Annotated in this window: 56 protein-coding genes, 4 pseudogenes and 1 riboswitch (2 of these 61 only partly in view); of the genes and pseudogenes, 33 read left to right on the top strand and 27 right to left on the bottom strand. The window is 65.0% G+C overall.

Translation table 11 applies throughout. The annotated features are described in order from the left end of the window. The 5 genes from glyA to RX327_RS21345 form a co-directional block, all read right to left on the bottom strand. Positions 1-474, bottom strand: the 5' end (the start) of a protein-coding gene (glyA, locus tag RX327_RS21365; protein ID WP_050384513.1) for a serine hydroxymethyltransferase. The gene continues 798 nt to the left of window position 1, outside the view; the window shows 474 of its 1,272 coding nt (coding positions 1-474); it begins with the start codon at positions 472-474; its stop codon lies off the left edge, out of view. Positions 475-510: 36 nt separating this feature from the next. Then, positions 511-596, bottom strand: a riboswitch (ZMP/ZTP riboswitch). Between the two features lie 277 nt (positions 597-873). After that, entirely contained in the window at positions 874-1,320 is a 447-nt protein-coding gene (locus tag RX327_RS21360) for a YybH family protein (protein WP_050384514.1), read from the bottom strand. A gap of 101 nt (positions 1,321-1,421) precedes the next feature. Next, positions 1,422-2,114, bottom strand: a complete 693-nt coding sequence (locus RX327_RS21355) for a winged helix-turn-helix transcriptional regulator (protein WP_050384515.1) — start codon at positions 2,112-2,114, stop codon at positions 1,422-1,424. Positions 2,115-2,324: 210 nt separating this feature from the next. Then, positions 2,325-2,987 carry a response regulator transcription factor gene (locus tag RX327_RS21350; protein ID WP_317247033.1) on the bottom strand — a complete coding sequence of 221 codons (663 nt, stop codon included), beginning with the start codon at positions 2,985-2,987 and terminating at the stop codon, positions 2,325-2,327. Then, on the bottom strand, positions 2,984-4,411 hold the full coding sequence (locus RX327_RS21345) for a histidine kinase (RefSeq protein ID WP_317247032.1): 1,428 nt from the start codon (positions 4,409-4,411) through the stop codon (positions 2,984-2,986). The genes RX327_RS21350 and RX327_RS21345 overlap by 4 nt, the downstream gene beginning before the upstream one ends. A 237-nt stretch (positions 4,412-4,648) precedes the next feature. On the opposite strand from RX327_RS21345, the gene RX327_RS21340 reads away from it, so the two are divergent. From RX327_RS21340 to RX327_RS21330, 3 genes are all read left to right on the top strand, one after another. Further along, on the top strand, positions 4,649-5,584 hold the full coding sequence (locus RX327_RS21340) for a DUF3280 domain-containing protein (RefSeq protein WP_050384516.1): 936 nt from the start codon (positions 4,649-4,651) through the stop codon (positions 5,582-5,584). 131 nt (positions 5,585-5,715) lie between these two features. Beyond that, positions 5,716-6,627, top strand: coding sequence for an amino acid ABC transporter substrate-binding protein (locus RX327_RS21335; RefSeq protein WP_317247031.1), 912 nt, complete (start codon positions 5,716-5,718; stop codon positions 6,625-6,627). A gap of 402 nt (positions 6,628-7,029) precedes the next feature. Next, positions 7,030-7,179, top strand: a complete 150-nt coding sequence (locus RX327_RS21330) for a hypothetical protein (protein ID WP_018271828.1) — start codon at positions 7,030-7,032, stop codon at positions 7,177-7,179. Between the two features lie 114 nt (positions 7,180-7,293). Here RX327_RS21330 and RX327_RS21325 read toward each other — a convergent pair. Beyond that, a pseudogene (locus RX327_RS21325) lies at positions 7,294-7,479 on the bottom strand (hypothetical protein); the annotation flags it as partial. Positions 7,480-7,934: 455 nt separating this feature from the next. Between RX327_RS21325 and RX327_RS21320 the strand changes: the two are divergent. Both RX327_RS21320 and RX327_RS21315 read left to right on the top strand, forming a co-directional pair. Further along, on the top strand, positions 7,935-9,128 hold the full coding sequence (locus RX327_RS21320) for an NADH:flavin oxidoreductase/NADH oxidase (protein ID WP_317247030.1): 1,194 nt from the start codon (positions 7,935-7,937) through the stop codon (positions 9,126-9,128). 153 nt (positions 9,129-9,281) lie between these two features. Beyond that, a complete protein-coding gene (locus tag RX327_RS21315) occupies positions 9,282-10,640 on the top strand; it encodes a S41 family peptidase (RefSeq protein WP_317247029.1) in 1,359 nt (452 codons plus the stop codon). A 295-nt stretch (positions 10,641-10,935) separates the two neighbouring features. Here the strand turns inward: RX327_RS21315 and RX327_RS21310 are convergent, their stop codons facing one another. The 5 genes from RX327_RS21310 to RX327_RS21290 all read right to left on the bottom strand — a co-directional run bounded on the left by RX327_RS21310 (position 10,936) and on the right by RX327_RS21290 (position 18,180). Next, on the bottom strand, positions 10,936-13,668 hold the full coding sequence (locus tag RX327_RS21310; RefSeq protein ID WP_317247028.1) for an EAL domain-containing protein: 2,733 nt from the start codon (positions 13,666-13,668) through the stop codon (positions 10,936-10,938). Positions 13,669-13,825: 157 nt separating this feature from the next. Beyond that, on the bottom strand, positions 13,826-14,353 hold the full coding sequence (gene moaC, locus RX327_RS21305) for a cyclic pyranopterin monophosphate synthase MoaC (RefSeq protein WP_317247027.1): 528 nt from the start codon (positions 14,351-14,353) through the stop codon (positions 13,826-13,828). A gap of 4 nt (positions 14,354-14,357) precedes the next feature. Then, a complete protein-coding gene (gene trpC / locus RX327_RS21300) occupies positions 14,358-15,179 on the bottom strand; it encodes an indole-3-glycerol phosphate synthase TrpC (RefSeq protein WP_317247026.1) in 822 nt (273 codons plus the stop codon). A 15-nt stretch (positions 15,180-15,194) separates the two neighbouring features. Next, complete coding sequence (trpD, locus tag RX327_RS21295; RefSeq protein WP_317247025.1) at positions 15,195-16,208, bottom strand: anthranilate phosphoribosyltransferase; 1,014 nt, start codon at positions 16,206-16,208, stop codon at positions 15,195-15,197. Positions 16,209-16,278: 70 nt separating this feature from the next. Next, a complete protein-coding gene (locus RX327_RS21290; RefSeq protein WP_317247024.1) occupies positions 16,279-18,180 on the bottom strand; it encodes a peptidylprolyl isomerase in 1,902 nt (633 codons plus the stop codon). Positions 18,181-18,422: 242 nt separating this feature from the next. On the opposite strand from RX327_RS21290, the gene tpiA reads away from it, so the two are divergent. Next, positions 18,423-19,175 carry a triose-phosphate isomerase gene (gene tpiA / locus RX327_RS21285; protein ID WP_317247023.1) on the top strand — a complete coding sequence of 251 codons (753 nt, stop codon included), beginning with the start codon at positions 18,423-18,425 and terminating at the stop codon, positions 19,173-19,175. Between the two features lie 112 nt (positions 19,176-19,287). Here tpiA and RX327_RS21280 read toward each other — a convergent pair whose 3' ends face one another. Further along, positions 19,288-19,818: a GNAT family N-acetyltransferase gene (locus tag RX327_RS21280; protein ID WP_028334046.1), complete on the bottom strand. Its 531-nt coding sequence runs from the start codon at positions 19,816-19,818 to the stop codon at positions 19,288-19,290. Positions 19,819-19,821: 3 nt separating this feature from the next. Next, on the bottom strand, positions 19,822-20,388 hold the full coding sequence (locus tag RX327_RS21275; RefSeq protein ID WP_028334047.1) for a helix-turn-helix domain-containing protein: 567 nt from the start codon (positions 20,386-20,388) through the stop codon (positions 19,822-19,824). 204 nt (positions 20,389-20,592) lie between these two features. Between RX327_RS21275 and secG the strand changes: the two genes are divergently transcribed. Both secG and RX327_RS21265 read left to right on the top strand, forming a co-directional pair. Next, positions 20,593-20,976, top strand: a complete 384-nt coding sequence (gene secG, locus RX327_RS21270) for a preprotein translocase subunit SecG (protein WP_317247022.1) — start codon at positions 20,593-20,595, stop codon at positions 20,974-20,976. Positions 20,977-21,143: 167 nt separating this feature from the next. Continuing rightward, positions 21,144-22,775 carry a CTP synthase gene (locus RX327_RS21265; protein ID WP_317247021.1) on the top strand — a complete coding sequence of 544 codons (1,632 nt, stop codon included), beginning with the start codon at positions 21,144-21,146 and terminating at the stop codon, positions 22,773-22,775. Between the two features lie 23 nt (positions 22,776-22,798). Here RX327_RS21265 and RX327_RS21260 read toward each other — a convergent pair whose 3' ends face one another. From RX327_RS21260 to RX327_RS21250, 3 genes are all read right to left on the bottom strand, one after another. Then, on the bottom strand, positions 22,799-23,455 hold the full coding sequence (locus RX327_RS21260; RefSeq protein ID WP_050384520.1) for a class I SAM-dependent methyltransferase: 657 nt from the start codon (positions 23,453-23,455) through the stop codon (positions 22,799-22,801). Positions 23,456-23,648: 193 nt separating this feature from the next. Further along, positions 23,649-25,028, bottom strand: a complete 1,380-nt coding sequence (locus RX327_RS21255) for a sensor histidine kinase (protein WP_050384521.1) — start codon at positions 25,026-25,028, stop codon at positions 23,649-23,651. Then, positions 25,025-25,699, bottom strand: a complete 675-nt coding sequence (locus RX327_RS21250) for a response regulator transcription factor (protein ID WP_317251298.1) — start codon at positions 25,697-25,699, stop codon at positions 25,025-25,027. The genes RX327_RS21255 and RX327_RS21250 overlap by 4 nt, the downstream gene beginning before the upstream one ends. A 169-nt stretch (positions 25,700-25,868) precedes the next feature. On the opposite strand from RX327_RS21250, the gene RX327_RS21245 reads away from it, so the two are divergent. Beyond that, on the top strand, positions 25,869-26,195 hold the full coding sequence (locus tag RX327_RS21245) for an NIPSNAP family protein (RefSeq protein WP_317247020.1): 327 nt from the start codon (positions 25,869-25,871) through the stop codon (positions 26,193-26,195). A 58-nt stretch (positions 26,196-26,253) separates the two neighbouring features. Here the strand turns inward: RX327_RS21245 and RX327_RS21240 are convergent, their stop codons facing one another. Further along, positions 26,254-26,589, bottom strand: a complete 336-nt coding sequence (locus tag RX327_RS21240) for a PAAR domain-containing protein (protein WP_050384523.1) — start codon at positions 26,587-26,589, stop codon at positions 26,254-26,256. 165 nt (positions 26,590-26,754) lie between these two features. Between RX327_RS21240 and kdsA the strand changes: the two genes are divergently transcribed. The 3 genes and pseudogenes from kdsA (at position 26,755) to RX327_RS21225 (ending at position 30,363) form a co-directional block, all read left to right on the top strand. After that, a complete protein-coding gene (gene kdsA, locus RX327_RS21235; protein ID WP_317247019.1) occupies positions 26,755-27,612 on the top strand; it encodes a 3-deoxy-8-phosphooctulonate synthase in 858 nt (285 codons plus the stop codon). Between the two features lie 15 nt (positions 27,613-27,627). Further along, a pseudogene (locus RX327_RS21230) lies at positions 27,628-28,836 on the top strand (MFS transporter). Between the two features lie 222 nt (positions 28,837-29,058). Next, positions 29,059-30,363, top strand: coding sequence for an adenylate/guanylate cyclase domain-containing protein (locus RX327_RS21225; RefSeq protein WP_317247018.1), 1,305 nt, complete (start codon positions 29,059-29,061; stop codon positions 30,361-30,363). A gap of 30 nt (positions 30,364-30,393) precedes the next feature. Here RX327_RS21225 and queF read toward each other — a convergent pair whose 3' ends face one another. Beyond that, positions 30,394-30,855, bottom strand: a complete 462-nt coding sequence (queF, locus tag RX327_RS21220; protein ID WP_317247017.1) for a preQ(1) synthase — start codon at positions 30,853-30,855, stop codon at positions 30,394-30,396. Positions 30,856-30,925: 70 nt separating this feature from the next. Then, positions 30,926-31,918, bottom strand: coding sequence for a lyase (locus RX327_RS21215; protein WP_317251297.1), 993 nt, complete (start codon positions 31,916-31,918; stop codon positions 30,926-30,928). Positions 31,919-32,094: 176 nt separating this feature from the next. Between RX327_RS21215 and eno the strand changes: the two genes are divergently transcribed. The 13 genes and pseudogenes from eno (at position 32,095) to RX327_RS21150 (ending at position 44,343) form a co-directional block, all read left to right on the top strand. Then, a complete protein-coding gene (eno, locus tag RX327_RS21210; RefSeq protein WP_317247016.1) occupies positions 32,095-33,378 on the top strand; it encodes a phosphopyruvate hydratase in 1,284 nt (427 codons plus the stop codon). 47 nt (positions 33,379-33,425) lie between these two features. Beyond that, positions 33,426-34,562: a zinc-binding dehydrogenase gene (locus tag RX327_RS21205; protein WP_317247015.1), complete on the top strand. Its 1,137-nt coding sequence runs from the start codon at positions 33,426-33,428 to the stop codon at positions 34,560-34,562. Positions 34,563-34,733: 171 nt separating this feature from the next. Next, entirely contained in the window at positions 34,734-35,285 is a 552-nt protein-coding gene (locus RX327_RS21200) for an NADPH-dependent FMN reductase (RefSeq protein ID WP_317247014.1), read from the top strand. A gap of 140 nt (positions 35,286-35,425) precedes the next feature. Beyond that, the gene (locus RX327_RS21195; protein ID WP_317247013.1) at positions 35,426-35,734 is read left to right on the top strand and encodes a septum formation initiator family protein; all 309 of its coding nucleotides are present in this window, start codon (positions 35,426-35,428) and stop codon (positions 35,732-35,734) included. A gap of 166 nt (positions 35,735-35,900) precedes the next feature. Further along, positions 35,901-36,920 (top strand): pyruvate dehydrogenase (acetyl-transferring) E1 component subunit alpha, encoded by a 1,020-nt coding sequence (gene pdhA / locus RX327_RS21190; protein ID WP_317247012.1) that lies wholly within the window; start codon positions 35,901-35,903, stop codon positions 36,918-36,920. A 45-nt stretch (positions 36,921-36,965) separates the two neighbouring features. Then, positions 36,966-38,361, top strand: a pseudogene (locus RX327_RS21185) (pyruvate dehydrogenase complex E1 component subunit beta). Positions 38,362-38,366: 5 nt separating this feature from the next. Next, positions 38,367-38,672, top strand: coding sequence for a DUF5076 domain-containing protein (locus RX327_RS21180; RefSeq protein WP_317247011.1), 306 nt, complete (start codon positions 38,367-38,369; stop codon positions 38,670-38,672). A gap of 2 nt (positions 38,673-38,674) precedes the next feature. Next, complete coding sequence (locus RX327_RS21175; RefSeq protein WP_317247010.1) at positions 38,675-40,036, top strand: pyruvate dehydrogenase complex dihydrolipoamide acetyltransferase; 1,362 nt, start codon at positions 38,675-38,677, stop codon at positions 40,034-40,036. A gap of 12 nt (positions 40,037-40,048) precedes the next feature. Further along, positions 40,049-40,225: a hypothetical protein gene (locus tag RX327_RS21170; RefSeq protein WP_167350393.1), complete on the top strand. Its 177-nt coding sequence runs from the start codon at positions 40,049-40,051 to the stop codon at positions 40,223-40,225. Beyond that, on the top strand, positions 40,226-40,468 hold the full coding sequence (locus RX327_RS21165) for a hypothetical protein (RefSeq protein ID WP_317247009.1): 243 nt from the start codon (positions 40,226-40,228) through the stop codon (positions 40,466-40,468). Positions 40,469-40,485: 17 nt separating this feature from the next. Beyond that, positions 40,486-41,907, top strand: coding sequence for a dihydrolipoyl dehydrogenase (gene lpdA / locus RX327_RS21160; RefSeq protein WP_317247008.1), 1,422 nt, complete (start codon positions 40,486-40,488; stop codon positions 41,905-41,907). A 146-nt stretch (positions 41,908-42,053) separates the two neighbouring features. Beyond that, positions 42,054-43,295: a threonine synthase gene (locus tag RX327_RS21155; protein WP_317247007.1), complete on the top strand. Its 1,242-nt coding sequence runs from the start codon at positions 42,054-42,056 to the stop codon at positions 43,293-43,295. A gap of 79 nt (positions 43,296-43,374) precedes the next feature. Continuing rightward, entirely contained in the window at positions 43,375-44,343 is a 969-nt protein-coding gene (locus tag RX327_RS21150; protein ID WP_317247006.1) for a tripartite tricarboxylate transporter substrate binding protein BugD, read from the top strand. A 136-nt stretch (positions 44,344-44,479) separates the two neighbouring features. Here the strand turns inward: RX327_RS21150 and RX327_RS21145 are convergent. Next, positions 44,480-46,700: pseudogene (locus RX327_RS21145) on the bottom strand (transglycosylase SLT domain-containing protein). Between the two features lie 23 nt (positions 46,701-46,723). Here RX327_RS21145 and RX327_RS21140 point away from each other — a divergent pair. Further along, positions 46,724-47,848: an SMP-30/gluconolactonase/LRE family protein gene (locus tag RX327_RS21140; RefSeq protein ID WP_317247005.1), complete on the top strand. Its 1,125-nt coding sequence runs from the start codon at positions 46,724-46,726 to the stop codon at positions 47,846-47,848. An 18-nt stretch (positions 47,849-47,866) separates the two neighbouring features. Here RX327_RS21140 and RX327_RS21135 read toward each other — a convergent pair whose 3' ends face one another. Further along, positions 47,867-48,028: a hypothetical protein gene (locus RX327_RS21135; RefSeq protein ID WP_160321748.1), complete on the bottom strand. Its 162-nt coding sequence runs from the start codon at positions 48,026-48,028 to the stop codon at positions 47,867-47,869. Between the two features lie 124 nt (positions 48,029-48,152). Between RX327_RS21135 and RX327_RS21130 the strand changes: the two genes are divergently transcribed. Then, the gene (locus RX327_RS21130; protein WP_157341227.1) at positions 48,153-48,290 is read left to right on the top strand and encodes a hypothetical protein; all 138 of its coding nucleotides are present in this window, start codon (positions 48,153-48,155) and stop codon (positions 48,288-48,290) included. A gap of 39 nt (positions 48,291-48,329) precedes the next feature. Here RX327_RS21130 and RX327_RS21125 read toward each other — a convergent pair whose 3' ends face one another. From RX327_RS21125 to dctP, 3 genes are read right to left on the bottom strand one after another with little or no spacing between them, the layout of a single operon-like run. Then, positions 48,330-49,688 (bottom strand): TRAP transporter large permease, encoded by a 1,359-nt coding sequence (locus RX327_RS21125; RefSeq protein WP_317247004.1) that lies wholly within the window; start codon positions 49,686-49,688, stop codon positions 48,330-48,332. Continuing rightward, on the bottom strand, positions 49,685-50,239 hold the full coding sequence (locus RX327_RS21120) for a TRAP transporter small permease (protein WP_317247003.1): 555 nt from the start codon (positions 50,237-50,239) through the stop codon (positions 49,685-49,687). Before RX327_RS21120 ends, RX327_RS21125 begins: the two co-directional genes overlap by 4 nt. Then, positions 50,236-51,258, bottom strand: coding sequence for a TRAP transporter substrate-binding protein DctP (gene dctP, locus RX327_RS21115; protein ID WP_317247002.1), 1,023 nt, complete (start codon positions 51,256-51,258; stop codon positions 50,236-50,238). The genes RX327_RS21120 and dctP overlap by 4 nt, the downstream gene beginning before the upstream one ends. Before the next feature lie 370 nt (positions 51,259-51,628). Between dctP and RX327_RS21110 the strand changes: the two genes are divergently transcribed. Continuing rightward, positions 51,629-51,862, top strand: a complete 234-nt coding sequence (locus RX327_RS21110) for a hypothetical protein (protein ID WP_410712070.1) — start codon at positions 51,629-51,631, stop codon at positions 51,860-51,862. Between the two features lie 56 nt (positions 51,863-51,918). Here the strand turns inward: RX327_RS21110 and RX327_RS21105 are convergent, their stop codons facing one another. Further along, a complete protein-coding gene (locus RX327_RS21105) occupies positions 51,919-52,275 on the bottom strand; it encodes a DUF6481 family protein (RefSeq protein ID WP_050384537.1) in 357 nt (118 codons plus the stop codon). 196 nt (positions 52,276-52,471) lie between these two features. After that, positions 52,472-52,696, bottom strand: coding sequence for a hypothetical protein (locus RX327_RS21100; RefSeq protein WP_028331884.1), 225 nt, complete (start codon positions 52,694-52,696; stop codon positions 52,472-52,474). Positions 52,697-52,884: 188 nt separating this feature from the next. Here RX327_RS21100 and RX327_RS21095 point away from each other — a divergent pair, with 188 nt between their 5' ends. Next, positions 52,885-53,061: a hypothetical protein gene (locus tag RX327_RS21095; RefSeq protein ID WP_162832424.1), complete on the top strand. Its 177-nt coding sequence runs from the start codon at positions 52,885-52,887 to the stop codon at positions 53,059-53,061. 140 nt (positions 53,062-53,201) lie between these two features. Beyond that, complete coding sequence (locus RX327_RS21090; protein WP_050384538.1) at positions 53,202-53,477, top strand: hypothetical protein; 276 nt, start codon at positions 53,202-53,204, stop codon at positions 53,475-53,477. A 14-nt stretch (positions 53,478-53,491) separates the two neighbouring features. On the opposite strand, the gene RX327_RS21085 is transcribed toward RX327_RS21090, so the two are convergent. After that, entirely contained in the window at positions 53,492-53,668 is a 177-nt protein-coding gene (locus RX327_RS21085) for a hypothetical protein (protein ID WP_167350394.1), read from the bottom strand. 208 nt (positions 53,669-53,876) lie between these two features. On the opposite strand from RX327_RS21085, the gene RX327_RS21080 reads away from it, so the two are divergent. The 3 genes from RX327_RS21080 to RX327_RS21070 form a co-directional block, all read left to right on the top strand. Beyond that, positions 53,877-54,092 (top strand): hypothetical protein, encoded by a 216-nt coding sequence (locus tag RX327_RS21080; protein WP_026192800.1) that lies wholly within the window; start codon positions 53,877-53,879, stop codon positions 54,090-54,092. Between the two features lie 141 nt (positions 54,093-54,233). Further along, a complete protein-coding gene (locus tag RX327_RS21075) occupies positions 54,234-55,133 on the top strand; it encodes a 2-dehydro-3-deoxygalactonokinase (RefSeq protein ID WP_317247001.1) in 900 nt (299 codons plus the stop codon). A gap of 11 nt (positions 55,134-55,144) precedes the next feature. After that, positions 55,145-55,176, top strand: the start of a protein-coding gene (locus RX327_RS21070) for a 2-dehydro-3-deoxy-6-phosphogalactonate aldolase (RefSeq protein WP_317247000.1). It continues 604 nt past the right edge of the window; 32 of the gene's 636 nt are visible here — the first part of the coding sequence; the start codon lies at positions 55,145-55,147; its stop codon lies beyond the right edge, outside the window.

Raw genomic sequence — 55,176 nt, 5'->3', positions numbered from 1 at the left:
ATCGAAATCGATGGCGCCGCCGTTTGACGGCTGCGTCTTGTAGCGGGCGAAGTTGAAGAGCCGCCCCATATGCGACACCGGTGCGCCATGGGTGAGATGGCCGCCGTGTGACAGGTCCATCGCCAAGATCGTATCGCCGGGCTGCAGCAGGCCGAGATACACGGCCTGGTTCATTGGCGATCCGGACAGAGGCTGAACGTTGGCATGCTCGGCGCGGAACAGCGCGCAAGCGCGCTGTCGGGCAAGGTTCTCTATCTGGTCGGTAAATTCCTGGCCGCCGTAATAGCGGCGTCCCGGATAGCCCTCGGAATACTTGTTGGTGAACACCGATCCCAGTAGCTCGAGAACCTCGGGATAGGTGTAGTTCTCCGACGGAATCAGCTCGACGCCGTCTTGCTGGCGGCGCTCTTCGCCCTCGAGCGCAAGGGCAACTTCCAAATCGTTGAGATGGAGTTCATTGCGGAATGACGGCATGGTCCGGGCTCCCCAAGACGCTGGATCATCAGCTGAACGGGTTGCCCAGGCGAACGGCGTTGGAACCCTTCGCGCTTCACCGTGGTCAATTCCACGTAAGCTCGCCAGTCGCGCGAGGGGCGAATGAGCCTGCGAAGCTCATCGCGAGCAGAAGGCTATCCAATCCCCGGCGGGCTCGCAAGGGTTGATCGCGGGCCCAGCGTTGGGCGAGATCGAACATCTGGCGACAGCCACGGCAATGGCGACCAAACCGAGGGACGTCCGGCTTACCCAATGAACCGATGTCCCGATGATCAATGCCGTCTTCGGCTGAGGGCCAATAAGGTGCATGACCATCCGTCACTTGCGGCCCGTCAGGCTTGCGGGGTGGCTGACCGTGTGGCTGTGGCACCCGCGAATTTATTCCTTGACGAAGATATGAGACTTTATCTTCCACTGCCCGTCGGGTTGGCGTTCAAGCAGTCTCACGGTGCTGCCAGAAATTGGCGCCGCCTTCTCATTTACTACTAGCGTGGCCGTGAAATGCGAGGTGGTGTAGGCGTAGTTTCCCATGGGCAACACATCGAGCAGCTCAACCTTGTGATCTCTGACGCTTCTTCCCCGCCCGGCAAAGAAATTACGGATTGCCAAAGGGCCGGTGACTGGCTGCGCACCAGGCGGCATCAATCTGGCGTCAGCGGCATACAACGGTAACAGGGCATCGAAGTCTGCGTTGTTGATGGCGGCATCCCATTTGGCAGCCGCCGAGGAAAATTCGTCGGCAGGTGGGGCTGCCCCTGCGGGACTGACGCAAGTACAAGTAAAGATCAACAACAGGGTGCATGAAAGAAGAGAAGGGCGGCTCATCTTTGCCTCCTTTAGCTGAGATGCTTAGCGCGGGAGCGCATTCGCAAACGCTATAGCCGAGGCAAGCAGAACCACTAGTCCAGAAAGTGGACTGGATATCCTCAACTGGCTGAGACTCGATCTGCGGCCGCCGGCGCCTCATCGGCATATTTGCTGCGTGGGAACCAAGTCCGCATGCTGTTCACAAGATGCCTGGGACCGTCGATCTCGATTTTGCCGAGCTCACGCGCCCGTAGCAGCGGCATCTCGTCTACGAAAATCTGCACGAGCGTCAGCAGACTCGCATAGAGGCTGATATCGACCTCGAAGCCGGGGTCATCCCAGCAAAGATCGGCTTCCTCCTTCTTCACAACAAACCACCAGCGCTTCGGCCGAGCGTCCGCAATCTCGATGTACAGAACGAAGTCGCATGGAATGTGCCTTAGATCGAACGAACGGCGCATATTCCACATGAGCCGGCCCGCGTGAAGTTCGTTGGGTGTGAGCTGGCTGCGAGCCCATTTGTGGCCCCAATAGCCCATTGCATCGATAATTGGCCTGGCTTCCCTGGCTGCCTGGGTTGGATGGTACTCCCAATGCCCGTTATCGCCTGATCTGCGTGAGATTAGCCCGGCTTCTTCTAGCGTTTGCAGGCGCTTGGAGAGGAGGGTCGGCGACATCTGCGGGATGCCGCGGCGAAGCTGGTTGAAGTGGTGGGACCCCAGCAACAGTTCGCGGAGCAGGAGCGGGGTCCACCGCTCCGTGAGAATTTCCGCAGCTTTGGCTACGGGGCAAAATGATCCATAGCCTTTCATGACGAGAACTTTAGCATCACGAGGGCCACCAAGGTAGTCCAGGTTCTGGACTATGTCCCAGACGAGCCAGCATCGAGGCTGTCCTGGACGTCTGTTACGCGATTTTCTCTAGACTCGGCCATTCGACGATGCCGGCTCGATGTTCGGTTTGCCCGAAGGCAGATGCGGCTCGATTTGCCAGTACGCGGCCTGGCTGGTGCCACCGCGGGCTCAGCGTTCGCCGAGATCGATCTGCGTGAGGATGCCTTGCCGCAGCGCCAGGCGGACCAGCTCGATGTCGGAGCCGACGCCGAGCTTGTCCTTGATCAGGGAATGCAGGTTCGCCACCGTCTTCGGGCTGACATGCAGCGTCTCGGCGATCTCCTCCGTCGTGTTCTCGGCGAGCAGCAGCCGCAGCACCTCGAATTCGCGCGGCGTCAGCACGTCGGCGGCCGAGCTCTCGCCGCTGATGCGGCTGAGCGCAAGCTCGTGGTCGATATCGGGGCTGATCGCGATCTTGCCGGCGAGCACGTCCTTGACCGCGCGCACCAGCGTCTCGGGCGGGCTGGTCTTGGTGACGTAGCCCCTCGCACCGGCGCGGATCGCCTGCACGGCAAAGCCGGCATTCTCGTGCATGGTGAACACCAGGATTTTTGCGCGCCTGTCCCACTGCCGCAGGCGGCGGACGGCCTCGATGCCGCCGATGCCGGGCATGCTGAGGTCCATGATGACGAGGTCGGGCCCGGTCTCCTTGTAGAGGCGGTAGGCCTCGACGCCGTCGGAGGCTTCGGCGACGACGCAGAGGCCCGGCTGTTTCTGCAGCATCGCCCGGTAGCCCTCCCGCACGACGGCGTGGTCGTCGACCAGCATGATGGTTCGCGCCGCGTGGCTCATGCCGCGCGCTCCACCTGTGCGGCTTCTCGGCTGGCGGCGACGGGAACGATGACGCGGAGCGAGGAGCCGCTGGGCTGTCCGGTCTCGAAACTGAGCCGCCCGCCCAGCGCGGCGACCCGTTCGCGCATGCCGAGCAGGCCGAGGCCGGACCTGAGCTGGGGATCGCCTTTGGGATCGGGATCGCCGGGCTGGCCGTCATCGTCGATCGCGAGCACGATCGTGCCGTCGCCGCCGCCGGGCGGCGGCTCGCGCATCTCAAGCCGCAGCATCACGCGCGTTGCGCCGGCGTGCTTGGCCGCGTTGGTGAGCGCCTCCTGCACGATGCGGTAGAGATTGGCGCTGACCGAGGCGGCGAGGCGCTCGAACGATCCCGATATGGTGATCTCGAACCGCGGCTGTCCGCGGCTGCGGCCGTTCCAGCCCGACACCAGTCCTTCGAGGCTCGCGACGAGGCCGAGCTCGTCGACATCGGGCGGCCGCAACCGGAACAGCGCGCCGCGCAGCGTCTCCATCATTCCGGTCGCGGTCCGGGCAATGCCGTCGCATTCGGCGAGCAGCGGTGGGCAATCCGCCGCCGCAGTCTGGCGGGCGGACGCGGCAAGCGCGCGGATGGCGGCGAGCGACTGGCCGAACTCATCATGCAGCTCGCGCGCGAGATGGCGGCGCTCCTCGTCCTGGAGCGCGATCAGCTTCCGCGTCAGCTCGTTGCGTTCGGCAAGCGCGGTGTCGAGGCTTTCGGCGAGATGGTTGAAGACATCGCGGATGGCGGAGAGCTCGGCGAGGTCGAACGGCGGCAGCCGCGTGGCGAGATCGCCTGCGGCGATCCGCTCGAGCCCGTCGCGGATCTGCCGCGTCGGACGCAGCGCCCGCGCCAGCGCCGCATAGACCAGGGCGCAGAGCAGCGGCAGTGCGATCATGAACACCGCCATCAGCCGGCCGGCATCGTGCCAGGCCTCGGCGGTCGGCACCGCCGGATCAATCCAGGCCACGGCCTCGCCGATGGCGTTGCCGCGCGAAACGACCTGCCGTACCGCCTCGCGTCCGGGATCGAACAGGCGGCGATAGAGCGCCGCGAAGGCCAGCGGCGGCGCGGCCGTGTCAGTCTGCGCGCCGCCGCAGAAGCGTTGGCTGATCTCGCCGCTATTGCTGCGAAAGGCGAGGCACAGTCCCGGCGTCATGACCGAGGCGGCAACGCTGTCGAGATCGGGAAATTCGGAGCGCGCATTGTTCAGCCACTGGATCTTGCTCTGCTGCAGCTCCAGCGTCTTGGCGGCGACATCGGCAACGGCCGCGATCCGCCCGCGCACCGAGCGGTCGGCCTCGATCAGGAAATAGCCGGAGATGACGGCAAAGCAGAGCGTCGAGACGATCGCCACGCGCAACGTCAGCCGCAGTTTCAGATCGCTTCCGGACCAATTCCACATTGGCGTATCCTCAAGATCGAAGGCGGGCTTCGGCGCGCGATCGCGGGCAGGGCCGCCACGCACATTAAACGGCAGAACGGAGGCGCCGAGAAGCGCTGCCATAGGCGTTCTTTGGGCGCGGACCATCGTCGTGAAATTTTCCCGGCACCGGGCGGGAGGCACTCCGCTGCGGCGCGGAGGCCTATTGGCCCAGGATGCGACCGACCCGCCCGCGCCCGCATCCGAAAGGCCCAGACTATGCGTCAATACCGTCTTGTCGTGCACGCCCTCGCGTTGATCGGCCTTCTGGCCGGACCCTGTCCTCTGCGCGCCGAAGTCGGCACGGCGGTGGCATCCCCGCTTGGCGTCAGCATCGACGATTTCAGCTATGTCGACACCTCGGGCGAGGTCATCGATCAGACTGTCGCGCACCAGAAGCGGCTCGACGCGTTCATGCGCGCGCTGCGCGCCGACGTCGCCGCGGAGCCGCGCTATCGCCTGGTGCCCGCAGCGGCGCCCGCAGGCGAGGCCCGGATCAAGGTGGTCGGCGGCGTGCAGAAGATGAGCACGCTGGTGCAGTGGGCCAAGGTGGCGGTCATCGATGTTGAAGGGAGCCGCGTGCTGTACGAAAAGCTCTACACGTTTCGCGGCGACAATGACGAGGCATGGGACCATGCGCGGATGTTCGTGTCGCGCGAGGTGCGCGGCGTTCTCGCGGGCGTGCTTCCGCCGGCGCAGTCCGCCACTGCGGCGCCGATCGGGCTTGCGGTGTTCGAATTCGAGCTTGAGAACACCTCCGCGGCAACCGCGTCCGGCCTTGCCGACGCCGATGCGGCTTACCTCGCGGATGTGACCAAGGGCGTGCGCGACCGGCTTGCGCAGTCGGGCCGCTACCACCTGGTCGATACCGGCGGCGCGACCGCAGAGCCCGTCAAGGCGCGTGCGCTGCGCGACTGTGACGGCTGCGAGGCGGCGATCGCGCAAAAGCTCGGCGCTGATCAATCGCTGATCGGCGTGATCAGGCGGGTCAGCCGGACCGAATACACGATCGGCTTCCAGCTGCGCGACGCCCGCAGCGGCGCGGTCCTCTCACGCGGCGACAGCGGCCTGCGGATGGGCGCCGATTATTCCTGGACCCGTGGCGCGGTCCGCCTGGTCGGCGATCGCCTGCTCGAGGGTGGGACGCAGCGCTAGGGATGCTTCGCGGCTGCGACTTTGGCAGGCGGACCATAGCAAAGTGCGATAGCTGCTAGATACACCGTCATCTGGCTCCCGGCTCATGCGTGCGCTATCACCGCCGCCTGATCACCGCACAGGAGCCGCCGATGCGTTTGCCCGCCATCTTCTTCGCCCTCACGCTCGCCGCAAGCCCCGCGGCGGCCGAGGAGCTGTCGGGCACGCTGCAGAAGATCAAGGAGACGAAGAAGGTCACGCTCGGCTTTCAGGAGGCTTCCGTTCCCTTCAGCTATCTCGACGACAATCAGCGGCCGATCGGCTTTGCGCTCGACATCTGTCTCAAGATCGTCGAGGCCGTGAAGAAGCAGCTCGGCATGCCCGACATCATCGTCGACACGCTCGCCGTGACCTCGTCGAACCGGATCCCCTTGATGGTCAACGGCACGCTCGATCTGCATTGCTCGGCGACCACCAACAACGCCGACCGCCAGAAGCAGGTCGCCTTCACCAACACGCATTTCCTCAGCGCGACGCGGTTCGCGGCCAAGAAGGCCGCCAAGATCAACACCATCGACGATCTCAAGGGCAAGGCGGTCACGGCGGTGGCGGGATCGGTCAACCTGACGCAGCTTGCAAAGGTCAACACCGAGCGCAATCTCGGCATCAATGTGATGCCGGCCAAGGACCAGGCCGAGGCCTTCCTGTTGCTGGAAACCGACCGCGCCCAGGCCTACGCGCTCGACGACGTGCAGCTCGCCGTCGCCATCGCGCGGTCGAAGGAGCCGCAAGCTTACATGATCAGCGAGGAGGCGTTCTCCAAGCCGGAGCCGTACGGCATCATGCTGCGGCGGGAGGATGCGCCCTTCAAGGCGCTTGCCGACCGCGCAACAGCGGAGCTCTATGCAAGCCCGGAGATCGAGGTGCTCTACAAGAAGTGGCTGCAATCGCCGACCCCGCCGAACGGCCTCAACTACAACGTCCCGATGTCGCCGGCGCTGCGCCACGCGTTCGCCCATCCGAACTCGAGCTTCGATCCCGACGTGTACGAGGTCGGCAAGTAGCCGCGTTGCGGGCGCGCCCGTGCAAATCGATTGTGGTTCTCGGAAGCCGCTGCGCTCACCCCGCGCAGCAGTCCCCGCGTGCAACTCCAATGATTTACGGCCCCAGCGTGACGGCTGGGGCCGTAGGAGGTGGTGTGTGCCTCTGGGGCAATGAATCAGAGGACAGCCACTGAACCGCACACCGATGACAATGTTCCAACCGGCTGCGGCCGGCCGTGCCATGCTGCCATGCAGACTGAGAAGCTTGCAGACCGCGCCAAGACCGTACCATCATGACGTCGGCCGGCCCGAATCGAATGCGGGCCTGGTGGACGTCCCAGCATTCGGCCTTCGAGGACGCCGGGGTCACATTTCTGCTTGCAGCTGATTTTTCGTTATGCCGATTGTTCTGCGGAGCCGACATTGAACCACGACGCATTGGCCAAGCTCACCGTCACCATCATTGTCCTGGTCGCGTTGCTGGTGTGGCGCGTTGCCGACCAGAAGAAATCGATTGAATGCGGGGCAAATTGCCCGACCGACCTCTCCGCGAGCCGGAAGGCCGCACAATAGATCGGAGCACTTTCGATCAACGGCGCGTGTCGAACCGGCGCCGAGCAAACCAAGCGAGCTTTGCCGGCGCCTTCCGGTTCACGGCCGCCTGGTCAGCATGGCGCGCAGCCTAAACTAGCGCTTTGCCGGCGGGCCGCTCTTGTTGCCGGGCTGTCCCTTGATGTTCGACGGATCCTGTTCCTGGACATGCAGGTTCTGCGAGTTCGAACCGACCGTGCCCTGCTTGGCGGGCGGCCCGCTCTTGTTGCCGGGCGCGCCGGCGATCCCGGTTCCGGAACTTTGAGCGCTCGGAGACGTCGTGGCGTTTGGGGAACCGGCGGCCGTGTCGGGGCGCCCCGGAGGCGTTGCGGCCGCGCCGGGCCTGTCCTGATCGCCGACATAGCCGGATTCACCGGAGTTGCGGGTCTTGGCGCCCTTGTCGGCCTCGTTTTGCAGGTTCTGGGCAACCGCGTGTTGCGCCAGTATCGGGCCGGTTGCCATGGCACCGGCGATGAGCAGTGCGATTGTGCGGGTCCTCATGAGTGTCCCTCCTCTGGGTCACCGGGGGACAACACGCTTCGCGATCATCATTTCCTGTGCGCGCGAAAAATCGCCGCGAGGGAACAGGCATCGCGAAGGTGCCGCGGCCCGCTACAGCGATCCCGTTTGAGTGGCCGCCCGCGTGCCTCTATCGGCCATCGCGCGGTGCGTATATCGTCCGCGCCAAACACAAGATCGGTCCCGCGCGCCGGGTAACGACGCATAATGAGGAAGCGATGTCCGACAAGCTGCTGTTTTCGCCAATGACCATCCGCGGCGTCACGCTGAAGAACCGCATCGTGGTGCCGCCGATGCATCAATATTCCGCCGAGAAGGGCTTTCCGACCGACTGGCATCTGATGAATGCGGGCAAGTTCGCCGCAGGCGGCGCGGGCCTTGTCATCGTCGAGTCGACCAAGGTCGAGCGCCGCGGCTGCGGCACGGTTGGAGATCTCGGCATCTGGGACGACAAGTTCATCGCGCCGCTGAGTCGCCTGGTTGGCTTCATCAAGCAGCAGAACGCGGTCGCCGGCATCCAGCTCGGCCATTCCGGCCGGAAGGCCCGTGCGAGCCGGCCCTGGGAGGGCGATCGTCCGCTCGAGCGCACCGCCGAGATCGAGGATTGGGATGCCTGGACGCCGGTGGCGCCGAGCGCGATCGCCCATAGCGAGCGCTGGCCGGTGCCGCGCGCGCTGGACACGCATGAGGTGAAGGACCTCGTCGCAGCCTGGGGGCATGCGGCACGGCGCGCCCATGCGGCAGGGTTCGAGGTGCTGGAACTGCACGGCGCCCATGGCTATCTCGTGCACGAATTCCTCTCCGGGCGCGCCAACCAGCGCAGCGACGAATATGGCGGCTCGGAAGCCAACCGGATGCGCTTCCTGATCGAGGTCACCGAGGCGGTGCGGGTTCACTGGCCGGATCACAAGCCGCTGTTCGTGCGGCTGTCGGTCGAGGACAACGCCGGCTGGGGCCCGGAGCAGAGCGCGCGGCTCGCCAGGATCCTGAAAGCGAAGGGCGTCGACGTGATCGACTGCTCATCTGGTGGAATCAGCGAGATGGCGCCGATCCTGGGCAAGGAGATCAAATACAGCTATCAGGTGCCGCTCGCGGAATATGTCCGCGCCCATGCCGATATCATGACGATGGCGGTCGGCCTGATCATCCACGGGGACCAGGCCGAACAAATCCTGCGTGATAGACAAGCAGATTTGATCGCGGTCGGCCGGGAAATCCTCAATAACCCGAACTGGCCGATGGACGCCGCGCTCAAGCTCGGCGTCGAGGGGCCGTTCCGCAACGTTCCTCCGCAGTTCGGCTATTGGCTGGGCACGCGGGCCAAGCGCGGATTCGGCACCCAGCCGTCGACCTGGCAGAACGGGTTGCGGGAGAGTGGGCCAAAGGCCGACGAAAGGCTGACAGGGAGCTGACAAGAGGCCGATCCGGGCACCGTGACAGGACCGTAATGGTCCGGTGACGGGGCGGCCTTGATCCGACCAAAAAGCCGTTGTGTGGTGCCCCGCGTCGGGGTGGGGCCGAATGTTGCGAAACGTTGCCGGCCGTTAGCGAAGGGATCACGGATAATGCGCAAACATGTTGGCTTCTTGCTCGGGACGGTCGCGGGCGCGTGTCTCACCCTGCTCGTGGCCTCGCCGCAGGGCGCGCATCTCTTCGCCGTCGCCAACGCCGCCGCGCATTCCGACAACAGCAACACCTATTCGCAGCTCAACCTGTTCGGCGAGGTGTTCGAGAAGGTCAAGACCGACTATGTCGAGAAGCCCGACAACGCCAAGCTGATCGAGGGCGCGATCACCGGCATGGTGACCTCGCTCGATCCGCACTCGCGCTACATGAACGCCAAGGCCTGGACCGAGATGCAGGAGACCACCTCCGGCGAGTTCGGCGGGCTCGGCATCGAGGTCACCATGGAGGATGGCCTCGTCAAGGTGGTCTCGCCGATCGACGACACGCCGGCCTCGAAGGCCGGCATCATGTCCGGCGACCTCATCAGCAAGATCGACGGCGAGGCGGTGCAGGGCATGACGCTCGAACAGGCCGTCAACAAGATGAAGGGCGCGCCCAACAGCTCGATCCGGCTGAAGATCATCCGCAAGGACGCCGACAAGCCGATCGAGGTCTCGATTACGCGCGAGATCATCCGCGTCCGTCCGGTGAAGTATCACGTCGAGGGCAGCGACATCGGCTATATCAGGATCAGCTCGTTCAACGAGCAGACCACCGAAGGGCTGCGCAAGGCGATCGGAGATATCCAGAAGCAGGTCCCGCAGGACAAGCTCACCGGCTACGTCGTCGACCTCCGCAACAATCCGGGCGGACTGCTCGATCAGGCCGTGTCGGTGTCGAGCGCCTTCCTGCAGCGGGGCGAGGTCGTCTCGACCCGCGGCCGTAATCCGGAAGAGACGCAGCGTTTCACCGCGCATGGCGGCGATCTCACCAAGGGCAAGCCGCTCGTGGTCCTGATCAACGGCGGATCGGCCTCGGCCTCGGAGATCGTTGCCGGCGCGCTGCACGACCACAAGCGCGCGACGCTGATCGGCACGCGCTCGTTCGGCAAGGGCTCGGTGCAGACCATCATTCCGCTCGGCTCCGGCAACGGCGCGCTGGCGCTGACCACGGCGCGTTACTACACGCCGTCGGGCCGCTCGATCCAGGCCCAGGGCATCGCGCCCGACATCGAGATCCTGCAGGACGTGCCGGACGAGTTCAAGACCCGGTCGGAGATCAAGGGCGAGGCCTCGATGCGCGGCCATCTGTCGGCCGACGGCACCGAGCAGACCGGATCGCAGTCCTATGTCCCGCCGGAAGAGAAGGACGACAAGGCCCTCGCCGCGGCGTTCAACCAGCTGCGCGGGGTCACCGTCAACGCCGACGCTAAGAACGCCGACACCAAGGCCGCGCAGAAGCGGCCGGTGCCGAACTAGAACCCGACACATGTAGCCCGGATGGAGCGAAGCGAAATCCGGGAGCTGTCTGCGCGTTTGCAAGGTCCCCGGATTGCGCGGGGCCTGTCATCGGGCGCGCGTTCGTGCGACCTGTTGGCTCCATCCGGGCGCCGTCGCAGGCGCGTGCTGCCAAAATATCGAAAACAACCCCATGCAAAGGAGCCGGTGGCAGGCGGTCGACCAGTCAATTTGACACGTCGGGCAATTTCAGGGTATTCTTCCAATATTCCGAAATTGTGCAGACGCCCCTCGGGCTCGCGACTTCCGAGCGGCCTTAAGCCGCGCCGGCGACGGGTTTGCGCCGGCGCGTGGTGCTCGCTCCCGCAGCGGGGCCGCGGCGGTGCCCGGCCAGCAGCTCGCGGATCTGGGCGGCGGGCTTCGGCGGGCTGAACAGATAGCCCTGCATTTCCGAGCAGCCGAGCTCGCGCAGCAATTGCTTCTGCTGCGCGGTCTCGACGCCTTCCGCCGTCGTCGTCATGCTGCGCTCGGCGGCGATGTTGACGACGGCCTCGACGATGCCGGCCGAGCCCTGCGGATCGGCGATGTCGACGACGAAGCAGCGGTCGATCTTGATCTTGTCGAACGGGAACCGCTTCAGATAGCTCAGCGACGAATAGCCGGTGCCGAAATCGTCGAGCGCGATGCGCACGCCGATGGCACGGAGCTGGTGCAGCGCGGCCAGCGCCGCATCGTCGTCGCGGATCAGGACCGCTTCGGTGATCTCGAGCTCGAGCCGGCTCGCCGGCAGGTTCGACGCCGCGAGCGCCGCCATGATCTTCAGCGCCAGCGTGCCGCTCTTGAACTGCACCGGCGAGACGTTGACGGCGAGCCTGACGTGGTCGGGCCAGTTCACGGCTTCCTTGCAGGCCGTCATCAGTACCCACTCGCCGAGCTGGTTGATCAGACCGGTCTCTTCCGCAATCGGCACGAATTCGGCCGGCGAGATCATGCCGCGCTGCGGATGGCGCCAGCGCACTAGCGCTTCGCAGCCGGTGATCTCGTTGCTGCGCAGGTCGACGCAGGGCTGGTAATGCACTTCGAGGCCGGAGCCGGCGGCGATCGTCTGCCGCAATTCCATCTCGAGCTCGCGGCGGGCACGGGCGTCGGCATCCATCGCCGGCTCGAAGAAGCGGAAGACGCGCCGGCCGGCCGACTTCGCCGCATACATCGCAAGATCGGCGTTCTTCATGATCTGGTCGAGATCGGTGCCGTCCTTCGGTGCCAGCGCGATGCCGATGCTGGCGTCGGTCGTGACCTGGTGGCCGAGGCATTGATAGGGCGCGCGGATCACCTCGTAGATGCGCGCGACGAGGTCGGCGACCTCCGCCTCGCTCTTCACCCCGGTCTGCACGATAGCGAACTCGTCGCCGCCGAGGCGGGCGACGGAATCGCCTTCGCCGATCACGCCGCTCAACGTCCGCGCCACGGACTTGAGAAGCTCGTCGCCGACCATGTGGCCGAGCGAGTTGTTGACGCCCTTGAATTCGTCGATGTCGATATAGAGCACGGCAAGCTGGCTGTCGGGCGTGACATGCGGCAGCTCGCGCCTGATCTCCTCGTGGAACAGGGTTCGGTTCGGCAGGTCGGTCAGCGCATCGTAATGCGCCAGATGCGCGATCTGCTCGTCGGCGCGGCGGCGCTCGGTGACGTCCTCGTGGGTCGCAAGCCAGCCGCCGTCGGCCAGCGGCTCGTTGACGACCTGGATCGAGCGCCCGTCGGGCGTCGTGATCACCATGGTGTTGCGGATGCCGACGTCGCGCAGCACGAGATTGACGTAGCGCTCGACGTCGCCCTGGAACGAGCCGGTCCGGTGACGATGCACGATGATGTCGTGGAAGCTGGAACCGGGCTTCACGATCTCGGCCGACAATCCGTACATCTCGATGTAGCGCTGGTTGCAGACCACGAGCCGCTGCTCGGCGTCGAACAGCAGGAGGCCCTGCGTCATGTTGTTGACGGCGCGGTCGAGCCGCTGCTTCTCCAGGGTCAGGCGCTGCTGCTGGGCGCGATGCTGCTGCACCAGCTTGCGCACCACCAGCGTCAGCAGGATCGCGATCGCCAGCACCGAGATGCTGGTCACCGCGATCAGGATGCCGGTCTGCTCGCGCCAGTTGGCGAGCGCCGCCTCCGTGGTGCTCGTCGCGACGACGACGATCGGGAATTTGGTCAGTGCCCGCGACGACACCAGACGGTCCTTGCCGTCGACCGGGCTGGCGAGCCGCGTCGTGCTCTGCGGCAGCTCGAACACCTGCTGCTGATTGACCGGACCGTTGCGGAAATTCCTCCCGATCAGCTCCTCGACATGGGGATAGCGCGCCAGCAGCGTGCCGTCGCGATGATGCATCGAGATCGCGGCGCCATCGCCGAGCGCCACCGTGGAGAAGAACTTCTCGAAGGCCGCCGGCTCGATGCCGCGGCCGACCACGCCGAGGAATTCGCCGTGCGGACCGGTGACCTTACGGACGATGACGGTGGTCCAGTTTCCGGTGATGCGGCTGACCACCGGCGCGACCTGCATGTCGGGCGAATAGGGGCTCGACTTGAAGATCTGGAAGTAGGGGCGGTCGGCAATGCTGGCCTGCGGCAGCGGCCAGGCGCCCGAGCTGTTGATCAGAACGCCATCGGCGTCGAACACGTTGAGGCTGCCGACATTGGACAGCGCGTCCATCTTGGATTTGAGCATCGCGTGGATGTCGGCGGCCGACATCCGGCGCTTGTAATTTTCCGGCGTCGCGATTGCATTGTCGCGCATGAACGCGATCAGGTCGCGCTGGACGACCTCGAGATCGTCGAGCTGCTGGTCGAAATGCCGCGCCAGCAGCAGCACGGTGTTCTCGAGCTCTCGCTCGCTGTTGTGCAGCGCGCGATCGCGGAAATTCTCCGCCATCAGCGTGGCGCCGATCGCGATCGCGGCCATCAGCACGGCGCCGCCGAGGATCAGCCAGCGGATCGGACCGCTGCCGATCACCGATTTGATGTTGAACGTGGCGCTGCCGTTTGGAGTCATTTGCCGCAATCGCTTCCAGGTGTTTCACCCGGAAGTAGGTCTCGTGCACCCCCGGCCCGCGAAAGTCGTATCCAATCGAAATGGAGCGCGGGTTAGCGAGATTGGTTAATGAAGCCTTGCGGAGATTTGCGACAGGCCGTGGCTTGCGCACCGGCGATCAAGCGCCGGCGCGATAGTGCCCGGACTTGCCGCCGATCTTCTCGACGAGGTGGATGCCCTCGATGCGGATGCCGCGGTCGACCGCCTTGACCATGTCGTAGATCGTCAGGCATGCGACCGAGACTGCGGTCAGCGCCTCCATTTCGACACCGGTCGGCCCCGTCACCTTGACGCTGGCGCGGACGATGCAGCCGGGCAGCTTGCGGTCGGGTGTGATGTCGATCGTGACCTTGGTCAGCGCCAGTGGATGGCAGAGCGGGATCAATTCCGACGTCCGCTTCGCGGCCATGATGCCGGCGATGCGCGCGGTGCCAAGCACGTCGCCTTTCTTGGCGTTGCCGGATACGATCAGGTCGAGCGTCGCCCTGGTCATGACGACGCGGCCTTCCGCGACAGCAAGCCGCTCGGTCGCGGGCTTGTCCGAGACGTCGACCATCCGCGCCTCACCGGAGGCGCCGATATGGGTGAGGGCGGGGCCGGAGCCGGACGGCTCGGCCTTGGTCTTGCCCTTGCTGTTCCGCGCCATTGCGTCAGCGCGTTGCGGTGGCGCGCGTGGCGGCCTGCCGCGTCAGCAAGGCGCGGGTGGCCGCGGTGACGTCCTGCTGCCGCATCAGGCTTTCACCGACGAGGAACGTCGCTATGCCGACGCGCTCGAGCCGGGCGAGATCTTCTGGCGTGAAGATACCGCTCTCGCCGACCATCAGCCGGTCCCGAGGGATCAGCGGCGCCAGCGCCTCGCTGGTCGCAAGCGTGGTCTCGAAGGTGCGCAGGTTGCGGTTGTTGACGCCGATCATCGGCGACCGCAGCTTCAGCGCCCGCTCGAGCTCGGCGCGGTCATGGATCTCGATCAGCACGTCCATGCCATAGGCGACGGCGGCGTCTTCGATATCCCTCGCGGCGGCATCATCGAGCGCGGCCATGATGATCAGGATGCAGTCGGCGCCGTGAGCCCGGGCTTCGACGACCTGATAGGTGTCGAACATGAAATCCTTGCGCAGCACCGGCAGATCGGTCGCCGCGCGCGCCGCGACCATGAAGTCGAGATGCCCCTGGAACGAGGGCGTGTCGGTCAGCACCGACAGGCACGCCGCGCCGCCGGCCTCATAGGCTTTTGCGAAAGCGGGCGGATCGAAATCGGCGCGGATCAGGCCCTTCGATGGCGAAGCCTTCTTGATCTCAGCGATCAGCGCGTAGTCGCCGCCGCCATGCTTTTCCTTGATCGCGCGGACGAAGCCGCGCGGTGCCGAGGCCGATTTCGCCTGCGTCTCGACCTCGGCGAGCGGATGGGCGCGCTTCGCGGCTGAGATCTCCTCGCGCTTATAGGTCTCGATCTTGGTCAGGATGTCGGACATGGCTTAACGCCTTGCTTAACCGTTCGAAACCGCGACCAGATGCTTCAGCCGCGCGGCGGCAGCGCCGCTGTCGAGCGACTGTGCGCCGATCGCGACGCCCTCCTTGAGGTCCTTGGCGCGGCCGGCCACGACCAGCGCGGCGGCGGCGTTGATCAGCGCCACGTCGCGATAGGGGCTCGGCTTGCCGTCGAGCACGCTTTGCAGCGCGATCGCATTGGCGTCGGCGTCGCCGCCCTTGAGCGCCTCGCCGCCGACGCGGCCAAGGCCGGCATCCTCGGGCGTCACCTCTGATGTCCTGATCTCGCCGTTCTCGAGCGTCGCAACGAAGGTCGGGCCGGTGAGGGTGATCTCGTCGAGGCCGTCGGAGCCGTGCACGACCCAGGCGGATTCCGAGCCGAGGTTCTTCAGCACCTGCGCCAGCGGCTGCACCCATTGCCTGGAGAACACGCCGACCATCTGCCGCTTCACTCCGGCCGGATTGGACAGGGGCCCCAGCAGGTTGAAGATCGTGCGCGTCGCAAGCTCGACCCGTGTCGGGCCGACGTTCTTCATCGCGGGGTGGTGAGCGGGGGCGAACATGAAGCCGATGCCGGCTTCCTTGACGCAGCGCCCGACTTGTTCGGGCGTCAAATCGAGCTTGACCCCGAGCGAGGCCAGCACGTCGGCGGCGCCCGAGCGCGACGACAGCGCGCGGTTGCCGTGCTTGGCGACCGGCACGCCGGCGCCCGAGACGATGAACGAGGCGCAGGTCGAGACGTTGACCGAGCCGGAGCCGTCGCCGCCGGTGCCGACGATGTCGACGGCTTCGGGCGGCGCCGTCACGGTCAGCATCTTGGAGCGCATCGCGGAAACGGCGCCCGTGATCTCGTCCACGGTCTCACCGCGCACGCGGAGCGCCATCAACAGGCCGCCCATCTGCGATGGCGTGGCCTCGCCCGACATCATGGCGTCGAAGGCGGAAGCGGCTTCGTCACGCGACAGGCTGGCGCCGGTCGCCACTTTTCCAATGATCGATTTCAGGTCGTCCATTCGCTGGCTCAGGGTCTGTTGTTGGAGCTTGATCGGCGTGCAGCGCGTCGTCGCGATGTCCCGATCATGCTCAATTATTTGCGCCTGTCACCTGTGCGAAGGCTGCCTGGTTGATGGTCACACCGATATCGGACTCGATCTTTGTGACATATTGCGCGACCTGCTCGTCGCTGAGCGACCGCCGCAGCGCCTCGGTGAGCTGCTTGGCCGCGTCCGACGCGAAGTCCACCGGCGGCACCGTCACGTTGGTGACGCGGAAGACCACCCACTGGCTGCCGCCGGCGACGGAGGTCTGTCCGTCGCCGTCCTTGGCGGTCCGGAATGCCGCCGCAATCACGCCGGCCGGCACGGCAGGCAGCGAGGCCTCGCGGTTGAAATTCGCGGCGGTTTCGACCTTGACGCCGGCAGCGGCGGCTTCGTCGGCGAGCTTGGCGCCGCTGTCGAGCTTCTGGACGATCTCGGTCGCCTTGGCGCGCAGCTTGGTGGAGATCTGGTCTTCGCGCCACTTGGCCTCGACCTGGTCGCGGACCTCGTCGAGGTTGCGGTCGCGCGAGGGCGTGATGGCGAGCACGTCGTACCAGACATAGCCGCCCTTGAACGAGATCGCGTCGTTGTCGACGCCGACGTCGGTGTTGAAGGCTTGCGACACCACGTCGAGACCGCGCGGGATGTTGGTCGCGACCTGGCCGTTCGGCAGCCGCCCGGAGCGATCGACCGCGTCGATGGTGACGGGCGTCAGCTTCAGCTTCTGTGCGGCTTCGATCACGCTGGAGCCGCCGCCGCGCTCGTCTTCCATCTTGTCGCGGAGATCTGCGACCTTGACGCGGGCCCGTTCGGTGGCGATCTCGTTCTTCACCTGCTGGGCGAGGCTCTCATAGCTCGGGGTCGCGCCGGGCTCGACCTTGCCGACCTTGACCAGCGCGACGCCGAAGCGGCCCTGCACCGGCTGGCTGACTTCGCCGGCGGGCAGGGAGAAGGCGGCATCGGCGACAGCCGGATCGAGGATCGCCGACTTCGCGACCAGGCCGAGATTGACGTCGGCCAGATTGAGGTTGCGCTCCTTGGCGATGTCGTCGAACGACGTGCCCGACGCGATCCGCCCGCGCGCGGCCTGCGCCTCGCCGGCGTCCGGAAACACGATCTGCGAGACCTCGCGCTTCTCCGGCGTGCTGAGCCGGTCCTTGCGCTCCTCGAAGATCTTCCTGGCGTCCTCGTCCGACACCGTTTCCCACTTGCCGATCTCCTCGGGCGTGATGGCGACGAAGGCGATCTTGCGGTATTCGGGCGCGCGGAACTGGACCTTGTGATCCTCGAAATAGGTGGCGAGGGCTTCGGGCGAGGGCGCGTCGATCGTGCCCGCCTGCGCGGCGTCGAGCTTGATGTAGTCGATCGAACGCTGCTCGTTCTGGAACCGGGTCAGCGCCTCGACCAGCGATTTCGGCGGCTCGATCCCGGACGAGATGGTGCCGGCGATCTGCCGCCTGAGGCCAACGCGGCGCTGCTCGGCGATGTAGCGGCCTTCGGTATAGCCATAGTTGCGGATCACGGCCTGGAAACGCTGTGGGTCGAACTGGTTGTTGAGGCCCTTGAAGTTCGGATCGTTGTAGATCGCGCGCAGCACCTCGGCGTCGGATACATTGAGGCCCATGCGGCGCGCTTCCTCGTCCATCGCGGCTTCCGCAAGCGTCTGCTGCAGCACCTGGCGGTCGATGCCGAAGGCGCGCGCCTGGTCCGGCGTCAGCGGACGGCCGAACTGGCGGCCTAGCTGCTGCAGGCGGTCGGTATAGATTTGGCGGAACTGCTCGGCCGAAATCTCGGTCCCGCCCACCTTGGCGAAGGTCGACTGCCCGAAGCCCTTGAAGATGTCGGCGATGCCCCAAACGCCGAAACTGATGATCAACACGCCCATCACAATGGCCATGATGGTCTTGCCGAGCCAGTTTGATGAGGCCTTGCGCATTCCTCGAAGCATTTGGTCCAACTTGTTTTACAGGAGGGGAACCGGGTCGTGCCCAATGGGGAGCTGAAAGTCGAGGCTTTTGTCCCGCAGCAGGGCGTCACCGGATTGAAAACCCATCATAAAGTGGCCGAAGCGCCCCCGCAACCTTGGCCGCGCGGGTGGAAGCGTCGCACGGTGTGCGCGAAGCCGCGCTCTGGAAGTCGCCGCCCGGCTCTGGTAGCGCAGGGACACGCTTGAACGATGGGAAATCCGACATGACCGACGCCATCCGACCGCTGATTGCCGGCAACTGGAAAATGAACGGCCTGAAAGCCTCTTTTGTCGAGTTCGACGCGATGCTGGCGGGCGCCGGCGATGTCGCCGGAAAGGCCGATCTCCTGGTTTGCCCGCCGGCGACGCTGGTCGCCGCCTTCGCCGAGAAGGCGCGCGGCAAGAAGGTCGCGGTGGGGGCCCAGGACTGCCATCCCAAGGCCTCCGGCGCCCATACCGGCGATCTCTCGGCGGAGATGTTCAGGGATCTCGGCGCGGTCGCCATCATCGTCGGCCATTCCGAGCGCCGCGCCGACCACGGCGAGGGCGATGCTCTGGTCCGCCAGAAGGCCGAAGCCGCCTGGCGCGCCGGGGCGACGGCGATCGTCTGTATCGGCGAGACACGCGAGCAGCGCGACGCCGGCAAGACGCTCGATGTCTGCGGCACCCAGCTTGCGGGCTCGCTGCCAGACGGCTCCACCGCAGCCAATCTGGTCGTGGCCTACGAGCCGGTCTGGGCGATCGGCACCGGGCTGACGCCGACAGCCAAGGATGTCGAGCAAGTTCACAGGTTTATCCGAGGTCAGCTGACCGATCGCTTCAAGGACGAGGGCAACAGGATCAGGATCCTCTACGGCGGCTCGGTCAAGCCGTCGAACGCGGCCGAGCTGATGGCCGTGGCCAATGTCAACGGCGCACTGGTCGGGGGCGCCAGCCTGAAGGCGTCGGACTTCCTCGCGATCGCCGCGGGGTGTTAGGCGGTCGGCGTTCTATCCACGTCACTGCGCGCGAAGCGAAGCAATCCATGGCTCCGCATCTGCAGAACTATGGATTGCTTCGTCGCTTCGCTCTTCGCGATGACGGTTCGGGCTAGACCTCCGCCGCGCCGATCCGCTTCCAGTAGATCATCGTCCCGGTGAGGCCGCCATGCGGCTTCAGCGCGTAGTCCGGGATGATGCCGGTGAGCTGAAATCCCAGTCTTTCATAGAGTGGCGCAGCGCCATCCTCTTCGGCGGTGTCGAGCACCAGCAGTGTGCGGCCGTGCGCGATCGCAAGCTGCTCGGCCGCACGCATCAATTCCGTCGCGACGCCGCGATGGCGGTGGGCGACGCGCGTCATCATTTTTGCAATTTCCGCCCGATGCGGCTGGTTCGGCGGCAGTTTGAGCAGCAGCGTCACGGTGCCGATCAGATCACTGCCGGTGAATGCGCCGAGCACAATGCGCTCGCCGCGCGCGGCGGCGCCGAGCGAGTCCTGCCAGAATGCATCGGCGTCATCCGGCGACAGCGGATGCATGAAGCTCACCGAGCCGCCGCCGGCGACGGTCTCGACCAACAGCTCGCCAAGCGCGCTGCGAATTCCAGGCGCATCCTCGAGCGGCTTGATGGCAAAGTGCGACATGCATCAGCTCCGGGCCAGGGTGACCACATAGGTGCAGGAGGCGTTGGTCTCGTTGGCGAAGGTCGTCTCCGCCGGCGGTCCGAATCCGAGGCAATCGCCGGCGGCGAGCACGTGGCGTGCGCCGCCTTCGGTGATGACGAGGCTGCCGCTGAGCACCCAGACCAGTTGGCGGATATGCGCGTAGGAGGAGGCGGGCAGGGTCACGGTCTGCTTCGGCGGCAGCTCGACCCTCACCAGCTCGACCGGATGGTCGGGACGGCTGAACACTTGGCGGCGCAGATAGCCGGTTTCCGGATCGCGCCAGACCGGTTGCGCGGCGGCGCGCGACAGCCGTTCGCCCTGGCCTTCGGCGCGCAACATCAGGCCGGCCAGGGTAAGATCGAACGCCGAGGCGAGGCGCACCAGCACGACCGCGGTGGGGCTGACCTCGGCGCGCTCGATCTTGCTGATCGTGGCCTTCGAGACGCCGGCGCGTTCGGCGAGATCGGCCAACGACCACCCCCGGCCATCGCGCTCGAGCCTGATCCGCTGCGCCAGGCGTTGGCTCAGGTCGTCTACCAAAGTATCCATTTGTCTACTATAGTAGAAATTACCAATTCCCGGCAAGGCCTGGCCGGGCCGCGATCGGCGCTGCTTGTGATCACCGACAGTGCGACTATCTCGGGGGTGACAATGCCCGGTGCAATCGTGTAACAGGGCGCGACTTCACGAAAACCGTAAAGCCGATAGCGCCGTTTGTCTGGCCGCTTGGCGGCTTGTGACGGAAGGCTTGCGATGCAGACTGTCGTTATCATTGTTCACCTCATGATCGTCGCCGTCATGATCGGCACCGTCCTGCTCCAGAAGTCGGAAGGCGGCGGGCTCGGCATGGGCGGAGGCGCCGGCTTCATGTCGAGCCGCGGCACTGCAAACCTTCTGACGCGGACCACCGCGATCCTGGCCGTCGGCTTCTTTCTCACCAGCCTGTTCCTGTCCTGGTACGCCGGCTACGACCGCAAGCCGTCATCGATCATTGGCACGCCTGCGTCGCAGACCCAGCCGGCCGGCGGATCGCCGATCGCGCCGACCTCGGGCGGCATCCTGGATTCGCTGAAGAAGGCCGACGAGCAGCAGCAGAACCAGGCGCCGTCAGGTCCGCAGGTGCCGCGCTCGCAATAAAGCAGGGGGGCCATGCAGGATGCCCCGCTGGCATCCTGCATCAGAAACCCCCATCAATGCTTTGAAATCGCTTCCAGTTTGATGCAACCCACAGCCCGGCGAATTGTTTGCCGGGAACAGCCGATTCGTTTTGCGAATCGCCGGAGTTGGATTAGAGGTTAAGTCCCATGGCGCGGTACATATTCATCACCGGCGGCGTGGTTTCTTCGCTCGGCAAGGGTTTGGCTTCAGCGGCACTCGGTGCCCTGCTGCAGGCCCGGGGCTACAAGGTCCGCCTCCGCAAGCTCGACCCCTATCTCAACCTTGATCCCGGAACGATGTCGCCGTACCAGCACGGCGAAGTGTTCGTGACCGACGACGGCGCGGAGACCGATCTCGATCTCGGTCACTACGAGCGCTTCACCGGGCGGCCGGCGACCAAGGCCGACAACATCACGACGGGGCGCATTTACCAGGACATCATCTCCAAGGAGCGCCGCGGCGACTATCTCGGCGCGACCATCCAGGTGGTTCCGCACGTCACCAACGCCATCAAGGAATTCGTCCTCGACGGCAATGACGATTACGACTTCGTGCTGGTCGAGATCGGCGGCACCGTCGGCGATATCGAGGGGCTGCCGTTCTTCGAGGCGATCCGCCAGCTCAAGAACGAGCTGCCGCGCGATCACGCCGTCTATATCCACCTCACGCTGCTGCCCTATATCCCGAGCGCCGGCGAGCTCAAGACCAAGCCGACGCAGCACTCGGTGAAGGAGCTGCGCTCGATCGGCATCCAGCCGGACATCCTGCTCTGCCGCACCGACCGCGAGATCCCGAAGGAGGAGCGGCGCAAGCTCGGGCTGTTCTGCAACGTGCGCGAAAGCGCCGTGATCGAGGCGCGCGACGTCGACAACATCTACGCCGTGCCCGAGGCCTATCACAACGCGGGACTCGACGACGAGGTGCTCGCGGCCTTCGGCATCGCCTCGCGCATTCCGCCGGAGCTGCGCAGCTGGCAAGAGATCAACGAGCGCATCCGCAACCCCGAAGGCAACGTCACCATCGCCATCGTCGGCAAGTACACCGGCATGAAGGATGCGTATAAGTCGCTGATCGAGGCGCTCTCGCACGGCGGCATCGCCAACAAGGTGAAGGTCAATCTCGACTGGATCGAGAGCGAGATCTTCGAGAAGGAAGATCCTGCGCCGTTCCTCGAGCACGTCAACGGGATCCTGGTGCCCGGCGGTTTCGGCCAGCGCGGCGCGGAAGGAAAGATCAAGGCGGCGCAGTTCGCGCGTGAGCGCGACGTTCCGTATTTCGGCATCTGCTTCGGCATGCAGATGGCGGTGATCGAGGCTGCGCGGAACCTCGTCGGCATCGAGGACGCCAACTCCACCGAGTTCGGTCCCACCAGGGAGCCGCTGGTCGGCCTGATGACGGAATGGCTGCGCGGCAACGAGCTCGAGAAGCGCTCGCAGGCTGGCGATCTCGGCGGCACGATGCGGCTGGGCGCCTATCCCGCCGCGCTCAATCGCGGCAGCCGCGTCTCGCAGGTCTATGGCGGCGCGACGGAGATCTCCGAGCGTCATCGCCATCGCTACGAGGTCAACACCGCCTACAAGGATCGGCTCGAGCAGCACGGCTTGAAGTTCTCAGGGCTCTCGCCCGACGGCGTGCTGCCTGAGATCGTCGAGTACGAGGATCACCCCTGGTTCATCGGCGTCCAGTTTCACCCCGAGCTGAAGTCGCGGCCGTTCGAGCCGCATCCGCTGTTCGCCTCGTTCATCGAGGCGGCGGCGAAGCAGAGCCGGCTCGTCTAACCAAGCGGCTGTCAGCTGCGCCGTTACACGGCGCAGTCCTCGCTGGCCCGGCGTTCTTTCTTGATCGGTGAAACACCAGCCGCCGGCGTGCCGTCGCGCGTCATCAGCTTGTATTGCGGGCGTCGCGTCAGCCGGTAGACCGCGGCCGGCGGCACGTTGAGGATGGCGCGGTCGACCAGTGTGGCGCGCAGGCCGAGCCGGTCGAGGATCGGCCGCCGCACCGGGCAGCGCATGCCGTAGGTGAATTGATAGAACGCGCCGCCGGGACGCAGATAGCTGAACGCGCCGCCGACGATCGAGATGACCTTGCGCGGCGACATGTTGAGCAGCGGCAGTCCGCTGACGACGGCGCCGACCGGCGCGCCCTCATAGAGCCGCTCCGAGGCGAGGCGCGCCGCGTCCATCCACAGCACGCGCGCACCGGGGAAACGGAGCTGCAACAGCCGCATGAAATCAGAACCATATTCGATCAGCGTGAGATCCTGCTGCTGCACACCGCGCTTCAGCAGCTGATAGGTGAAGGCACCGGTGCCTGGACCGAGCTCGAGCACCGGACCGGTGTTGGCGCTGATGTCGCGCGTGATCAGTTCGGCGAGCGCGGCGCCCGACGGCGCGATGGCGCCGACGCGGCCCGGGGCCGCCATCCACGCCGTGAAGAAAGACAGCAGATCATGTGACATTGGGATTCCCAGCAAAGTGTCGCGGCACTTCGACTCAGATGCGAAGCGTGATGCCTTGTTTGCAGGAGCTGCATTGCGACAACATTGCGCGAGAGCCCCGTTCCAATTGGATCGGAACAGGGCTCTCGACTTTAGCTTCGACGCGTTTCCTTCACGCGAACCGGTGCCCACTTCGCTCGAAAACGCTCTGGGATCACGACGCGAACGGCGCCGGCGGTAATGTGAGGCGGAAGCACGCGCCGCCCTTCGGGCCTTCGAGCACGGAGACGTGACCGCCGTGCAGCCTTGCGATCTCGCGCACCATGTTGAGGCCGAGGCCGGCGCCGCGATCGAGCGGCGCGAGCCGATAGAACGGGTCGAAGATCCGGGTGCGCTGATCCTGGGGAATGCCGTCGCCTTCATCCGATACGTCGATCGTGGCGGCGCTGCCGACATGGACGGTGATGGTGCCGCGGCGGCCGCCATGCTGGATGGCGTTCTGCACCAGATTGGTGAGCGCGCGCTCCAGCGCGGCGCGGTCGCCCAAGGTTTCGACCCGATCGATTGCGGTATCGAGCGACAGCTCGTAGCCGGCCGCGATCGCGAGCGGCGCGAGGTCGGCCGCGACATTGCGTGCGACCGCGACGAGATCGACGCGGACGAACGGATTGCGGCACTGATCGAAGCGCTGGATGTCGAGCAGTTGCTCGGCCAATGTCGCAAGCCGCGCCGAGTCCTCGAGCAGGCGGGTTTTCTCCGGGCCTGGCGGCAGCGACTCCAGCCGCGTGTTGAGGATCGCGATCGGTGTGCGCAATTCATGCGCCGCGTCGGCGACGAAGCGCTGGTGTCGGGAATAGCCGTCGTCGAGCCGCGTCAGCGCATCGTTGATGGCGGTCACCAGCGGCGCCACCTCGAGCGGCAGATGGTCCGCCGACAGCCGGCTGCCGCGCTGGCGGAAATCGATCCGGCGCGCTTCGTCGGCGGTGGTATCGAGACCGGCGAAGGCGCGCTTCACCACCATCGGCGTCGCGATGAAGGTGGCGCATGCCATCAGGAAAAGGCCGGGCAGGGCAATGGCGAGGAATGCCAGCGTCGTGGCGAGCGCGGTCTTGACGCTCGACATTGGCCCTTGCGTCGCTGTGAGCACCTGCACGGGGCCGGCGTCGGAATTGACGCGCTTCAGCCGCGCCGGCGGCTTGCGCGGATCATCCTCGAACATCTGCCAGCCGAGTCGCGCCTGGCTGATCTGGTCGAGTGCGTCACCAATCCTGGCAAATTCCGGCGGCACCGCGCCTTCCGTCAGCGAACGGCCTTGCCGGTCGCGCACCAGGAACCAGAGGTCGGGCGTGTCGTCACGAAGCTTTTGCAGTTCGGCCGTCGGGCGCAAGATCAGGTCGCCTTTGCCATCGCGTGCGACCGCGCCCTGCACGATGGAAATGACATGATCCTCATCGCGCGGAACGATCAGGAAGCCGGTGGCACACAATGCGCTGATCAGGCAAACGATCAGCATGGCAAGCAGCAGCGCCTGTAGCGTCACCAGCCGCCAGCTCAGTTGCGAGCGCAGGCAATAGTGCTCGGCCTGTTCGCTCATGACGTTTGCTTCAAGAGATAGCCGACGCCGCGGATGCTGTGGATCTCGACGCCGGTGTTGGCGTCGGCAAGCTTGCGCCTGAGACGCGAGACGTGCGCATCGAGCGCGTTGGACTGGATCTCGTCCTCGAAATTGTAGACGGCTTCCTCCAGCGTCGCGCGCAGCACGGTGCGGCCCATGCGGCGCAGCAGCGTCTCCAGCACCAGCAGCTCGCGCCGCGGCAGGTCGAGCGGACGGCCGTCGACACTGGCCTCGCGATGGCTGCAATCGAACGCCACGCGGCCGGCCCTGATGATCTCGAGCTGCAGGCCGGCCGGACGGCGCAGCACGGCGCGCAGCCGCGCCACCAGCTCCTCCATCGCAAACGGCTTTGCGAGATAGTCGTCGGCGCCGCTGTCGAGGCCGGTGATGCGGTCGGTGAGATCGCCGCGCGCGGTCAGCACGATGATCGGGACGCCGTCGGCCTTGGCGCGCAGCTTCGGGATCAGCGTGAGGCCGTCGCCGTCCGGAAGCTGGCGGTCGAGCAGGACCGCGCCATGCACGTCGGCACAGATCGCTTCCTCGGCCTCGGCAAGGTTCGGCACGTGGTCGACCACCATGTCGTAGCCCTTCAGCGCCTGCGACAGCGCCGCCGCCATTTCGGCCTCGTCCTCAACCAGCAGTATCCGCATGTCCTTGTGGGTCCAGCTCCTGAAGGCAGGTTTTACGGCAAGTAACATTGCAACAACATTGCGGAAATGGCCGCCTGTCGCGAGCAGGGGTGCCATGTTGTCACCCCCTCAAGACAGTCCGGAAGGCGCTGGCTATAACCGCCCGCACACGAATCTGGGAGGACTGCCAATGATCTACGAGACCCGCGTCTATCGCTGCGTGCCCGGCCGCCTGCCGGCGCTCTTGAAGCGGTTTGAGACCGCCACGCTGAAGATCTGGGAGAGGCACGGCATCAAGCAGGCCGGCTTCTTCACGACGCTGATCGGCGAATCCAACCAGGAGCTCACCTATTTCCTGGCCTGGGAGTCACTCGCCGAGCGCGAGAAGAAGTGGGGCGCGTTCATGACCGATCCGGAATGGATCGAGGCCCGCGCCAAGTCGGAAGCGGACGGCCAGATCGTTCTCACCATCGAAAACCAGCTTCTGGTGCCGACGGCGTTTTCGTCGGTCAAGTGACGCGGGTGCCGCTTAGGGGCGCGATGACGAGGCCTCGTCGCGCCCGATCACCGGACAGTTATTGCGGGCAGCCCGAGGTCTGATCGCCCTGGGTCACCATCGGCTTGCCGTTGATGAAGACGCCGTGGCTGCCGGAGGTCGTCTTGCCGCCGCAATGCGTGCGATCGCCCATGACCACCGCCGGCTTGCCGTTGATCAGGACATTGGGCACGCCCTCGACGAGCGGGCCGCCATTGCTGGTGGTATCGCCGCTGCGCGCCGCCGGCTTGCCATTGACGGTGACGCCGGTGGCTCCGCTGGTGACGACCCCGGGCTGGCTGCTGGACTGGCCATAAGCGAGGCCCGACATCACCGACAGGGCGGCGACGGCTCCGATCATCAGCGGGATGCGCATGTCTTCCTCATGGGAATCTGTTCCGCGCCAGTTTATAGGCGCTGTTTGGGCGGGATTGTGTTAGCACGGCGCACCCACGGCGTCAGCGCAACCCCCTCATCGTGCGGGATGGCTTGATCCGTCCCGCCCGGGACTGCATGGTCGCCGGCAAAAGGATGCAGCATTTTGACCAATCAGGTTTCCGCGCAAGGCGCCGCGCCGATCGTTGCCGTCGGATCGGCCAAATTCGGCAATGCCTTGCCGATCTCGATCATTGCCGGGCCCTGCCAGCTCGAGAGCCGCCAGCATGCGCTGGAGGTCGCCTCCACGCTGAAGGAGATCGCCGCGCGGCTGAAGGTCGGCCTCGTTTACAAGACCTCCTTCGACAAGGCCAACCGCACCAGCGCGTCGGCGGCGCGCGGGCTTGGCCTCACCCAATCGCTGCCGATCTTCGCCGAGATCCGATCCTCGCTCGGCCTGCCGGTGCTGACCGACGTGCACGAGGCCACGCAATGTGCCGAGGTGGCGCAGGCCGTGGACATCTTGCAGATCCCCGCGTTCCTGTGCCGCCAGACCGATCTCCTTCTGGCCGCGGCCGCAACCGGCAAGGTCGTCAACGTCAAGAAGGGCCAGTTCCTGGCGCCCTGGGACATGGCCAATGTCGTGAGCAAGATCACCGGCGCCGACAATCCCAACGTGCTCGTCACCGAGCGCGGTGTATCCTTCGGCTACAACACGCTGGTCTCCGACATGCGCGCGCTGCCGATCCTGGCGCGCACCACCGGTGCGCCCGTGATCTTCGACGCCACCCATTCGGTGCAGCAGCCCGGCGGGAAGGGGACCTCCTCGGGCGGCGAGCGCGAATTCGTGCCGGTGCTCGCACGTGCGGCCGTTGCGGTCGGCGTTGCCGGCGTCTTCATCGAGACCCATCCTGATCCCGACCACGCGCCCTCGGACGGACCCAACATGGTGCCCCTCCGTGAATTCGAGTCCCTCGTCAAGCGGCTGATGCAGTTCGACGCGCTGGCGAAGACGGCAGCCTGACCGGCGGACAACGACATGACCGCAACCAGCGGCATGCCGCCGGCCCTCAACGTGATCACGCTGGCGACCTTCGCCGCGAGCCTGTCGGTACGCGCGCTCGATCCGGTGCTGCCGCACGTCGCCGAGGACTTCGGCGTCAGCATCGCCACCGCCGCCGGCTTTGCCGCGGTGTTCGCTTTTACATTCTCGATCATCCAGCCGATTATCGGCGCCGCCGCCGATCTGTTCGGCAAGACGCGGCTGATGATCGGCTGCCTCGCGCTGCTCGGCCTTGCCAACATTCTGGGCGCACTCTCGTCCTCGTTCTCGGTTCTGTTCGCGACCCGCATTCTCGCAGGCATCGGCTCCGGCGGCGTCTTTCCGGTGGCGCTGTCGCTCACCAGCGATCTCGTCGGGCCCGACAAGCGCCAGGTCGCGATCAGCCGCACGCTCGCCGGCGCCATGACCGGCAATCTGCTCGGCGCCTCGGCGTCCGGCCTGATCGGCGATTTCCTCGGCTGGCGCGGCGTGCTGGCGGTGCTCGGCGCGCTCGTGATCGTCGCCTCGATCGCCGTTGCGGCCGGCTTCCGCGGCGCCGCGCTGAACCGTCCGCCGCGCACCAGCCTGAAGGCGCTTCGCCACGGCTATCGCACCATCTTCACCAATCCGAACGCCTATGTCTGCTACTCGGCGGTGTTCATCGAAGGCTGCTGCGTGCTCGGGCTGTTTCCCTACATCGCTTCGTTCCTGTTCGAGCTCGGCCAGACCTCGCTGTCGATCGCCGGCATCGTCATCGCCGGTTTTGCGGTCGGCGGCCTGTTCTACACGCTGACGGTGTCGCGCCTGCTGCCTTGGCTCGGGGTGCGGGGCATGATGGTCGTCGGCGCAACGCTGGTCGCGATTTAATTGGTCGGCGTCGCCTTCGGACCGCACTGGAAGCTGCAGATGGCGGGCCTCCTGGTGATGGGCCTCGGCTTCTACATGATCCATGGCTGTCTCCAGGTCTTCGCCAGCGAGCTTTCGGTCGAGGCGCGCGCCACCGCGTTGTCGCTGCATTCGTTCTTCTTCTTCATGGGGCAGACCGTGGGGCCGCTCGCCTATGGCTTCGGGCTCCAGCACGCCGGCAAGACCGCGACGCTGGTCTCGGCCGCCGCCGTGATGGTGGTGCTCGGCTTCATCTGCGCGAGATTTCTGAAGCAGACCCGGCCGGCGGATGCCGCGGCGCGACCGGACGTCGAGTCTTAGCGAATCCTCTGGATCGGGCGGTTTCTGGAGCGAAGTGGAAATCGCGAGCCCGCCAATATCGACGGCATTTGCCCGATAGCTAACTTGATCCCAGGCTTGTTGTGCTGAGCCGCTTGCGTCATAGTTCCAAGGCGTTGGACATTGTTGACGATTGCCTGCCAGGGCGCATTCGGAATATCGGAGAAACAATTTTGTAGGCTTTTATTGATATTGCGAGGGAATATGGCGAGTTTTATCGCTGGTCGTTTCGCTCAAGCAGCCGTTTGGCTCGATTTGCGGTTCGATGATGGTGCGTTTGAGCTTGAATATCAGCGCGATCGTCAGGCGCGGACCGCCCGATTCACCGCAAATGCAATAGCTTTTAGTGCACTGCTCTGGGGCGCATTCGGCGTCTGGGATTCGGCCACGAATACCAACTCGGTCGAACTGACGCGCTTCCGGTTCATGGTAGCCATCCCTATCTTGCTGGGCTTTTTCGCTCTAACATTTACGCCTGCCTTTCGGCGCTGGCCAAATCTTTGCCTGCTTTTTTTCGTCGCCGCGGCAAGCTTGCTTGCGATCAAACAGCTTCTCGAGTACGGCGAGGGAAGTCCCTATTATCTGTCCTCAGGTTCGAGCGCGCTCAATTTCGCGTTGATCCTTGTCTTCTGTATTGGCTTGTTTCCGATAAGTGTCGGTTGGTCTTGTGCTGTTGGCGCGATAATCATTCTTGTCTACGGAGGCGGTGTTTCCGCATTCACGAAAATCGAGTTCGCCGAAGTTTCTTCTTACATTTTCAACCTGACTCTTATTTTTCTGATCCTCATCTTCACAAGTTATGGGCGCGAGCGCTTCGCGCGTGAGGAGTTTGCCCGGCACATTCTGCAGGAGAAGGAGCGCAATAAGCTCTCTAATTTCTTGTCCTCCTACATCCCCCTGAATTTTGTAGCTGATCAGGCCGATAGGAGTGCTGAAGCGTTTGGTGAAGTTACACTCCTCTTTTCGGACCTGGTTGGATTCACCACTCTGACGGAGCATCTTGCCCCCAAGCACGTCCTCGAAATCCTGGACATGATCTTTACCGAATTCGACGAAGCCGCTGACAAATATGGAGTCGAGAAGGTCAAGACAATCGGTGACGCCTACATGGCCATTGCCGGGAAATCAGCCAGCTCGGTGAACCATGCGAAGGCGATGGTCGAATTCGCCTTGCATACGATTGATATCGTGAGGCGCGTCGCAGAAAAGACCGGCTATCCGTTGCAAATTCGAGTTGGGATCCATACTGGATCTACGATTGGTGGCGTGATTGGGCGCCACAAGATGACCTACGACTATTGGGGACGCACTGTAAACCTGGCGAGTTGGCTTGAATCGCTTAGCGAGCCGAACCGCGTGCACATATCTGAAGCGACGTATTGGCGGGTGAGAGATTTCTTTAAGTTCGAAGAGCGCCAGGCGGTTGAGGTTAGGGGCTTTGGTTCAATGCGCAGCTTCTTCGTTTCTCCAAATGACGCATCTAAGAAAGACGGCGTCCTGCCCGACTAATTCGATGCGAGGGTGGGGGTAGCGCCCAACCTAACCCCTGCCGCGATACGGCGCGACGCCTTGCTCGGGCACCCACAGGCCCTTCGGCACGCGGCCGGTCTGCCAGAACACGTCGATCGGGATGCCGCCGCGCGGATACCAGTAGCCTCCGATGCGCAGCCATTTCGGCTTGATCTCGCTGGCGATACGCTTGCCGATCATCACGGTGCAGTCCTCGTGAAAGGCGCCGTGGTTGCGGAAGCTGGCGATGTAGAGTTTCAGCGATTTGGATTCCAGCAGCCACCGGCCGGGCACGTAGTCGATCACCAAATGGGCGAAATCCGGTTGGCCGGTGATCGGGCAAACCGAGGTGAATTCCGGGATGGCGAAGCGAACCAGGTAGTCGGTCCCTCCTTGCGGATTGGGGACGCGGTCGAGCACCGCCTTGTCCGGACTGTCCGGCCATGCGACGGCACGACCGAGTTGCAGGGTTTTCTTCGCCATGGGCCTCATCCTTATGGGAGGCCGAAATGGACGCAAGCCGGCCGGTTCGTCAACCGTCCGCGCGCGGGGACAGGGTGTGCTACGCGGGCGCGGCCGTCTGGATCAGGACCAGGCGATCCTGGCCGGACTCGCAACCCCAGATCTCGCCAGGCCGGCCGTCAAGCTGCCGGACATTCGCGCCCGGCCGATCGCTCGGGAACGCGTTGAAGTTTTCGCTCACCGGATCGAACCGCACGATGGCATTGGCCGAGAAGTCGGTGAGCCAGACCTTGTCCTTGTCATCGACATAGACGGCATAGCTGCGCGGGCTCTTGCCCGGCAGTTTCCAGGCTTTCCAGGAGCCGTCGGCGGGATCGTGCACGGACACGTTGCCGCTGTTCCATTCGCTGACCCAGATCCGCCCCCGGGAGTCCGACCAGACCCGCCGGGCCCCCTGGTGCGGTGTTGGCGGCTGGACCACGCTGGCATTGCCGGTCGCAAGGTCGATACGGGCGATGTGGCTGCCGGCGAGCGAGGCGTACCAGATGTCGCCGTCCGGCGTGACGGTGATGCCGTAGGGCCCGACGCCGCGGGGCGCCTCGAATACCTTCAGTTCGCCGGACTTCGGATCGAGCCGGCCGTAATAGCCGGACAGGCCGGTGAACCAGTAGGTCCCTTGCTTGTCGAACACGCCAGTGTTGAGATTGGCGTAGGCGAACTTTTCCGGCAGGCGGAACAGCGTAACCTTGAGATCGCCGGGGTCGACCCGCGCGATTGCGTTCTGGCCGCCCTCGGTGATCCAGGGCGCGCCGTCGGGGCCGATGGTCACGCCATGCGGCGAGGCGCGCTTCCCGAGGTCGACCAACCTGAACGAGCCGTCGCGCGGGTTCAGCCGCCCCAGCGTTCCGTTGCGCTGGCCGGTGAACCACACGCTGCCATCCGGGGCGGGCGTGACGTCGTGAGGGCCGGTGCCCTGGTCCAGGCTGAAATATCTTGTCCGGAACGGACCATCCTGTGCCGACGCGACCAGCGGCCGGGCGGTGATGGCCAAAATTGCGGCAGTCGTCGAGGCAAGAAACTGGCGGCGATTTATTGCGTTATCCCGGCTTCATGAAACAATGGGCCAGCACGCGCAGGTAACTCCTGAGTAGCATAAACCCACCACATTGCATCGTCAGATGGGCCGTGCAGGCGGACCGTTCACATTTGCTTGCGCGCCGTGTATGACGCGGCCCATCAAGCCCACCCCATATCGAGAAAGAGCACGTCATGACCGCCATCATCGACATCATCGGCCGCGAAATCCTCGATAGCCGGGGCAATCCCACCGTCGAAGTCGATGTCGTGCTGGAGGACGGCGCGCTCGGCCGCGCCGCGGTGCCGTCGGGCGCCTCCACCGGCGCCCACGAGGCCGTGGAACTGCGCGACGGCGACAAGGCCCGCTATCTCGGCAAGGGCGTCTCCAAGGCGGTCGGCGCCGTCAACGGCGAGATCTTCGAGGCCCTGAGCGGCCTCGACGTCGAGCAGCAGGCCCAGATCGACCAGATCATGATCGACCTCGACGGCACGCCGAACAAGAGCCGGCTGGGCGCCAATGCCATCCTCGGCGTCTCGCTCGCCTGCGCCAAGGCCGCGGCGAACTCGCTCGACATGCCGCTCTACCGTTACGTCGGCGGCACCTCTGCGCGCCTGTTGCCGGTGCCGATGATGAACATCATCAACGGCGGCGTGCATGCCGACAACCCGATCGACTTCCAGGAGTTCATGATCCTCCCCGTCGGCGCCACGTCGTTCGCCGAGGCGCTGCGTTGCGGTTCGGAAATCTTCCACACTCTGCGCGGCGAACTCAAGAAAGCCGGCCACAACACCAATGTCGGCGACGAGGGTGGCTTTGCGCCGAACCTGCCGTCGGCGGACGCCGCGCTCGACTTCGTCATGAACGCGATCGGCAAGGCCGGCTTCAAGGCGGGCACCGACATCGTGCTCGGCCTCGACTGCGCCTCGACCGAGTTCTTCAAGGACGGCAAATACGTCTATGAAGGCGAGGGCAAGACCCGCTCGATCTCCGAGCAGGCGAAGTATCTGGCTGACCTGGTCTCGCGCTATCCGATCGTGACCATCGAGGACGGCATGTCGGAAGACGACATGGACGGCTGGAAGGAGCTCACCGATCTTATCGGCAAGAAGTGCCAGCTGGTCGGCGACGATCTCTTCGTCACCAACGTCAAGCGCCTCGCCGAAGGCATCAAGGCGGGCCGCGCCAACTCGATCCTGATCAAGGTCAACCAGATCGGCACGCTGACCGAGACGCTCGCCGCCGTCGAAATGGCGCACAAGGCCGGCTACACCTCGGTGATGTCGCACCGCTCCGGCGAGACCGAGGATTCCACCATCGCCGACCTCGCGGTCGCCACCAATTGCGGTCAGATCAAGACGGGGTCCCTAGCGCGGTCGGATCGCACCGCCAAATACAACCAGCTCCTGCGCATCGAGCAGCAGCTAGGCAAGCAGGCGAAATACGCGGGCAGGGCGGCCTTGAAGGCCTTGGCGTAACGCCCCAACTTGATCGGGACACAACACACGCAAAACGGGAGGTCGGGATGAGCGACGGCAAGAGCGGTCTGCAACTGCGTTCGCTGCTCAAGAAGAATGGCGAACTCGAGATATCGCTGGTCAATGTCCCGACCCCCGAGCCCGGCCCCGACGAGGTCGTGGTTCGCGTCGAAGCCACGCCGATCAACCCGTCCGATCTCGGGCTTCTGATCGGGGCGGCCGACATGTCGGCCGCCAAGGCTTCCGGCACCAAGGAATTGCCCGTGGTGACCGCGCGCGTGCCGGAAGCGGCATTGCCGGGCCTTGCCGCGCGGCTCGACGAGTCCATGCCGGTCGGCAATGAAGGTGCCGGCGTCGTGATCAGGACCGGTTCATCGGATGCGGCCAAAGCGCTGATGGGCCGCACGGTCGCGATGATCGGTGGCGCGATGTACGCGCAATACCGCACGCTGCGCGTCAACGAATGCCTGCCGCTGCCCGACGGCACCACGCCGGCGGAAGGCGCGTCCTGGTTCGTCAATCCGCTGACAGCGCTCGGCATGACCGAGACGATGCGGCGCGAGAACCACAAGGCGCTCGTGCACACGGCCGCCGCCTCCAATCTCGGCCAGATGCTCAACAAGATCTGCATCAAGGACGGCATCGGCCTCGTCAACATCGTCAGGAGCAAGGAGCAGGCCGACATCTTGCACAAGATCGGCGCCAAATACGTCGTGGATTCCAGCGCGCCTGATTTCATGGACGACCTCACAAACGCGCTGGTCGAGACCGGCGCCACCATCGCCTTCGACGCGATCGGCGGCGGCAAGCTGGCGAGCCAGATCCTGACAGCCATGGAAATCGCGGCCAACAAGACCGCGAAGGAATACAGCCGCTACGGCTCCAATGTGTACAAGCAGGTCTACATCTATGGCAGCCTCGACACGCGCTCGATCGAACTGCCGCGTGGCTTCGGCATGGCCTGGGGCGTCGGCGGCTGGCTGCTGTTCCCGTTCCTGATGAAGATCGGTCCGGAGGCCGGCAACAAGCTGCGCCAGCGCGTGGTGGCCGAGTTGAAGACGACTTTCGCCAGCCACTACACCAAGGTGGTGTCGTTGCAGGAGACCCTGCAGCTCGACAACATCGCCGTCTACAACAAGCGCGCGACCGGCGAGAAATTCCTGATCAACCCGAACAAGGGCTGAGGATCGAAGCCCAAGGGCCGTCCCGATCGGGGCGGCTCTTTTTGCTTTGCATAGACCAATTCGGCGAAACGCTGCGTTTCCGGAATTGGACGGTCCATGCACTTGCATCTTTCTTGGTGCGCCGGTAGGTGAGGCCCACCAGTTTCACGCGCAACCCGAGGGGAATTTGCTATGGCCTATAACATCGTCACCATCGTCGGCAGCATCCGCAAACAGAGCTTCTCGCTCAAGATCGCCAATGCGCTGGCCAAGCTTGCACCGGCGTCGCTGAAGCTCGATGTGACGACGCTTCAGGAAATTTCGTTCTTCAACCAGGACCTCGAGGGCGCGCCGCCCGCGGACTGGCTCGCCTTCCGCGAAAAGCTCCAGAAGTCGAACGGCGTCTTGTTCGTCACGCCCGAATACAACCGTTCGATCCCGGGCGTTCTGAAGAATGCCATCGACGTCGCCTCGCGGCCCTACGGCAAGAGCTCGTTCCTCGGCAAGCCGGTCGGCATCATCTCCAACTCGCCGGGGCTGCTCGGCGGGGTCAGCGCGGCCAAGCATCTGCAGAACATTCTGCCGGGCATTTCCGGTCCGATCCTCGGTCAGCCGGAAGCCTATCTCAACGGCGTCGGCGATGCCTTCGACGACAACGGCGAACTGACCAAGGAGTTGCTCAAGGGCGTGCTGCAGCAGTATCTCGACGCCTTCGCGGCCTTTATCGAAAAGCAGAACCGCTGAGCAAGAGCCCTGTTCCGATTGAATCGGAACGGGCCTCTGAACTTGGTTTGACGCGTTTTCTTCACGCGAGCCGGCGTCCACTTCGCTCGAGAACGCCCTGGTTCAGCGTTCGTTAACCCCATGGCCGCATGCTCGCGGCCATGGTTTCCCGCACACGCCTCAAATCGATTCTGACCGGGCTCGCCCTCTATACGCTGGCGGCGCTGATGGTCGGCTATTTCGGTGTCAACGCCTACACCGGCAAATACGGCTTGAACGCGCGGCAGGAGCTCGATCAGGAGATTATCGCGCTGACCTCCGAGCTGGCGCGGTTGAAGAAGGAGCGGGCCGAGAGCGAACAGCGGGTGTCGCTGCTGCGGTCCGAGAAGATCGACCCCGACATGCTGGACGAGCGGGCGCGCTTCCAGCTCGACTATGTCAATCCGCGCGATCTCGTTCGGATCAAGTAACTGACGACGCGTTCTCAAATTTCAAAATCATTCGCGCGCTATCACAAAAATGTCGCGCTGCGCTGCAGTGCGGCATAGCAAAATTCCATCGGGCGAACGCAATCCTTCCAAGGCGATTTGAGTTGGGTTAGAGAGGGTTCTCCGACTTCTCTCACCCGGAATTGCCATGGCCGCACCCAAGAAAAGCGTCGCAAAAGAATCAGGGCAGGAGAAGGCCGGCTCTCCCCCCGAATTCACCAGGGAGCAGGAGCTCAAGGCGCTCCGCGACATGCTCCTGATCCGTCGGTTCGAGGAAAAGGCAGGCCAGCTCTACGGCATGGGCGCGATCGGCGGCTTCTGTCACCTCTATATCGGCCAGGAGGCCGTGGTGGTCGGCATGCAGATGGCGCTGAAGCAGGGCGACCAGGTCATTACCGGCTATCGCGATCACGGCCACATGCTTGCCACCGGCATGGATGCCAACGGCGTCATGGCCGAGCTCACGGGCCGCCGCGGCGGCTACTCCAAGGGCAAGGGCGGCTCCATGCACATGTTCAGCAAGGAGAAGCACTTTTATGGCGGCCACGGCATCGTCGGCGCCCAGGTCTCGCTCGGCACCGGTCTTGCCTTTGCCAATCACTATCGCGGCAACGACAATGTCAGCGTCACCTATTTCGGCGACGGCGCGGCCAATCAGGGCCAGGTCTATGAGAGCTTCAACATGGCGGAGCTCTGGAAGCTGCCGGTGATCTACGTCATCGAGAACAACCGCTACGCCATGGGCACATCGGTCTCGCGCGCCTCGGCGCAGCAGGATTTTTCCAAGCGCGGCGTCTCCTTCAACATCCCCGGCAAGCAGATCGACGGAATGGACGTCCGTGCGGTCAAGGCCGCCGCCGATGAGGCCGTGGCCTGGTGCCGCGGCGGCAACGGCCCGATGATTCTGGAGATGCAGACCTATCGCTATCGCGGGCACTCGATGTCCGACCCTGCAAAATATCGCACGCGCGAGGAGGTCGAGAAGGTCCGCCACGACCAGGATCCGATCGAGCAGGTGCGCAACCGCCTCCTGGCGGCGAAGGTCAGCGAGCAGGATCTGAAGGCGATCGATGCCGAAGTGCGCGACATCGTCAACGCCGCCGCCGATTTCGCCCAGCACGATCCCGAGCCGGATGCCGCCGAGCTCTACACCGACATCTACCGCTGACCCCACCCGCGCAGACGAATTTCAAGACCGATTTCGGGAGCCGATATGCCAATTCAAGTGCTGATGCCTGCGCTGTCGCCCACGATGGAGAAGGGCAACCTCGCCAAATGGCTGAAGAAAGAGGGCGAGACGATCAAGTCAGGCGACGTCATCGCCGAGATCGAGACCGACAAGGCGACCATGGAGGTCGAGGCGACCGATGAGGGGACGCTCGGCAAGATCCTGATCCCCGAGGGCACCGCCGACGTTGCGGTGAACACGCCGATCGCGACCATTCTCGCCGACGGCGAGAGCGCCGCTGATCTCGGCAAGGCGTCCGGCGGCACCAGTGCCGCAGCCGAAGGCCGCGGAGGCCGCGCCTGCCGAAGCCAAGGCGGAAGCGCCGCAGCCCGCGGCGAAGGCGCCGGCCGCGCCCGCGACCGAGCCGCTGCCAGATCCGGAAATCCCTGCGGGTACCGAGATGGTGACGCAGACCATCCGCGAAGCGTTGCGCGATGCCATGGCCGAAGAGATGCGCCGCGACGCCGACGTCTTCGTGATGGGTGAAGAGGTCGCCGAATATCAGGGCGCCTACAAGGTGACCCAGGGCCTGCTCCAGGAATTCGGCGCCAAGCGCGTCATCGACACCCCGATCACCGAGCACGGCTTTGCCGGCGTCGGCGTCGGTGCCGCGATGACCGGCCTGAAGCCGATCGTCGAGTTCATGACCTTCAACTTCGCCATGCAGGCGATCGACCAGATCATCAACTCCGCGGCCAAGACGCTCTACATGTCCGGCGGCCAGATGGGCTGCTCGATCGTATTCCGCGGACCCAACGGCGCGGCCGCGCGCGTTGCCGCCCAGCACAGCCAGGATTACTCGTCCTGGTACTCGCACATTCCGGGCCTGAAGGTGGTCGCGCCATATTCAGCCGCCGACGCCAAGGGCCTGCTCAAGGCCGCGATCCGCGATCCCAATCCGGTGATCTTCCTCGAGAACGAGGTGCTCTACGGTCACACCGGCGAAGTGCCCAAGCTGGATGATTTCATCATCCCGATCGGCAAAGCGCGGATTGCCCGCGCCGGCAAGGACGTCACCATCATCTCCTGGTCGAACGGCATGACCTATGCGCTCAAGGCCGCCGACGAGCTCGCCAAGGACGGCATCGAGGCCGAGGTGATCGACCTGCGCACGCTGCGCCCGATGGACACCGAGACCATCGTCAACTCCGTCAAGAAGACCGGCCGCGCGGTCACAGTGGAAGAGGGCTGGGCACAGAGCGGCGTCGGCGCCGAGATCGCCGCGCGCATCATGGAAAACGCCTTCGACTATCTGGATGCGCCGGTTGCGCGCGTCTCCGGCAAGGACGTCCCGATGCCCTATGCCGCGAACCTGGAGAAGCTCGCGCTGCCCTCCGTCGCCGAGGTGGTCGCCGCCGCCAAGGCCGTATCCTACCGGTAACGCCGATGGCCGGTCCCAAGGAGCAGCCGCTGCCGCCTGACGTGATGGGCCGCGACGACGCCATCGAGGTGCTGCGCGCCTTCGTCGTCGACGGCGGGCTGTCGATGGCGTTCCAGCGCGCCTTCGAGGAACCCGACATGTGGGGCCTCTTGCTCGTCGATCTCGCCCGTCATGCTGCGCGCGCCTATGCGCGCGAGAGCGAATACACCGAGGAGGAGGCGCTCGCGCGCATCGTCGAGATGTTCGAAGCCGAAATCGCCCGGCCGACCGACATGGGCCAAACCAAACCGCGGTCGCAACAAGGTCACTGACAATGCCGATCAATATTCTCATGCCCGCTCTCTCGCCGACGATGGAGAAGGGCAACCTCGCCAAGTGGCTGAAGAAGGAAGGCGACAAGGTCAAATCCGGCGACGTCATCGCCGAGATCGAGACCGACAAGGCGACCATGGAGGTCGAGGCGATCGACGAGGGCACGATCGCCAAGATCCTGGTGCCCGAGGGCACGCAGGATGTCCCGGTCAACGACGTGATCGCCGTGCTCGCCGGCGAAGGCGAGGACGTGAAGGCTGCGGGCAGCGCCAGAGCGGGCGCCGCACCGGCGGCGAAACCCGCCGAAGCGCCGAAGCCCGCCGCACAGGCCGCGCCTGCGGCGGCTCCCGCACCGGCGGCGGCGCCGAAGCCGCCGGCCGCAGCGCCCGCAGCGGTGCCGCAGGCCGCTGCACCGGCCGCGCAAGCGAACGGCCACGCCCGCGTGTTCTCATCGCCTCTGGCGCGCCGGCTGGCAAAGGAAGCCGGCATCGATCTCGCCCGCATCACCGGCACCGGCCCGCATGGCCGCGTCATCGCGCGCGACGTCGACGAGGCCAAGTCCGGCAAGGGCCTGAAGGCGCCGGCGGCCGCGCCCGCCGCGGGATCGAGCATCGCGCCTACGATGTCGGACAAACAGATCCTGTCGCTGTTCGAGCCCGGCTCTTACGACATTGTCCCGCATGACGGCATGCGCCGCACCATTGCGCAGCGCCTGACCGCATCGATCCAGAACGTCCCGCACTTCTATCTCACCATCGACTGCGATATCGGCAAGCTGCTCGCCGCGCGCGAGGAGATCAATGCGGCGGCTCCCAAGGACAAGGAGAAGAAGCCGCTCTACAAGATCTCGGTCAACGACTTCGTCATCAAGGCGATGGCGGTGGCGCTGCAGAGGATCCCGAACTGCAACGTGAGCTGGACCGAAAGCGGCATGGTCAAGCATCACCATTCCGACGTCGGTGTTGCCGTCGCGATGCCCGGTGGCCTGATCACGCCGATCATCCGCAAGGCGGAGACCAAGACGCTCTCGACCATCTCCAACGAGATGAAGGATTTTGCCGCGCGCGCCCGCTCGCGCAAGCTCAAGCCCGAGGAGTACCAGGGCGGCACCACGGCCGTTTCCAACCTCGGCATGTACGGCATCAGCCACTTCACCGCCGTGATCAACCCGCCGCATGCGACGATCCTTGCGGTCGGCACCAGCGAGGAGCGCCCCGTCGTGCGCGGCGGCAAGATCGAGGTCGCGCACATGATGAGCGTGACCTTGTCCTGCGATCACCGCGCCATCGACGGCGCGCTCGGCGCCGAGCTGATCGGCGCCTTCAAGCAGCTGATCGAAAACCCCGTGATGATGATGGTCTGACGGGCATCCGCCATGTACGCGATCGTCGGTCCGTACGTCCTGCTCGCCGCCGTCGCCGTCGCGTTGCTTGTCGCGGTCAACCGCGACCTGATATCGACGGTCCAGTTCAGGATCATGATGATCGGCGCCGCGGTGCTGGCGCTGGCGTGGTCCGTGTTCCTCGGTGCGGTATGGCGGGAGTACGGATGAATGGCCGGCACGGCTCGCACGCGCTGGCCCTGGATCTCGCTGTTGCTGTCGGCCGCGCTGGTCTGCAATCCGGTCGGGCTCGATTTTCTTCGTTCTGCGTTCTTTGCCGGCGAGCAACTGGCGCGGAACATCGCCCAGCCGATTGTGCTCACCGCACTGGCCGTGATGGTCGTGGTGGTGGTGCTCGAATGGCTGGTGAGGTCATTGATCGCAAGACGCCGCGCCCGCGGCGCCTCACGTTGAGTTGAACGGGAGCCGCTATGGCCGACACATCCTTCGACATCATCATCATCGGCTCCGGTCCCGGCGGCTACGTCACCGCGATCCGTGCCGCGCAGCTCGGCTTCAAGACGGCAATCGTCGAAAAATCCTATCTCGGCGGCATCTGTCTGAACTGGGGCTGCATTCCGACCAAAGCGCTTCTGCGCTCGGCCGAGATCTATCACTACATGCAGCACGCCGGGGATTACGGCCTGTCGGCGGAGAAGGTCTCGTTCGATCCGAAGGCCGTGGTGCAGCGGTCGCGCGGCGTCTCCAAGCGCCTCAACGACGGCGTCGGCTTCCTGATGAAGAAGAACAAGGTCAGCGTGATCTGGGGCGCGGCCTCGATCGACGCGCCCGGCAAGGTCACCGTGAAGAAGTCCGATGTCGAGGCCCCCAAGGGGGCGTTGGGCGAGGGCACCTACCAGGCCAAGCACATCATCGTCGCGACCGGTGCGCGGCCGCGCGTGCTGCCCGGGCTCGAGCCCGACAAGAAGCTGGTGTGGACCTATTTCGAGGCGATGGTGCCGGAGCGCATGCCGAAATCGCTGCTGGTGGTCGGCTCGGGCGCGATCGGCATCGAGTTCGCCTCATTCTTCCACACCATGGGAAGCGACGTCACCGTGGTCGAGGTGCTGCCGCAGATCCTGCCCGTCGAGGATGCCGAGATCGCCGGCCTGGCGCGCAAGCGCCTGGAGAAGCAGGGCATCAAGATCATGACCTCGACCAAAGTGACCAAGCTGGAGAAGAAGGCCGACAGCGTCCTCGCCACCATCGACGACGGCAAGGAGAAGCCGCAGGCGGTCGAGTTCGAGCGGGTGATCTCGGCGGTCGGGGTCGTCGGCAACATCGAGAACATCGGCCTCGAAAAGCTCGGCGTGAAGACCGACCGCGGCATCGTCGTGGTCGACGGCTACGGCAAGACCAATATCCCCGGCATCTATGCCATCGGCGACGTTGCCGGCCCTCCGATGCTCGCGCACAAGGCCGAGCATGAAGGCGTGATCTGCGTCGAGGCGATCAAGGGCCTCAACCCGCATCCCATGGACAAGAACATGATCCCGGGCTGCACCTATTGTCATCCGCAGGTGGCGTCCGTGGGCCTCACCGAAGCCAAGGCGAAAGAGAGCGGCCGCGAGATCCGCGTCGGCCGTTTCCCCTTCGTCGGCAACGGCAAGGCGATCGCGCTCGGCGAGGACCAGGGCCTGGTCAAGGTGATCTTCGACAAGAAGACCGGCCAGCTCCTCGGCGCCCACATGGTCGGCGCGGAGGTCACCGAGCTGATCCAGGGCTACGTCGTCGCCATGAACCTGGAGACCACGGAAGAAGAGCTCATGCACACGGTCTTCCCGCATCCGACGCTGTCGGAGATGATGAAGGAAGCCGTGCTGGATGCGTATGGGCGCGTGCTGAATATCTGAGTGGCCGAATTCAGCTCGTCATGCGCGGACTTGACCCGCGCATCCATCAAGCGAAAGCTTTTTTGCAGATGGATCGCCGGGTCAAGCCCGGCGATGACGAGCGGAAAGAGCCGTTGACGCAAGAAGCCTGAGAAAGAACAGAGCCAGTGAAAGACAACGACAACCTCACCATCGAACGGCCGACCTTCGTCACCCATCTCGAATGCGCGATGGAGGGCGATCATTACGCCGCCGACCAGGTCCACAACCTCTCCAAGGCCGGCAAGCCGCTTCTTGTCCGCTACGACCTCGCCGGCGTGAAGAAGGCACTGACGAAGGATGCGCTGGCCCAGCGCCCCGGCGACATGTGGCGCTACCGCGAGCTGCTGCCGGTGCGCAAATGCGAGGACATCGTCTCGCTCGGCGAGGTCACGACGCCGCTGATCCGGCTGCCGAAGCTCGGGAAAAAGCTCGGGGGCGGCGAGATCATCGTGAAGGACGAGGGACGGCTGCCGACCGGCTCGTTCAAGGCACGCGGGCTCGTGATGGCGGTGTCGATGGGCAAGGCGCTCGGCATCAAGCACATGGCGATGCCGACCAACGGCAATGCCGGCGCGGCGCTGGCGGCTTACGCCACGTCCTGCGGCATCAAGACCACGATCTTCTGCCCCGCCGATACGCCCGAGGTGAATGTCAGCGAGATCGAGCTGCAGGGCGCGACCGTCTACCGCGTCAATGGCTATATCGATGATTGCGGCAAGATCGTCGGCGAGGGCAAGGCGAAAGTCGGCTGGTTCGACACCTCGACGCTGAAGGAGCCGTACCGCATCGAAGGCAAGAAGACGATGGGCCTCGAGCTCGCCGAGCAGCTCGGCTGGGACGTGCCCGATGTGATCTTCTATCCGACCGGCGGCGGCACCGGCCTGATCGGCATGTGGAAGGCTTTCGACGAACTCGAGAAGATCGGCTTCATCGGAAGCAAGCGCCCGCGCATGGTTGCGGTGCAGGCCTCGGGTTGTGCGCCGATGGTGCGCGCTTACGAAACCGGGACCGAGCACGCCACGCGCTGGGAGGACGCTCACACCATCGCCTCGGGCATCCGCGTGCCGCAGGCGATCGGCGATTTCCTGATCCTGCGCGCGGTGCGGGAGAGCAAGGGTTTTGCGATCGCCGTCGACGACGACAAGATCTCGTCGGCGCTGAACGAGGTTGCGCGCGAGGAGGGGCTGCTGCTCTGTCCCGAGGGCGCTGCCACCTACGCCGCCTACAAGCAGAGCCTCGCCGACGGCCGCGTCAGCAAGACCGACCGCGTGATGCTGTTCAACTGCGCGACCGGCCTGAAGTATCCGCTGCCGCCGGTCACCCGCACGCTCGACCGCCACAAGCCGATTGACTACGCGCAGTTCTGACGCCTCATCCGAAGGGCCATCTTGTCGAAAGGTGGCCCTTCAAAAATAATTGGAAACAAGAAAATTGAGGGAGAGCGTGATGCGGAAGCTGGTTCTGGCCGTGTTGGCGATGTTGGCGTTAACGGGGACCGCTTCCGCGGAAACCTATCCCGCGCGCCCGATCACCATCGTGGTGCCGTTTGCTGCCGGCGGCCCCTCGGATGCGATGGCACGCATCCTCGGCGAGCGCATGAAGCAGTCGCTGGGCGAGGTGTTGCTGATCGAGAACGTGACCGGTGCGGGCGGCTCGATCGGCGTCGGCCGTGCGGTGCGCTCGGCGCCCGACGGCTACACCATCTCGTTCGGCCATCTCGGCACCCATGTCGCGAATGGCGCGATCTACAAGCTCGGCTACGACCTCGTCACCGATCTCGTGCCGGTGGTGCTGCTGCCGAGCAACCCGATGATCATCGTCAGCAAGAACGCGGTACCTGCGACCTCGCTGAAGGAGTTGTTGGACTGGCTGAAGTCGCGGCCGTCGCCGCCGACCGCAGGCACCGCCGGCGCGGGCTCCGGCAGCCATATCGCGGGCGTCTATCTCGAGAACGTCTCCGGCATCAAGCTGCAATACGTGCCGTATCGCGGCACCGCGCCCGCGCTGAACGACCTCATCGCCGGCCAGATCGACCTCATCGTCGACCAGACCTCCAACTCCATCAACCAGGTCCGCGCCGGCACCATCCGCGCCTATGCGGTCACCGATTCCAAGCGGGTCGCGAATGCGCCCGACGTCCCGACGGTCGACGAGGCCGGCCTGCCGGGCTTCCACATGACGCTGTGGTCCGGCCTCTGGGTGCCAAAGGGTACCCCGAAGGAAATCGTGGCTAGGCTCAACGCCGCTGCGGTCGAGGCGATGGCCGATCCGGCCGTGCAGAAGCAGCTCGAGAATTTGGGCTTGCAGATGCCCCCCAAGGATCAGCTCACGCCCGAAGCGCTCGGCACCCGCCAGAAGGCCGAGATCGCAAAATGGTGGCCGATGATCAAGGCGGCGAACATCAAGGTGGATTGAAGGCGCAACGTCGTCCCGGCGAAGGCCGGGACCCATTACCCCAAATGTCGGTTGCGGCGCGACGCTGGGGCCACGTTCCCGATCACAATCAAACGCGGTGGCTATGGGTCCCGGCCTTCGCCGGGACGACAGCGTCTTACTGCGACGGCATTGCCTCAGCCGGCGCCGCGTTGCTCTCCTGCGTCACGACGCGCTCGCCGTTCTTGGCCACTGCCGTGTCGGCATCCTCGAACCGCACCTGGTAGACCGCGAAATTCTCCATGACGCGCTGGACGTAGTTGCGGGTCTCCGACAGCGGGATACGCTCGACCCAGTCGACCGGATCAACCTTGGGATCGCGCGGGTCGCCATAGGCCTTGATCCAGTCGCGGACGCGGCCGCGGCCGGCGTTGTAGCCGGCAAAGGTCATGATGTGGCAGTTGCGATATTCCGACAGCAAAGCGCTGAGCTCGGCCGCGCCCATCTGCGTGTTGTAGACGGGATCGGAGACCATCTTGCTCCAGTCATAGGTCAGGCCGAAGCGCTTGGCGGTGTCGCGGCCCGCTTCCGGCGTCACCTGCATCAGCCCGACCGCGTTGGCATGGGACTTGTCGCGCTGGTCGAACGAGCTTTCGGTGCGCGCGATCGAGTAGGTCATGCTGCGCCCGATATCGGGCGCGATCGGCGTGTGCTTGGGAATGCCGATCACCGGGAAGGCGTAATGGTCGAAGGCAAAGCCGCGCGCGAGTGCGATCTTGCCGATCTGCAGCATGGCGCGGGCATCGTTGCGGCGGCCGGTCAGCTCGCCGAGCGCCTCGAGCATTCCGACATCGGTGCTTTCCTCGGCGAGGTCGGCTACGAAATAGAGCACGACGTCGGGCTCGCCGATCGCATAGAGCATATCGGCGGCGCGGACCCGCTCGTCGGCCGCCATGCTGCCGGCGCTGGCCGCCGGCGAGGGCGCGCGCAGCTCGACGCCACCATCACGGCCGAGCCTGGCCAGCGCGAGCTGACCGTAATAGGCCGTCGGGTAGCGCGCGGCGGCTTGGTAGTCGGCCCGCATCGCCGCGGAATTGCCGAGTGCCTCGGCGGCGCGACCACGCCAATAGGCGGCGCGCGCCAGCACGGTCGGGTTGGTCTGGCCCTCGTCGATATGCGCGAAGTGCGCCGCGGCGGTCTTGGCGTTCGTTGAGATAACGCAGCGCGATCCAGCCGCGCATGAAGTGCATGTCGGAGCGGTAATAAGGATTGTCCGGCGCCGCCGCGGGCCGGATCACGTCATAGGCGGTCTTGAACTTGCCCTGGTCGAGCAGCTTGCGTGCGAGCATGCGGCGCTCGCGCCACCACTGGTCGGTGTCCTGCTGCGCCATCGTCTCGGGCTCAGCCGCGATCGTCACGCGCGCGGCTTCGTCGACCTTGTTCTTCGCGAGCAGCCACTGAATTCGGCACAGCGTGTAGCCGAGATCGCGGCGGGCCTCGGCCGGCACATCGTTGAGTGTGCCCTCTGCCTTGCTGGATTGTCCGCGGACCGCGCCGCAGGCTTTCACGATCGCCAGATCGTCGCTGCCGAGCCGCTGTGCCGCGCGCCTCGCGCCTGCGTAATCCTTGGCGCCGAGCCGCTTGTCCATGCGCGCGCGGTGATCGTCCCGCGTCAGCAGGTCCTTGAAGGCATCATAGGCGTCGCTCTCGGTGCGATCGGACAGTTCCTCCGAGCGCCAGGCTTCGCGCACCAGCCGGGTGGCGCCGTCGCGGTCGCCTTCGGCCAGCAGCGTGCGGGCGAGCGCGAACTTGCCCTTTGCGCTGATCGGCTGATCGAGGGTGAAGCCGTGCACCGTGGCCGGATCGCTGCGCTCCTGCCAGATCCGCGCTTCGGCGCGCTTGCGCAGCAGCGTGACGCTCGGCCAATCCGGATTGGCCGTCACGAATGCCGCGTAGCGGCTGAATGGCGCACTCGATTCCGAGTGGCGCAGCAGATACCACTCGACGAGTTTTCGCCCGACCGGGTCGGTGATTCTGGCCTGGATATCGGTCGCGTCGCTGGTCCTGCCTCTGCGCGCGGCAAGGATCGCGTCCCTGATCGTGGCGAGATCGCCCGACAATTGCGGCCCGGCGGATTTCTCCGGCTCGGGCGCCTTCTCAGCGGATTTGGAAGGAGCGGATTTGGCCTTTGCGGATTTTCGTTTATCGGCGCCATGTCTGGCGTGCCGCCGCTTGCCGGAGGCACTCTCGCGCGCGGCCTTGGCGCCATGCGCCTTCTTGTCCCCGTGGCCGCTCTTGGCCTGGTGCTGATGATGCGGCTTGGCGGTCGCCTGGACCGGAAGCAGCGCGAGCGCGGCGGCGGTGGCGAAGCACGCCAGCGGACGTAGGCAACGGTTCATTCCCTGGTCCCCCCTGAGAAACCATGAGGCACAACAGAACGCGTCTTACGGCGGCACAACCGCCGCAGATTATCACTACCCTCGATTCTCGAGTCTTAATGCAGCTGCAACTCAACAGGGAAAACGCGGCGAAATATGGAATATGGCGTGTGGAACCCGCGGGAACCGGGATTTTCACGGGTAAAGACGGACAGGCCGCACTGTGCTTTGACCGGTTCCGCGTGAGTTGTATCGTCATAGCGAGCAAGCGTGGGGCTGCCGATGTCACTGCCACATCACTTTTCGCCGGCCGGTTCGCCATGACGGCTCGCCTCAGAACCATCCTCGACGGCGGCCGCTATTTCGAAGGCCCGCGCTGGCATCTCGGGCGGCTCTGGTTCGTCGATTGCATGGCGCGGACGCTTCTGAGCATCAGCCCGTCGGGCGAGTTGCAGGAGCATGCTGCGCTGACCGACGACACGCCGTGCGGGCTCGGCGTACTGCCTGATGGCGACATCGTTGTGCTGACGATGTTCAGGAAGCGGCTGCTGCGGTTTTCCGATGGAGCGCTGTCGCTGCATGCCGATCTCTCCGAGGTCGCGACCGGCACGATCGACGACATGATCGTCGACGGGCAGGGACGCGCCTATGTCGGCGATCTCGGCTTCAACCTGCCGCCGCCGGAGCGCCGCGGTGCCGTCGGCCGCATTGTCCTCGTGACGCTCGACGGCCGTGCGCGCGCCGTCGCGGAAGGCTTGCGATTTCCCAACGGCATTGCCGTCTCATCCGACCATCGTCGGCTCGTCGTTGCCGAAATGGACGGCGCAGGTCTCGCCGAATACGACGTCGCGCCGGACGGCGGGCTGAGCCTGCGCGGGCGCTTCGGCAGCATCAACGATCCCGACGGCATCTGCCTTGATGCCAATGGGGCGACCTGGGTCGCGTCTTTCACGGAAGATGCTTTTGTGCGGATCGATCGCACCGGCGTGGAGCGCGAGCGCATCACGGTGTCCGGCCGCCGCGCGCTTGCCTGCGCGCTCGGTGGCGCGGACCGCAGGACGCTGTTCTGCCTGAGCGCGGAGACGTCCTACGAAGAGCTGCGCAAGGGCAGGTCCACGTCGCGGATCGATGTGGTCGAGGTCGACACGCCGGGTGATGGCTGTCCCTGACCCGACCGCAGGCGCGCCTCACCTCTTCTTTTTCTTCTCTTTCTTCCTCAGAATATCGGCCTGGCTCCTGAAGGCGCGGGCGAGAGAGCGCATCTGGTTGGCGACCATTGCGTCGGCCGTCGTCAATGCAACCCGCTCCGCGGTCTGCGCCTGCTTGCGAATTGCCTTGGCCATTTTCATGAAGGAACCAATCGTGCCGCGTCGTGCTGGTCCCTGCACGAGCGACCGCGCCTTGACGGCATCTCGGTGTCTTGAATTTCGTTCTTGTTTCGTTCATACTGGCGCGCTCCGGGGGAGTGCCGCCATGGACGCCGAGCGAGACCGCGAAATCATCAGGCTGTGGAACGAACTGCGCCGGCTGCAGCGCGAGGGGCATCCGACGGCGGTGCTGGTCCGCCGGATCGAGAAGGCGCTCGCGGAACGCGAGCAGGAGGCCGCCTGAAACTCCGGTCTTGCCGCGTCCCCTCTGCGCGAAAACGGTCTAGCGCCCGCCGTCCGGCCCCATCACGAGATCCGGCAGCCAGGTCGAGATCCCCGGCACGAAGCACAGCAGCAGCACTGCGAGCATCATCAAGAGCACGAAGGGCAGGGTGCCCCAGATCACCTCGCTGAGCGGAATGTCCGGTGCGACGTTGCGGATGACGAAGATGTTGAGGCCGACCGGTGGATGGATCAGCCCCATCTCCATCACGATGGTCATGACCACGCCGAACCAGATGATGTCGAAATTGGCGGCGCGCAGGGGCGGCAGGATGATCGGCGCGGTCATGAGAATGATCGACACCGGCGGCAGGAAGAAGCCGAGCACGACCACCATGACGAGGATCGCGAACAGCAGCTCCCAGCGCGGCAGGTGCATCGCGACGATGGATTCGGCGACCGATTGCGAGATGTGCAGATAGCTCATCACGTAGGAATAGAGCAGCGACATGCCGATGATCATCATCAGCATGGTCGATTCCCGGATCGTCGACTTCATGATGGGGGCAAGGTCGCTCGGCCGCCACACGCTGTAGATCGCGGCGATCAGCGCCAGCGCCAGCAGGCCGCCGAGCCCCGCGGTCTCCGACGGCGTGGCGTAGCCGCCATAGAGGGCGATCATGACACCGGTGAGCAGCAGCACGAACGGGATCACGCGCGGCAGCACGCTGAAGCGCTCGGCGAGCGTGTACTCGTCACGCTGCAGGATCGCCGCATCCTTGCCGGTCGCGTCATAGACGGCGCGGGCCATGGCATATTCCTGCCGGAAGCGGACCACGGCGTAGGCGCCGAACAGCGTGACCAGCAGGAGGCCAGGCCCGATGCCGGCCAGGAACAGCCGCCCCAGCGACTTTTCGGCCGCGACCGCAAACAGGATCATGGTGATCGAGGGCGGAAGCAGGATGCCGAGCGTGCCGCCGGCGGCGATGATCCCTGCGGCAAAGCCGCCGGAATAGCCGCGCTTGCGCATCTCGGGGATGCCGGCCGAGCCTATCGCCGAGCAGGTCGCAGGCGAGGAGCCCGCCATCGCCGCGAACAGCGCGCAGGCGAACACGTTGGCGACGCCGAGGCCGCCGGGGACCCGATGCAGCCAGGCGTGCAGCGCCGAATAGAGATCCTGGCCGGCGCGCGATTTGCCGATCGCCGCGCCCTTCAGGATGAAGAGCGGGATCGACAGCAGCGTGATCGAGGCCATTTCCTCGTAGACGTTCTGCGTCACCGTATCGAGCGAGGCCGAGGGCATGTAGATGCCCATGAACACGACGGCGACCGCGCCGAGCGCGAACGCAATCGGCATGCCCGAGAACATCGCAAACAGGGTGGCAAGTCCGTAGGAGATACCAATACCAAACACGGTCATCGGCGCGCGCCACCCGTCAACGGAATGATGATTTGCAGGAGGATCTGCACGCAGAGCAGCGTCATGCCCAACGCCATCAGCGAATAGGGAATGGCGAGCGGCGGCGACCACATCGAGTTCGAGACCTGGCCGTCGACATAGGCTTCATGGGCGAGTGTCCAGGATTTCCAGGTGAAGAAGGCGCAGAACAGGAACGTCGCGGCATCGACCAGCCAGAGCCGGATCCGGTTCGCCAGCGGCGAGAGCAGCCCGACGAAGGCCTCGATGCCGATATGGCCGCGCTGGCTCTGCACGTAGGCCGCCGTCATGAAGGTCGCGCCGACCAGCAGGAACACGGCAGCCTCGTCCTGCCAGTAATTGGCGGCCTTGAACAGAGCGCGGCTGAGCACGCTGTAGCTCAGGATGGTGCAGGCCGCGACCAGCGCGATCGACGCGAACACCACGATGATGTTATTGCAGATCGACAGCGCGCGCCCAAGCAAGGCCACGGGCGTGTTGCCCGCGGCGCTGCTTGCGGTTTCGGCCTGATCCGTGACCGGACCATGCCTCATGCCGCGACGTCGATGGCGAGCTTGAGCAGGTTTGCTGCGGTCGCCGTCTTGCCGCTGTAGTCCTTCCAGGCGGTGTCGCGGGCGATGTCCCGCCACTTGCCGACGGTCGCGGCGTCGAGCGCGGAGACCTTGGCGCCGGCCTTCTCATAGACCTTGGCGACCTCGACGTCGTCGTCCTGCGCGCCCTTGCGGCCGAAGGTTTCGAGCTCGGTACCGACCGCGAGCAGGATGTCCTGGTGGTTCTTCGGCAGCTTGTCGAAGATCGCCTTCGACATCATCAGGGGCTCGAGCATGAACCAGTAGGAGGTGCCCGCGCCCGAGGTCAGGGACTTCGCGACCTCTTCGAGGCGGAACGAGATCAGGCTGGTCGAGGAGGTGATGCCGGCATCGCAGGCGCCGGTCTGCATCGCCGCGTAGATTTCGTTGGAGGGGACCGACAGCACCGAGGCCCCGGCGGTCTGAAGCACCATGTCCATCTCGCGCGAGCCGCCGCGCACCTTCATGCCCTTGGCATCTTCGGGCGCGACGATCGGCTTGGAGCGGCTGGCGACGCCGCCGGCCTGCCAGACCCAGGTGAGCAGGATGATGCCCTTGTCGGCGAGGAAATCGGTCAGCGCCTTGCCGACCGGCTCCTTCTTCCAGCGCAAGCCCTGGTCGTAGGTGGTCACGAGGCCCGGCATCAGGCCGATATTGGTTTCCGGCACCTCGCCGCCGGCATAGGGCATCGGATAGAGGCTGATGTCGAGCGCGCCCTTGCGCATCGCGGAGAACTGCGCGTTGGTCTTGATCAGCGAGGAGTTCGGATAGATCTCGGCGGCGATGTCGCCATTGCTGCGCTTGCTGATCTCGGCGGCGAACATGCGGCAGAGCCGGTCGCGGAAATCGCCCTTGTCGATGGTGCCGCCCGGGAACTGGTGCGAGATCTTCAGCGTGGTCGCGGCGTGCGCCGTACCGATGCCCATCCGCAGGACGGCGGGTGCGGCGAGGGCGGAAGCGAGGACGTGGCGGCGTGTGAGCATTGTTCTCCCCTGAGAGCTTCTTGAGTGGCTGTTAGGCCGGCGCGGAGCTTTAGCTTAGCCGGTCTTCGCGTGAATATTCTCTAGTCTGATAGTTCGAGGCGCCCTGATAGTGCGAGCCGATACGCGGCTGCAAGTCCTGACGTTCAAGTCCTGACGTTCAAGTCCTGACGTTCAAGCCTTGCCGTTGCTGCGGCGCACACAGCCGCGCGCCGGCCCGTGGCTATTCAACCGTCGCGCGACCATCCGTTGGGGACCGCGCCGCGCCGCTTCAAGAATTTGTTATTGGAGGTAACGACGGCCGGCGCAAGTGCGTCGGGTAGAGAGCGGCAAGTCGTCGCGCTCACATTCGACCACACAAGGGATCATCACCATGACCACCAAGACCCGCCTCGGCCTTTCCGCCGCGCTGCTCTCGTTCAGCCTCGCGTTGGCCCCGGCCGCCTTTGCTCAGGACAAGATGGGCAAGGATGACGGCATGATGAAGAAAGACACGATGTCCAAGGACGGCATGAAGAAGGACGGTGGCATGATGAAGAAGGACGACGCCATGAAGAAGGACGGCGGCGCGATGATGAAGAAAGACGACGGCATGAAGAAGAACTGACTGCCGTCATCGCCCGCTGTCCGCAGGCCCGCCGCTCTGGCGGGCCTGGTTGCGCCTTAGCGCTTCTTCTTGCCGCGCTCCTTGCGTGCCGCGTAGCGGGCATCGCGCTTGGCCTTCTGCTCGGCGAGCAGCGCCTCCTCGCGGGCGGCTTCCTCTTCCTTCTCGCGCGCAATGCGCGCGGCCTCGGCGGCTGCGGCCTCTTCCTCGCGGCGCTTCTGCTCGGCCTTTTCGGCCTCACGGGATTCCTTGGCCTTGGCGCGGCGGTCGGCGATCGCCGCGCGCTCCTCGGCACGTGCCTTCACAGCGGGATCGTCGGCTCCCGGCTGGGCGCGAAACTTGTTGAGGAGGTTTTGCCGCGCCTGCAGGGCCGCTTTCTGGCGGTCGGCAAAACCCGGTTCCTTGAAGCCACTCATAGAGGAAGCCTTGCTGCTTTCTGTTCGGGTGATGGATGGGGTTGGTTCGGCGTTTCAATAAGTGAATGGCGACGAAATTGCCAGTGGCGAACGGAGGGCTGTGGAGCAAGGGAGATATGAGCCAGCGTCAAGCGGCCATCGTTCGCGCTCCGCGGGCGCGTGGTGAGTGGCTGGTCACCAAGGGCTGTTGAAAAGTTCAGCCGCGCTGGAGGTGCTCGCGTCGTCCGTTACCCAGGACCTTGGCGACCGTCTCGGCGGTCATCGCGCTCCGGTCCGAGGCGCGCTGGGCTTCCAGCCTGTCGCGCGCCTTTTCGGCGATCAGCAGGCTGATCAGCCGCTGCCTGCTGCTCTCATCGACAGCCTCCGAGAGCAACTGCCTGTAACGCTGATAGTCGTACGTCGTCGCTTCTTGTTCGCTCATCGGCACGCCCCGCACACGCGCTCCACTTCAGCGAGTAGTTTTTCGCGAGTCGCCCCTGGCTCGCAACGGAATTGCGGTGCCGACCGCCGCGGCCGTGCATTTCGTTGTGCGACTGTTGCAGAATTGATCGCACGCAACCGTGCAAAGGGTCATGATGCGGACCGTGGCAATCGGGAACTGAAGCTCGCATGAGCGAATCCGACGACGGAGGCAGCAGAAGGGGCGCGCTGATCGGACTGCTGGTCGCAGCGGTCATGCTCGCGGTCGGCCTCTGGCTCGCGCATGACCTGACGGCGGCGAGCAAGATGCAGGACTGCCTGATGTCGGGCCGGACCAACTGTAATGTGATCGAGCCGGCGCGCTGACGCCGTCTTGCGGCAGTGCAATATCGATCCCACATCAAGCCCAAAGACTCGGGCTGAACTGTTTGATCCCGGTTGTGATTCCGATCACACGCGGACGGGCGGGCTGCCTCGACTCCTGGAGATCGGCGGGAACCAAGGCCATGATGTCCAAGCTGTGGTCCGGAAAGGGCGCGGCGCTGGCTGCCGCAGGCGCGGCGGGTGCCGTTTTGGTGGCGTATCTATCCCTGACGCTGGCGTCGCCCGAGCCGGTGTCCAATGCGGCGCTCGGGCCGGAATGGCAATGCAGCCGGGTTGCCTTCGTGCTGACCACCTGCACCCGGGGGACCGAGGCGGAACGCGAGGCTGAGGCCAAGCCGGAGGGCGAGGTCAAGGCGATCCCGGTGCGGGCGAAGGACGACTGTCCGCCAGAACTCTAGCGCCGTATTTCAAGTCATTTCTTGGTGGTACCGCGCGGCTTGATCGACAGGCCGAGGCGCATGGCCATCTTCTTGATCCGCTCCGGCGAGCGGCCGGTCGCCTTCACGACCTCCTCCAGCGACTTCGAGGAGCGTGCCAGTTCCATCAGTCGTCGGTCCTCCTTGAACGACCACCGCGGCTTTCGGGCCATCTTGTTGGTTTCCTTGTGCATTGCTGGGCAACAAAGCCGCCAGGCGGGGTCGCCTGACGGCCTTGCCGGTGTGGGCCCGGACCTTGGGGAAATGTCCGGTGGATAAGCAATACTGCTTCCGAATAAGGCCGCAATTGAAACCGGAATTTAACCTAACCCATCAAGGTTACTTGCAACGTTACTTGGATACGGCGTGGCAGGAGGCCTTATGCGCAAGGTCGCCATTTTGAGTGCCGCAGCATTTTTACTGTCCGGTTGCTGGTCCGACCCGGAGGTTACGGGATCGACCAACAGCTGTGCGGCCAATCTTTACAGTCAGTACAATCCCAAGGTCATGGATCAGTGCGTCAACGCCTGCATCAAATGTGACCGCGGCAACGTGACCACCTGCACGACCTCCTGCACGCTGAAGGGCGCGCGGTGATTGATCCGCGCACCTGATGCCGGCGAGGCCTCGTGGCGTCACGTCAGCGGGCCGCCTTGCGTGGCGCGATGATCGCCTTTATCGCGTCTGGGCAGCGGCGCCGTCGGCGCGCCGGACACTGAGAGCGTGGAACGGGGCGCGATGAGCGGGCTTTCCTATGTCGCGGTGGACTGGGGCACCAGCAGCTTCCGGCTCTGGCTGATCAGCGCCAGTGGCAAGGTGCTCGGTGAGCGCCGCAGCGATGAAGGCATGACCACGGCCGCCAGGACCGGCTTTGCGCCGGTGCTACAATCGCATCTCGATGCGCTGGGCGCGGCGGCCGATTTGCCGGTCGTGATCTGCGGCATGGCCGGCGCGCGGCAGGGCTGGGTCGAGGCCGGCTATATCGATACGCCGGCGCATCTGACGGACATCCTCAACGGCGCCGTCGTGGTCAGCGGGCAGGCGCGCGAGATCCTTATCCTGCCTGGGATCGCGCAGCGCGATGCCGCCGCGCCCGACGTCATGCGCGGCGAGGAGACCCAGCTGCTGGGTGCGCTCGGCTTGAACGCGCCAGGCGAGGCTCTCGTCTGCATGCCGGGAACGCATTCCAAATGGGTGAAGGTCCGCGGCGGAACGGTCGAGCGCTTTGCGACCTTCATGACCGGAGAGTTGTTCAACACCATCCTGTCGCATGCCGTCGTCGGCGCCGAGGAAGCGGTTGATGGCGATGCGTTCCGCGCGGCTGTCGCGGCGGCATTCGCGGCTCCGGCGCTATCGGCCAATCTGCTGTTTCGCGTGCGGTCGCGGCAGCTGCTGTTCGGCGGCAGCGCACAGGCCGCGCGCGAGACGATCTCCGGCACGCTGATCGGCGTTGAGCTCGCGGCCGGCCTTGCGGAGCGGGAGCAGGGAGCGCCGGTTACGCTGATTGCCTCGGGCCGGTTGCAGCGGCTCTATCAGATGGCGCTCGAAGCCCTTTCGATTCCGCTCGATGCCGTGGACGCGGAGGAGGCGGTTCGCCGAGGCCTCGCCGGCGCGGCGGCGACGATCTGGAAGAAGTGAGGGATCAACGCATGAGTATTCCGTTTCCGCCGATGAAGCGGCC

Source organism: Bradyrhizobium sp. BEA-2-5, assembly GCF_032918025.1.
GTDB classification, from domain to species: domain Bacteria; phylum Pseudomonadota; class Alphaproteobacteria; order Rhizobiales; family Xanthobacteraceae; genus Bradyrhizobium; species Bradyrhizobium pachyrhizi.
This window is presented reverse-complemented; position numbering and strand designations above follow the sequence as displayed.

Bases quoted from the DNA above. Each gene is read 5' to 3' on its own strand.
- eno (WP_317247016.1), top strand. From the start codon at position 32,095: ATGACCGCCATCATCGACATCATCGGCCGCGAAATCCTCGATAGCCGG.
- RX327_RS21080 (WP_026192800.1), top strand. From the start codon at position 53,877: ATGCGCAAGGTCGCCATTTTGAGTGCCGCAGCATTTTTACTGTCCGGT.
- RX327_RS21255 (WP_050384521.1), bottom strand. From the start codon at position 25,028: ATGAGCGAACAGGCCGAGCACTATTGCCTGCGCTCGCAACTGAGCTGG.
- RX327_RS21200 (WP_317247014.1), top strand. From the start codon at position 34,734: ATGGCCTATAACATCGTCACCATCGTCGGCAGCATCCGCAAACAGAGC.
- RX327_RS21320 (WP_317247030.1), top strand. From the start codon at position 7,935: ATGTCCGACAAGCTGCTGTTTTCGCCAATGACCATCCGCGGCGTCACG.
- RX327_RS21275 (WP_028334047.1), bottom strand. From the start codon at position 20,388: ATGGATACTTTGGTAGACGACCTGAGCCAACGCCTGGCGCAGCGGATC.
- RX327_RS21245 (WP_317247020.1), top strand. From the start codon at position 25,869: ATGATCTACGAGACCCGCGTCTATCGCTGCGTGCCCGGCCGCCTGCCG.
- trpC (WP_317247026.1), bottom strand. From the start codon at position 15,179: ATGTCCGACATCCTGACCAAGATCGAGACCTATAAGCGCGAGGAGATC.
- RX327_RS21135 (WP_160321748.1), bottom strand. From the start codon at position 48,028: ATGAAAATGGCCAAGGCAATTCGCAAGCAGGCGCAGACCGCGGAGCGG.
- RX327_RS21260 (WP_050384520.1), bottom strand. From the start codon at position 23,455: ATGTCACATGATCTGCTGTCTTTCTTCACGGCGTGGATGGCGGCCCCG.
- RX327_RS21090 (WP_050384538.1), top strand. From the start codon at position 53,202: ATGATGTCCAAGCTGTGGTCCGGAAAGGGCGCGGCGCTGGCTGCCGCA.
- RX327_RS21360 (WP_050384514.1), bottom strand. From the start codon at position 1,320: ATGAGCCGCCCTTCTCTTCTTTCATGCACCCTGTTGTTGATCTTTACT.
- RX327_RS21180 (WP_317247011.1), top strand. From the start codon at position 38,367: ATGGCCGGTCCCAAGGAGCAGCCGCTGCCGCCTGACGTGATGGGCCGC.
- RX327_RS21345 (WP_317247032.1), bottom strand. From the start codon at position 4,411: ATGTGGAATTGGTCCGGAAGCGATCTGAAACTGCGGCTGACGTTGCGC.
- RX327_RS21120 (WP_317247003.1), bottom strand. From the start codon at position 50,239: ATGAGGCATGGTCCGGTCACGGATCAGGCCGAAACCGCAAGCAGCGCC.
- tpiA (WP_317247023.1), top strand. From the start codon at position 18,423: ATGACCGACGCCATCCGACCGCTGATTGCCGGCAACTGGAAAATGAAC.
- RX327_RS21340 (WP_050384516.1), top strand. From the start codon at position 4,649: ATGCGTCAATACCGTCTTGTCGTGCACGCCCTCGCGTTGATCGGCCTT.
- RX327_RS21150 (WP_317247006.1), top strand. From the start codon at position 43,375: ATGCGGAAGCTGGTTCTGGCCGTGTTGGCGATGTTGGCGTTAACGGGG.
- RX327_RS21240 (WP_050384523.1), bottom strand. From the start codon at position 26,589: ATGCGCATCCCGCTGATGATCGGAGCCGTCGCCGCCCTGTCGGTGATG.
- queF (WP_317247017.1), bottom strand. From the start codon at position 30,855: ATGAGGCCCATGGCGAAGAAAACCCTGCAACTCGGTCGTGCCGTCGCA.
- RX327_RS21105 (WP_050384537.1), bottom strand. From the start codon at position 52,275: ATGAGTGGCTTCAAGGAACCGGGTTTTGCCGACCGCCAGAAAGCGGCC.
- RX327_RS21095 (WP_162832424.1), top strand. From the start codon at position 52,885: ATGAGCGAATCCGACGACGGAGGCAGCAGAAGGGGCGCGCTGATCGGA.
- RX327_RS21110 (WP_410712070.1), top strand. From the start codon at position 51,629: ATGACCACCAAGACCCGCCTCGGCCTTTCCGCCGCGCTGCTCTCGTTC.
- RX327_RS21315 (WP_317247029.1), top strand. From the start codon at position 9,282: ATGCGCAAACATGTTGGCTTCTTGCTCGGGACGGTCGCGGGCGCGTGT.
- lpdA (WP_317247008.1), top strand. From the start codon at position 40,486: ATGGCCGACACATCCTTCGACATCATCATCATCGGCTCCGGTCCCGGC.
- pdhA (WP_317247012.1), top strand. From the start codon at position 35,901: ATGGCCGCACCCAAGAAAAGCGTCGCAAAAGAATCAGGGCAGGAGAAG.
- RX327_RS21125 (WP_317247004.1), bottom strand. From the start codon at position 49,688: ATGACCGTGTTTGGTATTGGTATCTCCTACGGACTTGCCACCCTGTTT.
- RX327_RS21100 (WP_028331884.1), bottom strand. From the start codon at position 52,696: ATGAGCGAACAAGAAGCGACGACGTACGACTATCAGCGTTACAGGCAG.
- RX327_RS21310 (WP_317247028.1), bottom strand. From the start codon at position 13,668: ATGACTCCAAACGGCAGCGCCACGTTCAACATCAAATCGGTGATCGGC.
- RX327_RS21205 (WP_317247015.1), top strand. From the start codon at position 33,426: ATGAGCGACGGCAAGAGCGGTCTGCAACTGCGTTCGCTGCTCAAGAAG.
- RX327_RS21335 (WP_317247031.1), top strand. From the start codon at position 5,716: ATGCGTTTGCCCGCCATCTTCTTCGCCCTCACGCTCGCCGCAAGCCCC.
- RX327_RS21355 (WP_050384515.1), bottom strand. From the start codon at position 2,114: ATGAAAGGCTATGGATCATTTTGCCCCGTAGCCAAAGCTGCGGAAATT.
- RX327_RS21195 (WP_317247013.1), top strand. From the start codon at position 35,426: ATGGTTTCCCGCACACGCCTCAAATCGATTCTGACCGGGCTCGCCCTC.
- RX327_RS21265 (WP_317247021.1), top strand. From the start codon at position 21,144: ATGGCGCGGTACATATTCATCACCGGCGGCGTGGTTTCTTCGCTCGGC.
- RX327_RS21140 (WP_317247005.1), top strand. From the start codon at position 46,724: ATGAGGCACAACAGAACGCGTCTTACGGCGGCACAACCGCCGCAGATT.
- RX327_RS21250 (WP_317251298.1), bottom strand. From the start codon at position 25,699: ATGCGGATACTGCTGGTTGAGGACGAGGCCGAAATGGCGGCGGCGCTG.
- secG (WP_317247022.1), top strand. From the start codon at position 20,593: ATGCAGACTGTCGTTATCATTGTTCACCTCATGATCGTCGCCGTCATG.
- RX327_RS21350 (WP_317247033.1), bottom strand. From the start codon at position 2,987: ATGAGCCACGCGGCGCGAACCATCATGCTGGTCGACGACCACGCCGTC.
- RX327_RS21085 (WP_167350394.1), bottom strand. From the start codon at position 53,668: ATGGCCCGAAAGCCGCGGTGGTCGTTCAAGGAGGACCGACGACTGATG.
- RX327_RS21225 (WP_317247018.1), top strand. From the start codon at position 29,059: ATGGCGAGTTTTATCGCTGGTCGTTTCGCTCAAGCAGCCGTTTGGCTC.
- RX327_RS21170 (WP_167350393.1), top strand. From the start codon at position 40,049: ATGTACGCGATCGTCGGTCCGTACGTCCTGCTCGCCGCCGTCGCCGTC.
- RX327_RS21280 (WP_028334046.1), bottom strand. From the start codon at position 19,818: ATGTCGCACTTTGCCATCAAGCCGCTCGAGGATGCGCCTGGAATTCGC.
- dctP (WP_317247002.1), bottom strand. From the start codon at position 51,258: ATGCTCACACGCCGCCACGTCCTCGCTTCCGCCCTCGCCGCACCCGCC.
- RX327_RS21290 (WP_317247024.1), bottom strand. From the start codon at position 18,180: ATGCTTCGAGGAATGCGCAAGGCCTCATCAAACTGGCTCGGCAAGACC.
- RX327_RS21130 (WP_157341227.1), top strand. From the start codon at position 48,153: ATGGACGCCGAGCGAGACCGCGAAATCATCAGGCTGTGGAACGAACTG.
- RX327_RS21075 (WP_317247001.1), top strand. From the start codon at position 54,234: ATGAGCGGGCTTTCCTATGTCGCGGTGGACTGGGGCACCAGCAGCTTC.
- moaC (WP_317247027.1), bottom strand. From the start codon at position 14,353: ATGGCGCGGAACAGCAAGGGCAAGACCAAGGCCGAGCCGTCCGGCTCC.
- RX327_RS21175 (WP_317247010.1), top strand. From the start codon at position 38,675: ATGCCGATCAATATTCTCATGCCCGCTCTCTCGCCGACGATGGAGAAG.
- trpD (WP_317247025.1), bottom strand. From the start codon at position 16,208: ATGGACGACCTGAAATCGATCATTGGAAAAGTGGCGACCGGCGCCAGC.
- RX327_RS21165 (WP_317247009.1), top strand. From the start codon at position 40,226: ATGGCCGGCACGGCTCGCACGCGCTGGCCCTGGATCTCGCTGTTGCTG.